Below are 57,671 nucleotides of genomic sequence, written 5' to 3'. Positions count from 1 at the left end.
TGGTAACGCTATAAAATATTAGGCCCTTACGAATAGCTATTTGGCATGTTCGTACACTTTTCGCAAAAGTATATACTGCGCTAATAAATAATAAACCCCAAATAGGCCATAATAACGCTTAAAAACTTCAATAAATAATCCTGAAGTTATTTGTCGTTACGTCTAATGCTTATTTATAAAAATCAAATTATGACAGTACACACTTACGATGCTTTTAATCGTATAACCCCTCTTGAAATGGAAAGAGTAACTAATTTTTTATATACACATCTTGAAAACTATGGAGATGAAAAAACAGCCATTCGCAAAGCGATTGATTATGCGGCTAAAGAAAGAACAGGATTAGGAGGTTATGTGTTTACCATAGAAGATAAAAATGAAATTGTAGGAGCGGTAGTGATAAATAAAACAGGAATGGACGAATACATACCTGAAAATATCTTGGTTTATATCGCTACCCATAAAGATTACAGAGGAAAAGGAATCGGTAAAAAGATAATGAAGCATGCCATCGATAATTGTAAGGGTGATATTGCTTTGCATGTAGAAAAAGATAATCCCGCTAAGTTTTTATATGAGAAGCTTGGGTTTACGACTCCGTATTTAGAAATGAGACTAAAACGATAATATGAGACAGTTAAAAATAACAAAACAAGTTACCAATAGAGAATCAAAATCTATTGAAAAATACTTACAAGAGATAGGGAAAATAGACTTGATTACTGCTGATGAAGAAGTTGAATTAGCTCAAAGAATCAAGACAGGAGACCAAAGAGCCTTGGAAACATTGGTAAATGCAAATTTACGATTCGTTGTTTCGGTAGCTAAACAGTATCAAAATCAAGGTTTACGTCTTTCTGACTTGATTAATGAAGGAAATATAGGTTTGGTAAAAGCAGCAAGACGTTTTGATGAAACTCGTGGATTTAAGTTTATATCTTATGCAGTTTGGTGGATCCGTCAATCGATCTTACAAGCATTGGCAGAACAGTCACGTGTAGTAAGGTTACCACTTAATAAGATTGGAAGCATTAGTAAAATAAATAAAGCTGTATCTAAATTAGAGCAAAATAATGAACGTATGCCAACGCCCGAAGAAATTGCGAAGGTATTAGATATGACTGTTTCTGATGTGAAACAATCTATGAAAAACTCAGGACGACATATTTCTATGGATGCTCCTTTAAAAGAAGGAGAAACTTCTAATTTGTATGACGTAATAAGAGCTTCAGAAGCTCCTAAGCCAGATAAAGAGCTAATGCAAGAGTCATTACAATTAGAGATTAGCAGAAGCTTAGAAACACTATCTCCAAGAGAATCTGATATCATAAAGCTTTTTTATGGATTAGAGAATTACAGACCTATGAGTTTGACCGAAATAGGAGAAACATTCGATTTAACAAGAGAACGCGTACGTCAAATTAAAGAGAAAGGAATCAGAAGATTAAAACAAAGATCAAGAACTAAAGTATTACAAACATACTTGGGGTAATTGAATCAAAGTACTAATTAAAAATACACTATATATATGTTAATAATACCAGTAAAAGAAGGCGAGAATATTGATAGAGCCATTAAAAGATATAAAAGAAAATACAGAAACACAAAGGTATTGCAAGAAATAAGAGAAAGAAAAGAATATACAAAACCATCAGTAAGTAAAAGAGCTCAGTTAAAGAAAGCTCAATATAAACAACGGTTTTTGCTAGAACAAGAAAAATAATATATGGATATACATTTTATTGATTTAATCATATTCATAGCCTATTTAATTTTCATGCTTGGAGTAGGAGTATACTTCATGAATAAAAATAAATCAAAAGACGATTACTATGTAGGAGGAAGAAATATGTCTGCAAGCCATATAGGGTTGTCCGTAGTGGCAACCGATGTTGGTGGAGGTTTCTCTATCGGTTTAGGGGGGCTTGGTTTTTTAATGGGGCTCTCCGGTAGTTGGATGCTTTTTACAGGGTTGTTAGGTGCTTGGATAAGCGCCGTTTTTTTAATCCCAAAAGTATATCCAATAGCGAAAAAGCATCACTTTTTAACTTTTCCGCAATCGTTGGCACACCATTATAATGTCAAAGTAGCTTTAATTGCAGGAATCATTTCTCTCATAGGATATATAGGTTTTACAAGTTCACAAATACTAGCAGGAGCAAAATTAGCATCAGCTACCTTTCCGTCAATTTCTATAACCGATGCTGTTTTAATTATGGGAGTTATAGCGGTGGTTTATACTGTTATTGGTGGAATTAAAGCAGTAATTTATACTGATACCATTCAATGGATAATTTTAATGGTAGGATTGATTGGTATAGGGATTCCAATTGGTTTTATCGAAATTGGAGGTTGGACAGCTATCAAAGAAACTTTACCGGCAAGCTTTTTATCATTATCAAACATAACGTTTATTGATATGTTTAACTGGGTTATTACCATCGTACCTATTTGGTTTGTTGGAATGACCTTGTACCAACGAATTTACGCTTGTAAAGACAAAAAAACAGCCAAAAAAGCATGGAAAATAGCTGGGTTGTTTGAATATCCAATTATGGCTTTTATGGGGGTTGCTTTAGGATTATTTTCTAGAGTTGCTTTTGAGCAAGGGATGTTCTCGTCAATAGGTTACGCACCAGGCACTGAAATGGATGCAGAATTAGGGTTACCTTTATTATTAAGAAGTATTTTACCAATAGGTTTAATGGGGTTGATGATGTCAGCTTATTTTTCAGCGATTATGTCAACTGCAGATAGTTGTTTAATGGCGGCTTCAGGAAATTTAACAACGGATATTTTTGGGTATTTTAAGAAAAGTATCAGCATAAAAAATTCGCAAATTATTACTTTTATAATTGGAGGCGTAGCTATAATGTTAGCAACAATGATGCAAAATGTATTAGAGTTGATGCTGTATTCATATGCCTTTATGGTATCTGGCTTATTAGTGCCTGTTTTAGGAACGTTAGTGCTAAAAAAACCATCATCAACAGCTGCTTTTTATGCTATGATTTTTGGTGGACTTACTACTTTAATATTAATTATCTTAGAGGTGAAATTACCATTCGGTTTAGATGCTAATTTCTTCGGAATTACATTGTCAGCTTTGGTGTTTTCTATAATTCAATTTACTAGAAAAGAAAAGTAGTGGAAGCCTTACAAAAGAGTTTAGAAAAAATTAGAAAAGAGTTACACCAATATCCAGAAACTTCTGGAGATGAATATGAAACTCAAAAAAAGATAAAGGCATTTTTAGCAAAAAATACTTCATGTACAATTGTTGAAGTTGCCCAAACAGGAATAATAGCTATTTTTGAAGGAGAAGAGAGAGGAAAAACAGTAATGTTACGTGCCGATATAGATGCGTTACCTATTCAAGAAGTAAATACGTTTCAACATCAATCAAAAAATAAAGGAGTTTCCCATAAATGTGGACATGATGGACATACAACAATTTTACTAGGAGTAGCAAAGCTTCTTACGGAAAAACAGTTGCCTAAAGGAAAAGTAGTATTGCTTTTTCAACCTTCAGAAGAGAATGGAAGAGGTGCACAGTCTGTTTTAGAAGACTCTTCTTTTAAACAACTCAATATAGATTATGTTTTTGCGCTACATAATTTACCAGGTTTTGCAACACATGAAATTGTTGTCAAGAGAGAAACATTTACGAGTAATGTAAAAAGTGTTGTAATTACTTTAGAAGGAAAAACAGCACATGCTGCGGAACCTGAAAAAGGATACAACCCAGCAAATGCAATTGCTACAATATTAACTTTTGCTGAAAAAGAAAGTATTAACGCACCAGAATCGTCCGATTTTATTTTGATAACTCCAGTTTACATAACCATGGGGGAAAAAGCTTACGGGATTTCTGCAGGGTACGGAGAAGTTCATTTTACGTTAAGAAGTTGGGGTACGAAACAGATTGAAGAAAAGAAAGAGAAATTAGAGCAACTTCTAAATCAACTACAACTAAAATATTCACTAAAAATTAAAACTTCTTGGTTTGAAGAGTTTTACTCAAATATAAATAATAAAGAAGCTGTTTCAATCATAAAAAAATCAGCTGAGAAGCAAAAGTTATCAATAAATGAAATTGAAACTCCGTTTAAATGGGGGGAAGATTTCGGGTTGTTTACTCAAAAATATAAAGGAGCCATGTTTGGATTAGGAGCAGGAAAAAATACACCTGCTTTACATAATCCAGATTATGATTTTCCAGATGATATAACTATGACAGGAGTTCAATTATTTTATAGTATAGCAAAGGAGGTATTAAACAAATGACACACACATCTTTTATAGAAATTTCCGAATCGGCAATTAAAAACAATATTGATTTTATTAAAAATCACTTAGGTAATGAAGTAATATTCTCATCTGTTGTAAAAGGGAATGCCTACGGTCACGGAATTAGAACGTATTGCACTTTAGCTTATAAATATGGAGTTAAGCATTTTAGTGTTTCCGATGCTAATGAAGCCTATGAGGTAAAGAAAACGTTGCCTCAAAAGGATGTTACTATAATGATTATGGGAATGATTCATAACAGCCAAATAGCTTGGGCTGTTGAAAATAACATAGAGTTTTATGTTTTTGAAATGGATAGGATACAAGTTGCAGTTGAAACAGCTAAAAAACTTAAAATTCCAGCGAAGATTCATATAGAAATAGAAACAGGAATGAACCGTACAGGGTTTGTTTTAAAAGATATTAATAAGGTCCTTAAATATGTTCAAGAAAACATAGAGTACCTTGTTGTAAAAGGAATTTGTTCTCATTTAGCAGGAGCAGAAAGTATTTCAAACTACAAGAGAATTACCGATCAACAAAAGAAGTTTAGGAAGACAATTAATAAAATAAATCAGCAAGAATTTTTAAACCCTGAATTTCATTTAGCAAGTTCTGCAGCGAGTATTCGATATCCTAAAACTAGATTTGACTTAGTAAGAATAGGAATTCTACAGTTTGGTTTTTTTCCGACGAAAGAAATTCTAGTTCATTACCTAAATAAGCACAAGGTTTATGAATCACCCTTGCAAAGGGTTCTCTCTTGGAAAACTCAAGTAATGGATGTTAAGACCGTAAAATCAGGTCAGTTTATAGGTTATGGAACATCGTTTTTTACCAATCATGAAGTAAAAATAGCTATTGTACCAGTAGGATATTCATCAGGTTATAGTAGGTCATTAAGTAATAGAGGTAAAGTTTTAATTAGAGGGAAAAGACATGATATTATTGGAACCGTTAATATGAATATGATGGCAGTTGATGTAACTTATGCAGAGAATGTAGAGAAAGGAGACGAAGTTGTTTTGATAGGAGATCAAGAAGATAGAGAAATTACAGTGTCATCATTTAACGATTATATACAAATAATTAATTACGAGTTATTAACGAAGTTACCAGATAATTTACCAAGAATTATAACAAAATAATATGGCAGAATTGATAATACATTCTGAAAGAATAAAACAGAATATAAAAGATTTAAGCGACTTTTTTAAGTCAAATAATATAGAATGGAGTTTAGTAACCAAAGTATTTTCAGGAGATAAGACATTTTTGAAAACGATCTTAACTAAAGATGTAATTAAGAACATAAATTCAGTAGGAGATTCAAGGTTAACCAGTTTAAGAAACTTACGAGCAGTAGATCCAGAGTTAAGAACTATTTACATAAAACCACCTGCAGTAGTTTATGCTGAGGAAGTGGTGGAGTATGCTGATATTTCTTTAAACAGTTCGTTATCTACCATAGAAGCTTTAAATCAAGCTGCTAAAAAGAAAAACAAAGTTCATCAAATCATTATTATGATAGAGTTAGGTGAGCTAAGAGAAGGTGTGAGGAGAGATGATATTCTAAGTTTTTATGAAAAAGTATTCAATCTACCTAATATCGATGTAATTGGTATTGGTTCAAACCTTGGTTGTATGTATGGTGTAGAACCTACTTATGATAAATTATTACAGTTATCGCTTTATAAAGAACTGATCTCAGCGAAATTCAATAAAGAATTAAAGTATGTTTCAGGAGGTACTTCTATCACTTTACCACTAATAGAAAATAAAATTGTTCCTAAAGAAATTAATCATTTTAGAATTGGTGAAGCAGCTTTTTTTGGGCTAAGTCCTTTGGAAAATAAGCGGTTTAAAAACTTGTATACTGAAACCTTTGAGTTTTATGCTAACATAATAGAATTAAAAGAAAAAAAGCTGGTGCCAGATGGTATTATTAACGATGCTAATATTGGACACACAACGGATTATGATGAGAATAATGTACAAGAAACATCGTATAAGGCAATTTTAGATGTTGGTTTGTTAGATGTAGATAAAGATGATATTGAAGCTGAAGACAAAGAGATTTCTTTTGTAGGTATTACTTCTGATATGCTAGTAATTGATGTTGGGACGAATAAAGATAAATCAGGAAAAGTAAAATACAAAGTAGGTGATAAAATTAAATTTAAACCTAGTTATATGGGAGTTGCAAGATTGTTAATCTCAAAATTTATAGATAAAGTTTATAAAAATGACATGTAAATGTCTGCTATTTTGTTGTTTTAAAAACTCAAGAGTTTATAGCTCTTGAGTTTTTTATGTAAAACGTTCAACATTAAACGGGGTAATATCTAAACTTGTTTTTTTATTATCTATAATTTCTGAAACTAACTTGCCGGTAGCAGGCCCTAGACTCCAGCCCATCATTGCATGTCCAGCAGCTACAGTTATATTTTTAATTTTCGAAAGCTTACCGATATAGGGTAAACCATCAGGAGAACAAGGGCGTAAGCCAGTTTCAACGTTATCTATTTCTTCTTGATTAATGTTTAAATTGTTATAGTAACTTTTGCTAGCATCAACTATGGCATGTACTCTTTTTTTATTGACTTTGTTATTAATACCGGCAATTTCCATCATCCCCCCAAAACGCGTAAATCCATTCATAGGACTTACTGCAACTTTAGCCTCTGTTAAAATAGCAGGAATGGTAATACCTGTATCATTTTTTACATTAATTCGATAGCCTTTGCCAGCTTGAACAGGAATATTAATTCCTAACTTTTTAGCTAGTTTTTGTGTCCAAGATCCAGTAGTTAAAATATATTCATCGGCAGTAATCGTATTATTTTTTGTGCTAATTGATTTTATTATGTCATTAGAAATATGAAAATCTAAAACCTCTTCATTAGACAAAAATGTAACATTGTTTTGTTCTAAATATAGTTTCAATTGTTTCATATATTCACTTGGTGTCATATGAGCATCAGAATGATAGTATACAGCTCCTTTTATGTTTAATTGAATATTGGGCTCTAGTTTCTGTGTTTCTTCTTGAGTTAAAAGCTCAACTTTTAGTCCTTCCTTAATACCAAGTTTTCCAACATTCCATTCCTCTTCTCCCATTTTATCAGTTTTGTAATACATCATCAACCCTTTATGTTGATAATGGAAATCAAAATCTTTCGAAGCCTTTATTTCTTCATATAACTCTTTACTAAATAAATTAATGTCTTTAATAATAGGAATAGAAGCAGCTACTTTTTTATGAGTTGCTGATTTTTTAAAATACCAAGCCCATTGTAAAAAGTCAAAATCTAGACGAGGTTTTATAGATAATGGACTGGTAGAACTGAGCATCCATTTAAGTCCTTTTGTAATCATTCCAGGAGCAGCTAAAGAAACTATATGACTAGGGGTAATAATCCCTGCATTAGCAAATGAAGCTCCTGATGAAAAATTTGATTTTTCAATTACAGTTACTTTGTGTCCTTCTTTTTGAAGATAATAAGCGGAACTTAAACCTATAATTCCACCACCAATAATGATAATTTCTTTATTCATAAAAAATCTCTCGACTACGCTCGAGAAGACATTTCGTTGCTTGTAAAATATTAAATGACTTGAAAACCATGTGCGTATGGATCATCTTCATCATCAATAACAATGTTATTATATCCATACACTTTTGCCCATCCTTGAATACTAGGAATAATAGCTTGTTTACCATCTAAGGTAGTTTCTTTTTCAACACGGCCTATAAACTTACTTCCAATAAAACTTTCATGAATGAATTCTTCACCAAGTTGTAATTTTCCTTTAGCATATAGTTGCGCTAAACGTGCTGAGGTTCCTGTACCACAAGGACTTCTGTCAATGGCTTTATCACCATAAAAAACCGCATTTCTTCCTGATGAGGTCGGATCAATAGGATTTCCCGTCCATAACATATGTGTTACATCTCTAATTGTATCATTTTCAGGGTGGATAAACATATTAGGATATTTTTCATTAATACGATCTCGAACAACTTGAGAGTATTGAATAATTTTAGAAGCAGTAAAATTATGAACTCCTGAGAAGTTTTTTTGAGGATCTACAATTGCGTAATAATTTCCTCCATAGGCAACATCAAAATTGATTTCTCCTAATTCAGGACAATCTATGGTGAGTTCTTTAGCTGCTAAATAGCTTTTTACGTTAGTTAGTTTAACCCAATTTACTTTTTTACCAGTTTGTTGATATTCAATTTCAACCAAACCAGCTGGGGCTTCCATTCTAATTTTTCCTGGAACTTTAGGGGTAACTAAACCTTCTTCAATTGCTATAGTGATTGTTCCAATAGTTCCATGCCCACACATTGGTAAACATCCAGAAGTTTCAATAAATAAAATAGCAAAATCATTTTCTGGGTTGTGAGGAGGAAATAAGATTGAACCACTCATCATATCATGACCACGAGGCTCAAACATTAAACCTTTACGAATCCAATCATATTCTTTTAGGAAGTGTTGACGTTTTTCGCTCATGTTGTTTCCTACTAAGTTAGGACCTCCACCAGCAACTACCCTAACAGGGTTTCCACAAGTATGTGCGTCAACGCAAAAAAAAGTTTTTTTCATCTTAAAATTGAATCGCCAGCTTGTATTCTGTAGTAGAAAAAACCCTTCAAATTTTTCTATTTGGAAAGACGAAGCTGGCTTTATTTCAATTTCTTTAGATGGTCCTAAAGTAAGGTTTTGTACTCAGACATTTTCTAAAGAAATTATTAAATTTTGTTATACTATTTCTCCTTTTGTTAGTGTACCGTTAACAGAACGTAAAATATGTAAAGGGTTTTCATTTTTTAGTTCTTCAGGTAATATATGGTTAGGCCAATCTTGATAACTAAAAGGACGAACCCAACGTTTAATTGAGTTAACCCCTACAGCTGTAAACCTACTATCTGTAGATGCTGGATAAGGACCTCCATGAACCATTGACGGGCAAACTTCTACTCCAGTAGGAACACCGTTAAAAATAATTCTTCCAACTCTGTTTTGTAAGGCAGAAATTATAGTAGGGTATTTTGCTACTTCATTATCATCTGAAATAACTGTTCCTGTAAGTTGTCCTTCTAAACTTGAAATTATTTCTTCTAATTGTTTTTCGTTTTCACATTGAACTACAATAGAATATGGGCCAAATACTTCTTGATGTAATGTTGGGTTGTTCAAAAATGTTTTTCCTTCAACAGTTGTAATTGCTTGCGAAGCATAGTTAGGCTGAGTTTTTTCTTCATATTTAGCCATTATAGTTAAACCTTCTTGAGTAAAAGCTTTGGTTTTATTATCCTCATATGCTCCAATAATATTAGGATGTAGCATACAAGTTGGATTGATTTCTACAATTTTATTGGCTAAAGAGTTAATAAAATTATCAAAACTATCACTTTTTATTCCTAAGATTAACCCAGGGTTTGTGCAAAATTGCCCTGTACCCAACGTAATAGAGTTAGCATAAGTAGTTGCTAAACTTTCTGCTCTATTTTGTAGTGATTTTGGGAGTATAATTACTGGATTGATACTTCCCATTTCAGCAAAAACAGGAATCGGTTCTTCACGTTTTGCAGCTAAATCTAACAAAGCTCTACCACCACGGATACTACCTGTAAAGCCAACAGCTTTTACTTTTGGGTGAGCGACTAATTGCTTACCTACTTCAATACCACTTGAGTTTATGTTAGAAAAAACTCCGTTAGGCATTCCAGTTTTTTCAGCAGCTTTAATAATTGCTGAAGCTATAAGTTCACCTGTACCAGCATGCATAGGGTGTGACTTAACTATTACAGGACAACCAGCGGCTAAAGCAGCTGCAGTATCTCCACCTGCTGTAGAATAGGCAAGAGGAAAATTACTTGCACCAAAAACAACTACAGGACCCAAGGGAATATTCATTTTACGTAAATCTGATTTAGGAATTGGCTCTCTGTCAGGAATTGCAGTATCAATAGTAGCTTCGACCCATGAGCCTTCTTCAACTAAATCAGCGAAAGAGCGTAATTGAAATACAGTTCTTCCTCGTTCTCCTTTTGCACGTCCTTCAGGTAATCCTGACTCGGAACAATAAGTTTGTATTAATTCATTGTCTAAGGCTAAAATTTCATCAGCAATAGCATTTAAAAATTCAGCTTTTCTTTTTCCAGAAACAGTTCTGTATGTTTTAAATGCTTCAGAAGCTAGATTTACGGCGTTATCAATTTCTTCGGAAGTAGCTTCAGTAAAAACAGTATCATTTTCCCGATTTAATTCAGGGTTAAATGTTTTGTAAGTTGTACTTCCTAAATTCGATAACTGATTTCCTATATAGTTTTTTCCTGTAATCATATTTAAATTGACAAAGAGTTAATTAGTGAGTAGCTAAAGTTTTATAATTGGGTAATGTAGGTCTGTTTTTTAATCCAGTTTCTATTACATTTAAAACATGTTTACGTTCTTCACCTATTAAAGGTAATCGAGGAGCTCGCACATTTTCAGTTCCAATACCTGTGGCTACTTCTGCTAACTTAATATTTTGTACTAATTTAGGGTTTATATCTAATTCTAACAATGGTAAAAACCATCGGTAAATCTCTAGTGCTTCTTGAATACGACCTGCTTTTTGCAATTCATAGATAGCCACTGTTTCTTTAGGAAAAGCACAAACTAAACCAGCAATCCATCCATCTGCCCCCATCAATAGACTTTCTAAAGCTAAAGTGTCAACGCCTGTCATTATTTTTAAACGATTTCCAAAACGATTTTTAATTCTTGTTACGTTTGAAATGTCTCGGGTAGATTCTTTTACAGCTTCAATGTTATCACATTTTAATAATTCTTCAAACATATCTAGTGTAACTTCAATTTTATAATCAACAGGGTTGTTGTATACCATAATTGGAAGCGATGTATTATTTGCGACTGCTTTGAAATATTCTACAGTTTCTCTATCTCCAGACTTATAGCGCATAGGCGGAAGCATCATTAATCCTTTGGCACCATCTTCTTCAGCTTTTTGAGCTGCTTCGATGGCTCCCTTAGTCGTTTGTTCTGCTATGTTTATTAATACTGGAACTTGGTTGTTAACTAATTGAACCGTAGTTCTTGTTAGTGTTCTTTTTTCGTCGTCAGATAATGTGCTAGCTTCACCTAAAGTACCTCCTAAAACAATTCCGTGTACACCTGCTTCTAATTGTGCTTTAATATTTACTTCAAACATGCTTAAGTCTAAAGTATCATCATTTGTAAACTTTGTGGTTACCGCTGGCATTACACCTTTCCAATTTATACTCATCGTAATATTATTTTTTCATTGCAAAGTTATATGTAAGATAAAGAGAGTTTTAACTCTAAATTATCATATATTGATACAATATTAACTTCTGTGTTGTTTTTATTGTGTAATGTTAATAGTATTTGCATATTTTTGAATTATAATAGCAATTTATCAATGAAAGTTTTACCCTTTAAAATACCAAAAACTCAAAATATTGGATTAATTTATCAAGAAGATAAAGAGCAATATTTTTATGATAAATTTCATCAACATGAAGAGATACAATTATGTGTGATAGTAAGGGGTGAAGGTACTTTAGTTGTTGGTGATACTATTGATAAATACTCGTCAGGAGATGTTTTAGTAATAGGAAGTAATTTACCGCATGTTTTTAAAAGTGATGCTTCCATCATTAAAGAATCTTTTATGATTTCACTTTTCTTTACAAAAGAGTCATTTGGAAAGAGCTTTTTTTTATTGGATGATTTTAAAGAACTAATTCCTTTTTTTGAAAAATCTACCTGTGGGTTTAGACTTCTTGAGAACAGGGAAAAAGTTATGGATATCTTATTACAGTTACAGCAATCAACAAACCTCAATCGTTTTATAGGTTTACTTCAGGTTTTAAAAATATTAGTTAATTCAAAAACAGTTGAATTGGCCAATTTTATTTACCCGAAGAAATATACGGATAATGAAGGAAAGAGAATGCGTAATGTTATGGATTTTACAATGAATAACTTTGATAAGAATATAGGTTTATACGAGATTTCCGAAAAAGCAAATATGACGCCTAATGCTTTCTGTAGATACTTTAAACAACGAACAAATAAAACATATTTTACTTTTTTAAATGAACTACGTATAGAAAATGCATGTAAGTTATTAAACTCAGGAAATATATTATCAATTAGTGAAATAGCTTACCAATGTGGTTTTAATAATTTATCTAATTTTAACAGAAAGTTTAAAGAAATTAAAGCAGTTAGCCCATCAAAATACAGAAAAGTTTCGGGTTTTAAGTAGTTAGCTTGTTGTATTATAGTAAGAAAGCAATATATTATCAATTTTTTAAACAACTGTTGATTATATTTGGGGCTATTTATCTACTTAATTTTAATGGGGAAAAGAATTACTTATTTATTGTTTTTAGTATTGTCAATCATTACTGAATTATCTGCACAAGAAACATTACCAATTTATGCTGATTATTTATCAGATAATGTGTATTTATTACATCCCGCTGCTGCAGGTATTGGTGATTGTGGAAAAATAAGATTAACGGCACGTCAGCAATGGTTGGGAGTAGATGATGCACCAGCATTGCAAACGGCTAGTTTCCATGCAAAATTAAGCGAGTACTCTAACACAGGCTTGGGAGTAATTCTTTTTAATGATAAAAATGGGTATCATTCACAAAAAGGAATTCAAGGGACCTACGCATATCACATTGATATGGGGAATGAAAATCTTTTTAATCAGTTATCTTTTGGATTGTCTTTTTCTGTGGTTCAGAATGAGAGAGATCAAAGAACTTTTGTAAATGATCCTACAGTAAGTCAGGTTATAGAAAGTGATTTTTATTTTAATGCTGACTTTGGTATGGCATATCATAAAAATGGATTATCATCTTATTTTACAGTAAAAAACCTTTTTTTATCAGCAAAAAACAACTTAAATCCTGATTTTGAATCGTATAATCTTAGAAATTATGTTTTAGGAGGAGGGTATTTCTTTGGAGATAAGGAAAAACTACAATTTGAACCCTCATTAATGTTTCAGTATAAAGAACTAACTGAAGAGAAGATAGCAGATATAAACTTTAAAGTGTACAAAACTTTAAGTGCAACACAATTATGGGCTGCATTATCTTATAGAAGAAGTTTTGGTGGAAATGTTTTTGGAGACTCTCAATATTTAACCCCTATAGTAGGAGTTAATTACAAAAATTGGATGTTTGCCTATACATATACACAACAAACAGGAGATGTGGTATTTTCAAATGGAGGGTTTCATCAATTATCATTAGGGATAAATTTATTCTGCACTAAAAGGAGGGCAGCAGCGTGTCCTAATATCAATGGAAGTTTTACATATTAAAAATCAAGAAAGTCAATTTTACTGTTTCGATAGTTTTTAAGCATTACTTCTAAAACATTTTTATCTTTATTTATAAAAAAAGTATTATTAGGTATCTCGTTACTTTGGTTGAGTATATTTTGCTGATTTAAAACATTTTTAACCTGTTTAGCAACAGCTTCACCAGAATCTATAATTTTGACTTTATTTCCAGTTATTTTTTGTATTTGAGGTAGTAAATATGGGTAATGTGTGCATCCTAAAACAATATAATCACACTTTTTCTCTAACATGGGAGCTATATACTTTTTTAATAAAGAAGTCATCTCGTTAGAGTGAATTTTACCATTTTCTATTAGTTCAACCAAGCCTTCACCAACTTGTTCTATAATATTAATTTCATCGTTTAAACTAGAAGTGGTTTTTTCAAATAATGTACTATTTAAAGTACCCTTTGTTGCAAGGATACCAATTGTACCTGTTTGGGTATTTAATGAAGCAGGTTTAATTGCCGGCTCTATGCCAATAAAAGGAATTTTGTAATTACTTCTTAAGTATTCAATAGCATTGGTAGTAGCTGTATTGCAAGCAACAACAATTATTTTAGCTCCATTATTAATTAAAAGTTCTGTATTTTTAATAGATAAATCAACTATTTCTTGTGTTGATTTTTGACCATATGGAGCATTCTTACTATCCGATAGGTAAATAGTGTTTTCTTGAGGTAACAATTGATGAATTTCCTTCCATATGGATGTACCACCAATACCAGAATCAAAAATACCAATAGGATGTTGTGCAATAGTTTTCATACGTATAACAAAAATAAAAATCCTGCTGTTTAAACAGCAGGATTTTTATATAAAATATATGTATTCTTTTTAGAATCCTAATTTAGCTTTTACAGCATCGTAGATATCTTCTCCTTTATCGTAAACGATTAAACCTTTACCTGGAGCAGCATCAAAAACATAGATAATCCCCTTTTCAGCAGCTACAGCTTTAATAGCATCTTCAGCCTTCTTTAAGATAGGAATAGTTTTTTCTTGGTATTTTTTTTGCATTTCTTGACCAGCAGCTTGTTCAGCTTGCGCTATCTTTTGTCTGTCTTGATTAACCTCAACGGCTCTTTTTTGGTTTACTTCTTGAGTTTGACTTTTACCTTCAGCTTCATATTTTTTCATTTTAGCCTCTAGTTTTTTGTACATTGTTTCAATGTCGTCACGGTATGTTTTGTTTAGCTTTTCAAGCTCTGCTTTCATAGCTTTTGTTGCAGGCATTTCAGCTAATAATTTATCTGTGTTAATATGTGCAGTTTTTTGTGCGTTTGCTACACCACCCAATCCAACAGTAAAAATTGCAACTAATAATAACGTTTTTAAATGTTTCATCTTTGTTTTAATTTAATTAATGTTCTTTATTCTTGATTTATTTGTTTTCCTTTTGTTCTTCTTCTTTTTTCTTCTTTGCTTCTTGTTGTGCTTTTAAAAGAGCCGCTCTTTTTTCTTGTAATAATTTTCTTTTGTTTGCTCTTTCTTTTAAGCGTTGTTGCCTTTTTTCTTCAATTTGTTTAATTTTAGCAAGCCTATCTGCTTCTTTCTTTTTTCTTAACTCTTCTTTTTGAGCAATTCTAGCTTTTTGTTCATCACTTAAATTATTATTCTTAAGTAATTCTTTCTTCGCTTCTATTTTGTCTTTTCTAGCCTGTTTTTTTTGATCAATATTAATCATTTGTACAACAAGGTCGCTAATATCGTGTTTTTTGTTGGAATACAGCATAACCAATTCACTTGATTTATCAAAAACAAAATCATATTGTTTTCGAGAGGCTATTGTTTGTACTGCATTGTATACTTGGTCTTGTACAGGTTTTACTAACTGCTTTCTTAAATTGTACATGTCTCCATTAGGACCAAAGTATAAAGATTCTAATCTTCGTAAAGACTCTTGTTTGATCGTAATGTCTTCTTCACGCTCTTCTATCAGACCTTTGGTTAGAATTGCTTTTTCGTTAGATAGATCTGTTTTTAAAACTTCAATGGCACGGGCTTCTTTATCTAACTTTGTTTTCCACTTTTCTACTTTAGCATCTAATGCATTTTGTGCGTCTAGATATTCTGGAATGTTCTGAAGAATATATTCCATGTCAATATAGGCAATACGTTGATTTTTCTGGGCAACAGTTATACTTGCAATAAGTAAAAGAACGATTGATAAAATACTTTTTTTCATCTTGTATAATGTGTTTAGAAAAAACCGTGCCAAAACCTAGACACATTACAAATGTGCGGTTTTAGAACTGTCTTCCGATTATAAAATGCGTTTGCCAACCAGATTTTTCAGATAACCCAGGTAATGGATCGAATCCGTGCGCAAAATCGATACCTAATAATCCAAATGCAGGCATAAATATACGAACACCAACTCCAGCTGAACGTTTTAACTTAAACGGATTAAAAGTACTAAAATTGTCATAAGAATTACCTGCTTCTAAAAAACCTAAAGTATAAATAGATGCTGAAGGTTTATCTGTAATAGAGTAACGTAACTCTAATTGAAATTTGTTATAAATAGCTCCACCATCGATAGAAGAAATACGGTTATTTTCGTAACCTCTCAAACCTATTGTTTCACGACCATCTAATTGACCTTGCGCAATACCATCTCCACCAACAAAATATCTTTCAACAGGAGTTAAACCAACTTCACTATTGTATTTTCCAAGGTACCCCATTTCAAAATTAGACATTAACACTAATTTGTTAGCTAGGGATGTATACCACTTACCTTTTGCAGATATCTTGTAATATTCTAACCATTTATATTTGTCAGCTAAGTATGCTTGACGTTCATCTGGTGTTGGATTTGTAGGTTCTGTATAGTCTTTTCCGTTAACTAGTGAATAAGGAAAAGTAGCTTTAGCACGTAAAGTGAATTCTGAACCATAAGTAGGGAAAATTAAACTAGGCCCAGCAGAGTTACGGCTTAATGCAACACTATAAGCTAAGTTGTTTAAATCTCCCTGGCTAAGAATATTATTTGAAGAACCTACACGATAACCGTAGTTGTTAAGCCCTATTCTTTGGTAACTAATGTTTTGAGAAAGGGTAAAGTAGTCATCAGGCCACTTTAAACGTTTTCCTAAACCAATTGAGGCACCTATAATACTTAAACTTTCATTTTTATTTACATCATACGTGTTGTAATCGAAACGATATTGGTTTGATAAGTATACCGAGAATGATAACGATTGAGGTGTTTTACCTCCTAACCAAGGCTCTGTAAAAGAAAAACTATACGTGTTATAAGTTCTACTAGCTTGTAAACGTAGTGATAAACTTTGACCGTCTCCCATAGGTAATGGTTTGTAAGTTTCTTTGTTGAAAATATTTCTCATAGAGAAATTGTTAAAAGAAAGTCCTAAAGTACCAATGAAAGATCCACCACCATATCCACCTTGTAATTCAACTTGACTTCCTCCTTTTTCAACTACAGAAAACTCTATATCAGCTGTTTTATTTTGGTAGTCAGGTTTTACATCAGGAGTTACATTGGTGTCAAAAAATCCTAATTGTCCTATTTCACGGATAGAACGAATAATGTTTTCACGACTAAATAAATCGCCTGGTTTTACACGTAATTCTCTAAAGATTACATGGTCGTTTGTTTTTTCGTTACCAGCAACGCTTACTCTTTTAATGGTAGCTTGGTCGTCTTCTCTAATACGAACTTCTACTGTAATTGAGTCGTTCTCAACTTTGGTTTCAATGGCATTTATTTGAGAAAATAAATATCCGTTGTTGTGGTATAAGGTTTGAATATCTTGAGAATTAGGAGTTCCATCACCAGAAATACGTTCTTTTAACACTTTTCCGTTGTAAATATCTCCTTTTTCAATTCTTAAGAAACTATTTAATTGCTCATCGGTATATTCTTTATTCCCTATGAAAAGAATTTCATTAAAACGGTATTGACGACCTTCTTCTAAATCAATTTCAAGATTAATTGTGTTGTCATCATTCCACACTACTTTGTCTGACAAAATACGAGCATCACGATATCCGTTTTCGCTATATTTTTCAAGAATGCTCTCTAAGTCAGCTTTGTAATCGTCTAGTATGTATTTAGAGGCTTTCCAAAAACGCCCTAGAAGTTTACGTTTAGTGTTTTTCATAGCTTTACGCAAAGTAGCATTAGACATTGCCTTGTTTCCTGTAAAGTTAATTTCTTTAATCTTTATACGGTCTCCTATGTCAATAAAAATGGTCATACTAACTGTATTAACATCAGAAGTGTCTTTTTTTGTATCTAAAGAAACCTTTGTTTTGAGAAAACCTTTGTCTGTATATTTTTTCTTAATAAAGTTTCGAGTGGTTACAATAAGGTTATCGGTAACCATAGTTCCTTTTTTAAGGTCGGTTTCTTTTTTTAGTTCTTTAGCCTTAGATTTACTAATTCCTGAAAAAGTAACACTGGTTAATTGAGGCAGCTCAGTAACGTCAAATTGAAGGTATACAGTTTCTCCATCACGTTTAGATAAATACACATCTACTTCACTAAATTGATCACTTTCATATAGTTTTTTGATTGCGCTAGTTAGTTTATCTCCAGGTAACTTGATAGTTTGACCTTCAACTAAACCTGTGTATACTCTTACGGTTTGTTCGCTAAATTTTTGTAAACCAGTTACAGTTATGCCTCCTAAGAAATATTCCTTTCCTTTTTCGTAGGAAATAACATTTGTAGCAGTGCTATCTTTAGGAGTTGTGTTTTGTGCTTGAGTACTCACCGCAAAAAGGGTGATAAAAAATACTAGTAAATACGAATATTTATTCATTGGTTTCAATCTGTTCACTGGTTTTTCCAAATCTTCTTTCTCTGTTTTGATAATCAATTATTGCATCGTAAAGATGTTCTTTTCTGTAGTCAGGCCATAATACATCTGTAAAATACAATTCAGAATATGCCATTTGCCAAAGTAAATAATTACTTATTCTTTGTTCCCCACTTGTACGTATCATTAAATCAACGTCGGGCAAATTAAACGTATATAAATGATTATTTATAATTTTATCGTTAATTTTTTCAATTTCTATTTCGTTATTAACAACTTTTTTGGTTATGTTTTTGATTGCGTTAACAATTTCCTCCCTCGATCCATAGCTTAAAGCAAAGGTTAACGTAATTTTAGTGTTGTTTTTTGTTGCATCGATAACATTAGCTAATACTTTTTGAGCATTTTTAGGTAAGCTAGTTAAATTACCAATAGCATTTATTTTTACGTTTTTACGTTGAAATTCGGGGAGTTCTTTTTTAAGGGTAGTTACTAGTAAGCTCATTAAAGCATCTACTTCTAACTTTGGACGATTCCAGTTTTCAGTAGAAAAAGCATATAGAGTTAAAAACTTAACACCTAGTTCTGAAGCTGTATCAGCAGTTTCTCTAATGGCTGTTAAAGCATTTCTATGTCCAAAAACACGTTGCATACCTTTACCTTTTGCCCATCTACCATTACCATCCATAATTATAGCAATGTGGTTTGGTACTTTTTGTAAGTTAATGCGCTGTAGTTTTTCTTCCATAATTATTCTGCTATTCCACCAAAACAAGGCGGTCTTCCAAAGGTATAAACAATAGAAACACCTGAAAATACATACCAGTCGTTTCCATTACCTCCAAAATCTAATGAGTTTATTCTATCTGTCGTAAAGTCTATATCATCTACAAATGTAAATCGTATACCTGTTTCGAATGCAATAGCAAAGTTGTCTGCTAACCTTCCTTTTAAACCGATACCCACGGGTAAGGTATATGAAAACTTATTTTTTAATGAAATAGTATTGTTTGAGACTTGAGAACCTGGGCTTTTATAATTAAAAGCAGCAATCTCAGCTAAAATATAAGGGGTGAAAGTAGTTCTGTAGTCACTGATGTTATAATCGAAAAAGTTAAACTCTACACCAGCAGCAAATTCATGTATATTGTTAGAAAAGTTGTAACCTCTGTTTTGACGAGAAGGATTGCTAGCATCTGCATCATCACCAGAAACAGGGATATATGTATATGTACCCCTTAATGCAATTCTAGGGTTTAAATTATATTTATAAATAAGGCCACCAGCGAATTTATTCGGACGTATATAGTTTGTACTTCCTATATCTCCCACATAATTAGAGCCACCGGCAAATATTCCGATTTCATGAATTTGTGATTGTAAAGGTGTAGCTAAACAAACAAATAATATTAATAAAATAAGTCCTCTCATTGTAAAATAGCGTGCAAATATAGGGAATTGAATTTGCTTTAAAAAGTTAATAATCCGTCTTTTTGATTAACTTTTTTTTTACGGTTTTATTGTAATTACTATCGTTATAACGATTCATTTCGTACATCTTCTCCCCATAAAAGTTTCCCACGCAAGGTATTCAAATAAGATTGATTTTTTGGTAAAACACTTTTTATGGTAAATGGAGCTTTTTGTATTTCTATTTTAGTATTCAATGGAACTGTAGTTATTCGAGAGTCTAAAGAGATTAAAAAATCTTTTTCTCTAGCACTAACTTCCAGAAGAATATCTGTGTCATCAGGAATTACCATTGGACGCGCATTTAAGTTGTGCGGAGCAATGGGGGTAATAACAAAACTTTTTGAGTTTGGTAAAATAACAGGTCCATCACAACTAAGCGAATAACCTGTGGAACCTGTTGGAGTTGCTATAATTAAACCATCAGCCCAATAATTCGTTAAGTACTCTGTGTTTAATGAGGTCTTAATACCAATCATAGAAGTTGTATTTCTTCTAGCAATAGTAACTTCATTAAGTGCAAAGTTGAGTTCATTAAAATCTTCTGTAGCAGGAGATGTTTCTATTTGTAATAAAGAACGTTCTTGAAGTGTGTATTCTTTTTTTAGCATTAAATTAATAGCTTCTTCAATCTGATCTTTTTGAATCGTAGCTAAAAAACCTAAGCGACCTGTATTAATACCCATAATAGGAATGTCTAAATCTCTAATATAGGTAACGGCTCTTAAAATAGTACCGTCTCCACCTATGGTAAACATTACATCAAAAGTGTTTGATAAATCATTAAAATGTGAAAAGGTGGGATACTTTTTGTTTAGCGAATTATTTTCAATAAATAAATTATAGAACTGTTGTTCAAAAAAAACAACAATGTTATGTTTTTCTAAAACAGTTAAAAGAATTTTTACTTCTTTTTCTGCAAGTGTGGTATAAGCTTGTCCGTAAATAGCGACTTTTTTCACTGTTGGAGTTTTGTTTGGTTATTGAAAAAATTACATATCTAAGTACTTTCTTAAATAAGCAGCTCTATCTTTAAGTTCTTCTAAATAAAAATCATCTTCGTGTTGAGTAATAACGTTGTAACCGTACCTACGAAATGTTTGAATGATTTCATTTATTTCTTCAGAAACAATTTTAAGAGTAACCTCAACGCTATTTATATTTTCAGAAGAAATATATGCGCCCAGTAGTTTACCATTACTGGCTTCAACTATTTGTGCTACTTGACTCATAGAATAATCAGTTTTATTCTTATCAATAATCAAAGTATCACTCTCGTTATGTAAAAAAGGGCTATTTGCAAAAGCATCTAAAATATCACTCAATTCATAATAGCCTACATAATGAAGGTTCTTGTCAAGAATAGGAATTAAATTCGAATCATTATCAGCAAATAAGGTAATTAAATCGAGTAGAGTAGCGTTTTCATTTGTGTAAAAATGATCTAATAAGTACGAGTATTCTCTAAGAGTACCATCGTTATTTTCAAGAGTTTGAATATCACTTTCAGGCAAACAACCTACTAACCTGTTATTTTCAACAACAGGAATATGAGTTATAGGTAAATCATTACACAGCTTTTGGGCACTTTTTACAGTGCTGTTTAATGAGAGTGCTTTAATTTCTTTTAATATAAAATCATTGATTTTCATTACTACGAATATAGTTTAAAATGTTGGAATGCGTTACCTTTGTAGTCTAATTTTATAGCATGACAAAGTTAAGTGTTAATATTAATAAAATAGCTACACTTCGTAATTCTAGAGGTGGAAATGTACCTAACTTACTAAAAGTAGCAGCCGATATACAAGGTTTTGGAGCGGAAGGAGTCACAATTCACCCAAGACCAGACGAACGACATATTCGTTATCAAGATGCATACGATTTAAAATCAATTGTAACAACTGAATACAATATTGAGGGAAATCCAATTGATAAGTTTAAGCAAATGGTATTAGAAATTAAACCTACACAAGTAACGTTGGTGCCTGATAGTGTCGATCAGCTCACATCTAATGCAGGTTGGGATACGATAACGCATCAATCGTATTTAAAAGAAGTGATAGCTGAATTTAAAGAAGCGGGAATTAGAACATCAATTTTTATTGATACAGATTTAAAGCTAATTGAGGCTGCTGCGAAAACAGGGACTGATAGAGTTGAGCTATATACTGAAGAATTTGCTACGCAGTACGAAAAAGGGAATAAAGAAGCAGTAAAACAGTATGAAGAAGCCGCAATTTTAGCGAATGAATTAGGACTAGGAGTTAATGCTGGTCATGATTTAAGTTTAGATAATATTCAATTTTTTAAACAAAATATTCCTCATTTAGATGAAGTGTCTATCGGTCATGCACTAATTTCAGAAAGTTTGTATTTAGGGCTAGAAAATGTTGTGAATATGTATTTACATCGTTTGCAATAATTATGGAGGTATTACATTCAAAAATAATAGGAGAGGGGCAGCCGTTACTTATTTTGCATGGATATTTTGGTATGGGAGACAATTGGAAATCGCATGCTAGTAAATTTGCAGAAGATGGTTTTGAGGTGCATTTGATAGATCAGCGTAATCATGGACGAAGCTTTCATGCAGATGCTTTTGATTATGAATTGTTGGTAGGTGATTTATATAGCTATATTCAACATCATAACCTTGAAAAAATAGACTTGTTAGGGCATTCCATGGGAGGAAAAACAGTGATGTTGTTTGCAACCGAATACCCTGAGTTAGTAAACAAGTTAATTGTTGCTGATATTTCTCCAAGAATGTATCCGCCACATCATCACGAAATTTTAGCGGCGTTAAACTCCGTAGATTTTTCGGTACAAACCTCGCGTAAGTTAGTGGATGAAAAACTAGCTGAGTTAATTCCAGAAAAAGGAATCCGTCAATTTTTAGCAAAAAATGTATACCGAAAAACAAAAGACGAATTAGCATTTCGTTTTAATTTAAAATCATTAACTGAAAATAATAGTGAAGTAGGAGTAGCGTTACCTTCTTTTACTGTTTTTGAAGGAGAAACGTTGTTTTTACGAGGAGCAAATTCAGGGTATATTTCAAAAGAAGATGAGCCATTAATTCAGGCACATTTTCCAAATTCAGAAATTAAAACAATAGCCAATGCTGGGCACTGGTTACATGCTGAAAATCCAGAGGATTTTTATAGAGAAGCTATTCATTTTCTGATTGAATAATTACTGTTCAGTTAGGTTTTCTAAAGCGTAGTACAACCTGTTTTGAGCGTTGTCTTGCGATCCAAAGATAGATCGATATACTTCACCTTTTGAGGTTAGTAATATCCATTGTGGCGTTCCTTCCGAATTAAAGAAATCATACATTTTGTGATCTTTATCAATGTAAATTGGGAATGGAAGCTCGTTAATGGTGAAAATACTTAGAATATCTTCTTTAGAAACATCGTTGCTTGTAAAATTACTATGGATGCCTATAACTTCAATATCCATGTAATCTTGCTTAAATTGATAAGCAAGTGGTATAGCTCTACCCGTACATCCTAAACAAGCATTGTTGTAAAACAACAATAATAGAATTTTGTTAGCATACTTTTCAAGTAAGTTAACTTCGTTTTGATTAAAATCGGTTACTTTTATTGAGGTTACAGGTTTAATAGAGTTATTTTTTTATAGTTCAAAAGTACAAAAAGTTAATTGTTTAATTTATAAGCATTTTTAACCATTCTCTTAACAACTAACCTATGAAAAGGTTTTATGAGCTTCATGTATACTTCACCTTTTTTATTATTGTATTCAACTAACGTAATAACTTTGATGTTATAAAAAGGATCGTGATTGTTGTGTACGATTGCTCTAAAATTTAAATGAGTGTCATTAGCACCTAATACAACTTCATTACTTGATATAGAAAAAATTTTAAAGAAACTTACATATCCGCCAACATCAAACCGCTCGTTATAATCATCAGGGTAGTTGTTTTTTAAATTAAAAAAAGCAGCAATTTTATTACGTAATTTAAATAAAAAGTCTACCCAAACTGGAGGTTTATTAAAAATTAAATTTACAATTTCTTCTATTGTGTTTGTATGATTGGTGGTAGAGAATGTGTCATGAAAATTTATTGTAGGAAGTAGTTTTTTAATGTCTTTATTTAAAAGAGTTTTATCTTCTTTAACTTTTTTCATATTACTAATCTCATAAAAATATGAATGTAAATATATAAATAGTAATTGTAGGATTTTAGCACATAGCTATTTAAATTTTAACATAAACTAGTATTTTTTTAACCAAAAAAAGAAAGTTGAGTTATTGTTTGTTTTTACCTAAAGTATATACTTTACGTAACCATAAGTTTCTTTGTTTGGGGGTTGAATCTTTTATTACTGAAAAGAAAGTAGTTTTTATAGGAGTTATACCGCAAAATTCTAAGGTTCCCTTTTTAAACTGTTTAATAGCGGGTCTTTTCATAAAAAGATAATCATACCAGCCTGGGGTGTCAGAAGTAATGATAAGTCGAGCAGTTTTACCTTTTAAAAGTTTTTTAGGAAAAGGTTTTCCTTCAATAGGTTGAAAAGTTATTCCAGGTAAAAAAGCTCTATCAATAAAACCTTTCATTATAGCAGGGTAACCAGCCCACCAAATAGGATAAAACCATACAATATGATCTGCTTTTTTAATTTTAGTTAAAGCTTCTTGTAAATCAAGTTCAAGTTCCGTTCTTTTTCGGTAACCAAATTTAAGGTTGGGATTAAAGTTTAAGTCAATGATGGTAATTTCTTCAATAATAGCATCGGTTTCCAAAACGCCTCTTTTGTAAGAAGCTGCCAGTGCATGGTTAAAACTTTCTTTATCAGGATGTCCGTTTATTAATAAAATATGCTTCATAATATAGTTAAGATTATAATGCAAAGTACGGGTGGTTTTACAAGTCTAAAAAGGACAATTGTCTAATAAAAAACCGATTTTCTAATTCGGCTTAAATGTCGTTGTGTAATTCCTAAATAAGAAGCTAGGTACTGTAATGGGATGGTTTTTAAGTAGTTTGGGTGTGTTTCTAACAGTTTTTTGTAACGGTTTTCAGCGCTTTCATTTTGCAAAACAAATATTCTGTTTTCAAGATTTATATATTCTTGTTCAGCAAATATTTTAAAAAGGCGTAGCCAATTGGTACTTGAGTTTTCTAGTGCTACAAATTGTTCTTTGGTAATGATGTATAGTTCAGCGTTGGTTAACGCTTGAATATTTTCATTAGTTTTTGTTTGAGAAATAAAAGATGAATATGCAGTAACAAATGAGTTTTCTGATAAAAAACAATAAGTAGCTTCTTTTTCGTCAGACGAATGATAAAACGACCTAAAAATACCAGACATTATAAAAGCTACTTCTTTGCAAGTGTTACCTTCTTGAATAAAAAAATCACCTTTGTTAAGTTTTTTATACCTAACTAAATTTACAAAGTTGTCTATTTCTTCTTCGGAAAGAATATTATAAGAGGCCAAGTGTTTTTTGAGCATTTTATTGTTTTAATTAGAAATAAGATGAAGTTAAAATAAAAATCCATCAAAAATTAAAGCAAAGTTTTAAACCTGCCAAAACAGCAGGTTTCTGTTTTGGTATGGTTATGGTAAAGTATATGAAGTGTTACGAATTAATAGTTTCAGTGAAAAAGAGTAAATTTATAATTCATAACTAATTAAATAAAAAAGAAATATGAAAACATTTTTAAAAGTATTGTTAACGGCATTAGTAGTAATTGTATTAGCAAATATTTTACCAGGAGTAACGGTAGCTAGTTATACAACTGCAGTAATTGTGGCAGTAGTAATTGCGTTGTTAAACCTGTTTGTACGTCCGTTGTTAGTATTTTTTACACTACCAGCAACCATCGTTACATTAGGGTTATTCTTATTTGTGATTAATGCAGTAATTATATTGTTGGCAGATAAATTAGTGTCAGGATTTGCAGTTAGCGGATTTTTTACAGCGCTCTTATTCAGTGTGTTGCTGTCAATTTTCAGATCGTTAATGTTTTCACTATTAAAAGAAGGAGACGAATAAGTAACCTAAAACATTAAAAACTAGAAAATAAGGGGAGTAAAAAAGATAATATTCTTATAACTAAAAGTCTTGGTTATCAATAAATAAAGTAGTAATTTTGCACCCGATTTTTTAAGAAACAGATTTTTAAGATGAATATAACAAAAGAAAACGTAGATGCATTAAATGCAGTTGTAAAAGTTGATATTGTTGCAGAAGATTATCAAGATAAAGTAACAAAAGTATTAAACGATTACCGTAAAACAGCTAACATTCCTGGGTTTAGAAAAGGTCATGTACCAATGGGAATGGTAAAGAAGCAGTACGGAAAATCAGTAATGATTGATGAGGTAAACAAGCTTTTACAAGAGTCGTTAAACAAATTCTTAGTTGAAGAGAAGTTAGATATCTTAGGTAACCCATTACCAAGAGTTCAAGAAGATTTCAATTGGGATGCAGATAAATTCTCTTTTGAATTCGAATTAGGATTAGCTCCTGAGTTCGATGTAAACTTAAAGCCAAAAAACAAAGTAACTCAATATAACATTGTTGCTACAGATGAGTTAATCGAGAAAGAAGTTGAAAACATCCAATCTCGTTACGGTAAAATGTCTGCTAAAGACGAGGCTACAGAAGAAACTAATGTAACTGGTACTTTTGTAAACGAAGAGAAAGAAATCAACAAAAAGTCTACAATTTCTGTAAAAGATATTAAAGGAAAAACAAACTTAAAGAAGTTTGTAGGTGCTAAAGTAGGAGATGTTTTAGAGTTAAAAACTAAAAACTTATTCGAAGATGAGCACAAGTTACAAGGAGCTTTAGGTGTATCTCACGATGAGGTTCACGATTTAGACATTCCTGTAACTTTTACTATTGAAGAAATTACTGAAATAGAGCCAGCAGAATTAGACCAAGAGTTATTTGACAAGTTATTTGCTGACGGAAGTGTAAAAACTGTAACTGAATTAAAAGACAAAATTAAAGAAGACGCAGAAAAGCAATTCCAACAACAAGCAGACCAACAATTGTTAAACGCAATTACCGAGAACTTAGTGGATAACACAAAGTTTGATTTACCAGTTGAATTCTTACAAAAGTGGTTACAAACTGCAGGAGAAAAAGAATTAACTGCTGAAGAAGCTGTTGAAGAATATAACAAGTCTGAAAAAGGATTACGTTACCAATTAATCGAAGGAAAGATTATGAAAGATAACGACATCAAATTAGACTATGCAGAGTTAGTAGACTATGCAAAAGGATTTATTAGAGCTCAAATGGCTCAATTTGGAAACATGAATCCAGAAGAAAAAGAATTAGATGATATCGCAGGAAGAATCTTACAAAACCAAGATGAAGCACGTCGTTTACAAGAGCAATTAATTTCTCAAAAATTATTAGCTTTTTATAAAGAAAACATGAGCTTTGATACTAAAGAAGTTTCTTACGAAGATTTCATTAAAGAAGTGTACAAGTAACAGTTAATTACTGATGTTATAAATAAAAACCTGAATGTACATTCAGGTTTTTTTAGCCATTAACTGTAACAAAATACTAACGAAATAGTTCTTATATTTACATCTTTATAACCCAAAAACATTTTAAAAATGGATTACGGAAAAGAGTTCGAAAAATACGCAACAAAGCACCACGGAATAAATAGCAGCTATTTAGGAAAAATTACTAGTAGCTTAACTCCATACATTATGGAAGAACGTCAAATGAATATTACTCAAATGGATGTTTTTTCTCGTTTAATGATGGATAGAATTATCTTTTTAGGTACAGGAATTAACGATCAAGTAGCTAATGTAATTCAAGCACAATTATTGTTTTTAGAAAGTGTAGATGCATCAAAAGATATATCAATCTATATTAATTCACCAGGAGGTGGTGTATATGCTGGTTTGGGTATTTACGATACTATGCAATTTATTAAACCAGATGTAGCAACAATTTGTACAGGTATGGCTGCTTCAATGGGAGCTGTATTAATGTGTGCAGGAGAAAAAGGAAAGCGTTCAGCGTTACCACACTCTCGTATTATGATTCATCAGCCACTAGGTGGAGCACAAGGACAAGCATCTGATATTGAAATTACAGCTCGTGAAATTTTAAAATTAAAAGATGAGTTGTACGAAATCATAGCTAAGCACTCAGGTCAAACAGTAGAAAAAGTAAACAAAGATTCTGATAGAGATTATTGGATGAAGGCCGACGAAGCAAAAGCATACGGTATGGTAGACGAAATTTTAACTAGAAAATAATAAACAAGCTAATAGCACTGAGCTATTGGCAATAAGCTGATAAGATGTCGAAAGAAGAAAATTTACAATGTTCCTTTTGTGGGCGTAAAAAACCAGAAACCGATTTATTAATCGCAGGTTTAGATGCACATATATGTGATAAATGTATAGAGCAAGCTCATGGAATAGTAGAAGAGGAAATAGCTGAAGCTAAAACAAGCGATTTATCAAAAGATTTAACCTTGAAAAAGCCAAAAGAAATTAAAGCTTTTTTAGATGAGTATATCATAGGACAAGATCAAACCAAAAGAGCTATGTCTGTAGCTGTATACAATCATTATAAGAGATTGTTACAAACTAGAGATGATGAAGATGAGGTAGAGATTGAAAAATCGAACATTGTTTTAGTAGGAGAAACTGGAACAGGAAAAACCTTAGTGGCTCGTACAATTGCTAAAATGCTAAATGTACCATTTTCTATAGTAGATGCAACTGTATTAACACAAGCAGGTTATGTAGGAGAAGACGTAGAAAGTATTTTAAGTCGTTTGTTACAAGCAGCAGATTACGATGTTGAAAAAGCAGAAAGAGGTATAGTATTTATTGATGAAATAGATAAAATAGCTCGTAAAGGAGACAATCCATCAATTACACGCGATGTTTCTGGAGAAGGTGTGCAACAAGCTTTATTAAAGTTATTAGAAGGAGCAGTTGTAAATGTAGCTCCTAAAGGAGGTAGAAAGCACCCAGAACAAAAGTTTATTGAAGTAAATACTAAAGATATTTTATTTATTGCCGGAGGAGCTTTTTCTGGTATAGATAGATTTATTAGCAAGCGTTTAAATATGCAAGCGGTTGGTTATAGTGCTTCGGTAGAAGAAGATAAAATTGACCACGACAACTTATTGCAATACATTACACCTCTAGATTTAAAGTCTTTTGGTTTAATACCAGAAATCATTGGTCGTTTACCAGTATTGAGTTATATGAACCCGTTAGATGAAAAAACACTTAGAGCTATTTTAACGGAGCCTAAAAACTCAATTATAAAGCAATACACTAAGTTGTTTTCAATGGATGATGTTGAGTTTACAATGACTGAAGAAGCATTACAGTTTATTGTTAACAAGGCAGTAGAATATAAGTTAGGAGCCCGTGGATTACGTTCGTTATGTGAGGCTATTTTAACCGATGCAATGTTCGATATGCCAAGTTCTGAAGAAAAAGAATTTAAGGTAACAAAAGAATATGCTGAATCTAAACTAACAAAATCGGCATTAAAAAAATTAAGAGCAGCATCTTAAAAATATTAATTGAAAGAAATAAAAAAAGCCATCTAATTAGATGGCTTTTTTTATTTTATAAATATGTTATTCTGTCTTATGAAGCTTACTATATTGTTCTATCCATTTAGTAATTTCTTCATCTTTAATATCATATTTGTGCATAAGATCTTCTCTTATTTGCTTTAAGTATTTTTCATTTAAAACACTTTTCTCATATTCAGAAATAACTAATTTTTTAAAGCTTTCAGCATACTTTTGTATAGGCTTTTTAACCTCTTCAGGTTTGCTTTCAGTGGTTTTTACTGTCTTTTTTTCTGCCTCTTCTACAACAACCTCTTCAACAATTTCTTCTGTAACTTTGTTGTCAGCTACAACACCATTACTTGTTGCATACTTAGTTTTTTCGTCTTTATACCATCCTTGAGGAATGTTAGCTAATTGCTCTTCACTAACAACAATAGTTTTAATCTTGTTACCAGTAACATCCATGTTTATAAGGTTAGGACAGTTAGATACGTCTAACGTAGTTAATTTATTAAAACTAGCGTATAAACTCTCAAGGTTAGAGTTTTTACCAAGAATCAACGAATTCATGTTGTTACTGTCACAACTTATATAGGTTAAGTTAGGGTTATTGCTAACATCTAAACGCTCAATTTTATTTTGAGTACAGTTTAAAAAACTTATAGAAGAGCTTTGCGATAAATCAATCTTTGTAATTTCGTTATCGTAACAATCTAAACGCTTTAAATTAGGAAAGCTCTCTAAACCAGTTAAGTTTTTAATTTTAGAATATACATTAGGTAAATCCTTATTTGTAACAGGATTGTCAATGTTTAAGTTAGTAACATATTCGGCATCACTAATGGTAATACTTCCGTTTAAACCGTTAGAGTCAATTTTTAAATCAACCAAACATTCTTCTAAACCGATATCAGGAATTCGAATAGTTTCTTGAGAAAATGTATTGTAAGATAAAAGTAATGCTAAACTAAAGGGGATAATTGTTTTCATTAATAAGGGGGAATTTTTTGTCAAAATTATATATTTATATGTTTTTAGCAAATTTAATTTAAGAAGAGTTGTCTTATCTATATATTTGTTTGCTCTATTTTATAGTGTATGATTACCCAACAAACCATTGATAAAGTTTTTGAGAGTGCCCGAGTAGAAGAGGTGATAGGAGAATTCGTTCAGTTAAAAAAATCAGGAAGTAACTTTAAAGGGTTAAGTCCGTTTACTGACGAACGTACCCCTTCGTTTATGGTGTCGCCTGTGAAACAAATTTGGAAAGATTTTAGTACAGGAAAAGGAGGGAATGCAATTTCATTTTTAATGGAACACGAGCATTATACCTATCCAGAAGCAATACGTTGGTTAGCGAAAAAATACAATATTGAAATTGAAGAAACCGAGCAGTCTGATGAGCAAAAACAGCAGATGAATGAGCGAGAAAGTATGTTTTTGGTTTCGAAATTCGCCAAAGATTACTTTCATGATGTATTAATGAATACACAAAACGGAAGAGCTATTGGGTTGTCTTATTTCAAAGAGAGAGGATTTAGAGAAGACACTATTGAAAAGTTCGATTTAGGGTACTGTAAAGACGAGTGGGATAATTTTACCAAAGCAGCTCTGGCTAAAGGTTATGATTTAAAATACTTAAAATCTACTGGTTTAACAATTGTAAAAGAAGGAGGAGCTGAAGATAGAAAGTTCGACCGATTTAAAGGGCGTGTGATGTTCCCTATTCACAGTATGTCTGGTCGTATTTTAGGTTTTGGAGGTAGAATACTTACCAACGATAAAAAGGCCGCAAAATACCTGAACTCACCTGAGAGTGATATCTATCATAAAAGTAAAATTCTTTACGGTTTATACCAGGCAAAAAAAGAAATAGCGAAAGAAGATAATTGCTTTTTAGTAGAAGGGTATACAGATGTAATTTCATTTCATCAATCAGGGATTGAAAATGTGGTGGCCTCTTCAGGTACTGCGTTAACACCTGATCAAATTCGATTGGTAAACCGATTAACTAAAAATATTACGGTACTTTTTGATGGAGATGCGGCAGGAATTAGAGCCTCACTTCGTGGAATCGATTTAATTCTCGAACAAGGAATGAATGTAAGGGTAGTAGCCTTTCCAGAAGGTGAAGATCCTGATAGTTTTGCTAAAGCGCATTCAAATGCTGAATTAAAACAGTATTTAAAAGAAAAATCACAAGATTTTATTGAATTCAAAGTTTCTTTATTAATGAAAGAAGCGGCGAACGACCCTGTGAAAAAAGCAGGGTTGATTCGAGATATTGTTACGAGTATTTCTAAAATTCCTGATGGTATTCAACGAGAAGTGTACGTACAAGAGTGTGCACGTATTATGGATATTTCTGAAAGAGTACTATTTAGTGAGCTTGCACAGTTACTAAAAAAAGGTGCGACAGCAACAAGAAAGAGCAGTGCGGGACAAGACCCTAATCAACCACCCCCAGAATATTTTCAAGAGCAAGGACAAGCTTCAATGGAAGCCATAAAAGGAGGAAAGGGGAAGTTACAACATAATATCAATCAGTTAAATATTCTTGAAAAAGAAGTTATAAGGATATTGTTATTGTATGGTAACGAGATTGTTGATTTTGTAAACTGGGTAGATGCAGTTGATGAAAGAGGACGTCCATTTTTAGAAAAAGAAGAGTATCAAAATACGGTATCAAATGAGTTGTATTTAAACTTGCAAGAAGACGAAATAGAGTTTACTAATGAAATATTTAGATTAACCTACTATGAGTTAATTCATCAATTAAATCAAGATGAAAAAATCAAAGTAGATCATCTGGTAATGCATGAAAACCCGCAAATATCTAGCTTAGTGACGAATATTTTGATGGATGAAGAAAAATATAATTTAAGTGATTGGGAACGAAAAGAAGTTTTTGTAACAGAGACAGTTAAGATTCTTCCAAAGTTAGTTACCGATGCTATTTTAAATTTGCGTAGAGTTTTAATTGAAGAAAAAATTAAAGAAATTATGCAAGAAAGTCAAGAGCAAAAAGCAGTTCCTAATCTAGAAGAAATTAGTAATTATACAGGGTTGAAAAAACGCCTTTTTGAAAAATTAAATCGTGTTATTTAATATTAAGAAATTACTAATTATGTAGGATTTTAAGCTTTTTTAACATTTTTTTTGTAACTTTAACGGCGAAAAGAATAAGAAATTAAAGAAAAATGAGAAAGATGTTACAAATTCTAGAATTAATTAGATTGCTAGTTATATTACCTTTTAATATTTCTAACGGGCATAAAAAGAGTGCTTACCAAAGAATTAAACGACAAATGATGTTGGTTAATTTACTTTAATTCTTTAGGAATTTCACAGATAGGAATAGGGATCATTTTATGCTGATTAATTCGGTTAAGACGAGTGTATATTTTATACACCTCTAACTCTCTACCAGAAAAATCATTTTCAGTTTTTCCAGCATCTTGCATTTCCATAGCCCACTCTAGTTCATCGTATGAAGCTCCAATTTGGTCTTCATCTGTTCTGCTGTCACCAAATAAACCATCAGTAGGTTGCGCTTTTTGAATAGAAGAAGGAACATCTAAATATGCAGCCAATTCATATACTTCTGATTTAACTAAGTCGGCAATTGGGCTTAAATCGACACCGCCATCACCGTATTTAGTGTAAAAACCTACACCAAAATCTTCTACTTTATTACCAGTACCTGCCACTAATAAACCGTGTAAACCAGCAAAATAATATAGCGTAGTCATTCGTAAACGAGCGCGAGTATTCGCTAAAGCTAAATCAACTGTCGGAGAAGATTCAACTTGAGGAACTACAGTCTTAAAATCTTCAAAAGTAGAGGTCAAATTTACTTCAGCTTCACTCACATTACTGTAACGCTCACGTAATTGTTTAATATGTTCATTTCCTCTGTTTACTTGACTTTCAGCCTGATGAATTGGTAGTTCTACACACAAGGTAGGTAAACCAGTCTTAGCACATAAAGTTGAGGTAACAGCACTGTCAATTCCTCCTGAAATTCCAACAACAAAGCCATTTACTTTGGCATTTGTAGCATATTCTTTTAACCAATTTACAATATGTTCTGCAACTTTAGGAGTGTTCATTTTTGTGATATTTTAAGAGTTTACAGTTAAGTGGTAAAAACTAATTTAGTAATTTCGACGTTGTAATTTAGAATGTAAATATACTAAAGTTCATGAGAAAAATTTTAGCGCTGCTTACCTTTATTGTGGTTAGCTTTTCGTGTAAAAAGGGAGGAAGTAATAAGTTAAATATAGATGTATCAAATATTGAGGCTAATGTAGAAATAGAACGTTTTGATGTTGATTTTTATACAACTAAACCAAACGAATTAAATAAGACAAAAGAAAAATATCCGATGCTTTTTCCTCCACAACCTGATAGTGTTTGGATAAACAAGATTAATAATAAAGATGAGCAAGAATTATTTGCTGAAACCCAAAAAGTTTTTTCTGAAATCAATAAAGAAAAAGAGGAGTTAACATCGCTATTCAAACATGTAAAATATTACAATCCGAAGTTTGTGAGTCCGAAAGTAGTTACCATGCTAACAAATATTGATTACAACAATCGAATTGTTTATACCGATAGTTTACTGTTAATTTCTTTAGATGCTTACTTAGGAGGAAAACACGAGTTTTACAACGATTATCCTGATTATGTAAAACAGAATAATACCAAAGAACATATTGTGGTAGACGTAGCGAAAGCTATTGTTGGTAAGCAAATGCTACCAAGTACAGCGAGAAGTTTTATTGATAAAATGATTTATCGCGGAAAGAAAATGTATTTGTTAGATGCTTATTTACCAACTATTCCAGATGCGATTAAAATAGGGTATTCACAAACTAAATTAGATTGGGCTAAAAGTAATGAAGAGCAAATTTGGATGTATTTTATAGAGAAAGATTTGTTGTATAGTACCAGTAAGGATGTAGATAAACGTTTTTTAGACTTGGCACCTTTTTCTAAGTTTTATATGGAAGAAGACAACCAATCACCAGGAAGAATAGGTGAGTGGGTTGGTTGGCAAATAGTACGTTCGTATATGCAAAAGAATGACGTATCTTTGCATCAATTATTACAAACAAGTGAAGAGGAAATCTTCAAAAAATCAGGATACAAACCAAAAAGATAATGGCGGTTAAACATACATCAAAGATTACATTTAAAGTAGGATTAGACGAAAACAGAATTCCAGAAGAAATTACTTGGAATGCAGAAGACGGAGGTATAAAAGATGAAGCTTCAAAAGCAATTATGCTGTCTGTTTGGGATCATAAACAAAAAGATACATTACGTATGGATTTATGGACAAAAGATATGCCTGTAGACGAAATGAAGCAGTTTTTTCATCAAACCTTAGTTTCTATGGCGAATTCGTTTGAAAGAGCTACAAACGACGAAAAAATGAGTGCAACCATGCGCGATTTTTGTGATTACTTTGCTGAAAAGCTAGAGTTAATTCAGAAATAAAAAAAGCAGCTTTTAAAGCTGCTTTTTTTATGCGTTATAATTTTTTATTTTATTAATGATAGTTTCATAATCATCAAGATTGTTTACAAAATCCAAATCAGAAACATCAACAATTAGAATATTTAAATCGGGTTGTGTTTTGATAAAGTTGCTATACCCATCATGGATTTTTTGTAAATAACTTCCTTCTATATTTTGCTCGTAATCGCGTCCACGTTTTTTAATGTTTTCTAACAAACGTTCGGTATTTTGGTATAAGTAGACATACAAATCAGGCTTTGTAATTTCTTTATACATTAAATCAAACATTTTTCTATACAACTTATATTCATCACTATGTAAAGTGACTTGAGCAAAAATTAGCGATTTAAAAATATAATAATCAGAAACAATAAAGTTTTTAAATAAATCAAACTGTGCTAAATCATCAGAAAGTTGTTGGTATCGATCTGCTAAAAAACTCATTTCTAAAGGAAAAGCATAGCGTTCATTGTCGTTATAAAACTTTGGTAAAAACGGATTGTCTGCAAAACGTTCTAACACGATTTTAGCATTAAATTCGTCAGACATCATATTTGCTAAAGATGTTTTTCCTGCACCAATATTACCTTCAATAGCTATATAGTTATACTTTTCGGTAATAGGGATAGGTCTTTCTAGTTTTACATCCAATTTGGTAATATCAGAAGTGTCTGCGCAATTTTCTAAACAAACATATAAATGCTTTTTTTCTATTGGATGAATAACATTACGAGCAATTTCAACCAAAGGAACTAAAGCAAATTTACGTTCTAACATTCTTGGATGTGGTACGATTAAGGTTTTAGAGAAAATAATTTCATCATCAAATAATAAAATATCCAAATCAATTAACCTATCAGAATAGCCTTCAGAATTTTTTCGAGTTCTTCCAAGTTCTTTTTCTATAGAAAGTAACTTAAGTATTAATTGCTCTGGAGGTAAATATGTTGAAACTTTAATACAAGTATTGTAAAAATTATTACTATCAAAACCCCATGAAGCTGTTTCGTATACAGACGCTACTTTTAATACAGCACCCACTTTATCGGCAATTAAGTTAATTGCTTGTTGAATATTCACAAGCTTATTACCTTGATTGGTTCCTATAGAAATGTATGTAATTCGTTGTATTTTCATGAATGGGATGCAAAGAAAACTAAAACTAAAAAAACAAAAGCTAAAAAAAGATTTTTTATTTAAATAAATTTTTTAAAAAAGGGTAGGGTATTTTATTTTTCAACTGTTATAATAGTGGATTTCTTTATAGAGTAAGATTTTTATATGATTATTGGGGAATGATCTGAAACAACTCTAAGTTAAAGGCTGCTAATTTTAGCAGCCTTTCTTCATTTAAAGAAGTATATAAAAACAAAAAAGCAACCTTATAAGGTTGCTTTTTTATATCTAAAGAATTTTTATGATTCTTTTTTATCTTGTCTAGGTTTTCTATCGTCACGACGATTATCGCGATTACGATTATCTCTTCCTTTGTTGTTATCTCTAGGAGGTCTTGCTACATAACCTTCTGGTTTAGGTAATAAGGCTTTACGAGATACTTTTTCTTTACGTGTTTTTGGGTCAATTCCGAAGTATTTTACATCTAAAATATCTCCTAAATTAACAACGTCAGTTACGTTGTTTGTGCGTTCCCAAGCTAATTCGCTAACGTGTAGTAAAACTTCATTTCCTGGAGCTTCAGTATATTCTACAACAGCACCAAAATCTAATAACTTCACTACTTTTACTTCATATACAGAACCTTTTTCAGGTTTAAACATCATTGAATCGATGCGAGCAATAACCTTATCAATTCCTTCTTGGTTTGTTCCTAAAATCTCAACAATTCCTTCTTCTGTAACAGGGTCTTCGTTAATAACAATCGTAGTTTCTGTTTCTTTTTGTAACTCTTGGATGTGTTTTCCACCAGGTCCAATAAACGCTCCAATTAAATCGTTAGGAATTACTCTATTCACCATTTTAGGTGCGTGAGCTTTTACATCTTCATTAGGAGTTTCAATAGTATCAGTTAACTTCTCTAAGATGTGTAAACGACCATCACGAGCTTGTTTTAATGCGTTTACTAAGATTTCATAAGATAATCCTTTAATCTTAATATCCATTTGACAAGCAGTAATACCGTCAGCGGTACCTGTTACTTTAAAGTCCATATCACCTAAGTGATCTTCATCACCTAAAATATCAGATAATACAGCATAACGATCACCGTCAGAAATTAATCCCATTGCAATACCAGAAACTGGTTTTTTCATTTGAACACCAGCATCCATCAATGCCATAGTACCAGAACAAACAGTTGCCATAGAAGATGAACCGTTAGATTCTAATACTTCAGAAACAACACGAACAGTGTATGGGCAATCCTCAGGAATCATTCCTTTTAAAGCTCTTTGAGCTAAGTTTCCGTGACCAATTTCACGACGAGACGTTCCTCTTAAAGGACGTGCTTCACCAGTTGAAAAAGGAGGGAAGTTATAGTGTAAGTAGAACTTTTCTTCACCTTGTAGTGTTGGAGAATCTACCATGTTAGCATCTCTAGAAGTACCTAAAGTTACAGTAGCTAATGCTTGAGTTTCCCCACGTGTAAAGATTGAAGAACCATGAGTTCTTGGTAAATAATCTACTTCACACCAAATAGGTCTAATATCAGTAGTTTTACGTCCGTCTAAACGTAAACCTTCGTTTAAAGTTAAGTCTCTAACTGCAGCTTTTTGTGCTTTGTTAAAGTATTTTCCAACTAAGTCTCCAAAGTCTTCTAATTCTTCTTCGGTAAACGTAGCGGTAATTTCCTCTTTAACTTCAGAAAAAGCTAAACCTCTTTCTTGTTTAGAAGTACCTTTTTTAGCAATATCATAACATTTTTGATATGCTGCATTATGAATTTTTTGAGCTAATTCTTCATCTTCTCTTTCACCTTCATATTCACGAGTTTCTTTTTTACCTGCAGCCTCAGCTAAAGCAACTTGAGCAGCACATTGTACTTTAATAGCTTCGTGTGCAAATTTAATTGCGTCAGCCATTTCTTCTTCTGAAATTTCTTTCATTTCACCTTCTACCATAGCTACAGAGTCAGCAGAAGCACCAATCATCATATCAATGTCAGCCTCTTGTAATTGAGTATAACTTGGGTTGATGACAAATTCCCCGTTAATTCTTGCTACACGTACTTCAGAAATTGGTGCTTCAAAAGGAATGTCTGATAATTGAATAGCAGCAGAAGCAGCTAAACCAGCTAAAGCATCTGGCATTACTTCTTCATCATGAGACATTAATTGAATCATCACTTGAGTTTCTGCGTGATAATCTTTTGGGAATAGCGGGCGTAATACACGGTCTACTAAACGCATTGTTAAAATTTCTTCGTTTGAAGGGCGTGCTTCACGTTTCATAAACCCACCAGGGTAACGACCCGCAGCGGCAAATTTTTCACGGTAATCTACCGTTAATGGTAAAAAGTCAATACCTGGGTTTGCAGTTCTTGCTGATACAACTGTTGCTAATAACATTGTATCTCCCATTCTTACAACAACAGAACCATCTGCTTGTTTTGCTAATTTTCCTGTTTCTAATGTGATGGTTCTTCCATCTCCAAGCTCTATTACTTGGTTAAATACTTTTGGAATCATAAATTAATTCTTCTAAATTTTAATTCGTTTTTGTTTGCTGTTGTGTTGTTGTTGCTCCAATGGAAAATCAAAATTGTTGTTAGTAATTTTGAGCTTTTTATATATAAATTTCTGTTTGTTAGTCAGAAATAAACTTCATGTAAAAATAAAAAAGAGGCACGTTTATAGAGCCTCTTTTCTTGTAGAATTATTTTCTAATTCCTAATTCTTTAATAATCGCACGGTATCTGTTGATATCTTTTTTCTTTAGATAATCTAACAAGCTTCTACGCTTACCTACCATACGTACTAACGAACGCTCTGTGTTGAAATCTTTACGATTTTTCTTTAAGTGCTCAGTTAAGTGGTTGATTCTGTGCGTAAATAACGCGATTTGTCCTTCAGCAGTACCAGTATCATTTGCTCCTTTACCGTGTTTTGCGAAGATTTGTTCTTTAACTTCTTTTGTTAAATACATGCCAATATTATTTAAATGATTATTATGTACTCAATGCATTTACATTGAAGATGCAAATGTACGATTATTTTTTTGAATGGTAACGAAAAAGTTACAAAGCAAAAAAGCTAGCAAATGCTAGCTTTTTTTGTTATACTCTTACAGGTTGGTTTTGTATTAAGTCTAAATACAAGTTTACCTGTTTTTTTAAGTCTTTTCTTTCGTAGATAGCGTCTAAGAAACCGTGTTCTAATAAAAATTCTGAACGTTGGAAACCTTCTGGTAAATCTTTACCCGTAGTATCTTTTACTACACGAGGTCCTGCAAACCCAATTAAAGCATTTGGTTCAGCAATATTAATATCTCCTAACATTGCAAAAGAAGCTGTTGTTCCTCCTGTTGTAGGATCGGTACATAATGAAATGTACGGGATTTTAGCTTCTGCTAACTGAGCTAACTTTACAGAAGTTTTAGCTAATTGCATTAAAGAAATTAATGCTTCTTGCATACGCGCTCCTCCTGACTTAGAAATCATTAAGAAAGGAATTTTATGTTCAAGTGAATGATCAATAGCACGTGCTATTTTTTCACCAACAACACTACCCATTGAACCACCGATAAAAGAGAAGTCCATAGCAGCAATTACTAAATCTTTTCCATTTGATTTACCAACGGCAGCACGAGCAGCGTCTTTTAAACCAGTTTTCTTCTGAGCCGCTTTTAATTTTTCAGGATACTTTTTAGTGTCCTCGAATTTTAAAGGATCTTTAGCTGATAATTTTGGTGCTATTTCTGTGAACTTATTATCGTCAAAAAATATTTCAAAATATTCTTTACTTCCTACACGTACATGGTATCCGTCTTCTGGACTTACATATAGGTTCTTTTTAAGTTCATCGGTGTCAATTATCTTTCCACTTGGGGTTTTGTACCACAAGCCTTTAGGTGTGTCTTTCTTTTCTTCTGTTGGGGTTTGAATCCCTTTGTCTGTACGTTTAAACCAAGCCATAATTTAGTCTTTTAATCTTTAGTTGTTTGGTTTTTCTTTTTTCAAAGAATTTTATAATGTGTTTACATTATTTAAATCTTCAAAAGCTTGCTTTAATCTAGCTTTAAAAGTTTGTTCTCCTTCACGTAACCATTTACGAGGGTCGTAATGTTTTTTGTTAGGGACATCATCTCCTTCAGGGTTACCGATTTGAGACTGCAAATATGCAGATTTTTCTTTCATATAATCACGAACACCTTCGGTGAACGCATATTGTAAATCAGTATCGATATTCATTTTAATAACTCCATAGCCGATAGCTTCACGAATTTCTTCTAAAGTAGAACCTGAACCTCCGTGGAATACAAAGTCGATTGTATTGTGAGGTACATTATACTTTTGTGAAATATACTCTTGAGAGTTCTTTAAAATTTTCGGAGTTAATTTTACATTTCCTGGTTTGTAAACTCCGTGCACGTTACCAAAAGCAGCAGCGATAGTAAACTGAGGGCTTACTTTCATTAATTCTTCATAAGCGTAAGCTACTTCTTCAGGTTGTGTGTATAATTTAGATACATCTACATCAGAATTGTCAACACCGTCTTCTTCACCACCAGTAATTCCTAATTCAATTTCTAAAGTCATTCCCATTTTACTCATACGAGCAAGGTATTCTTTACAAATTTCAATGTTTTCTTCTAAAGGTTCTTCACTTAAATCAATCATGTGAGAACTGTATAAAGGTTTTCCTGTTTCTTTATAAAATTGCTCACTTGCATCTAATAAACCATCAATCCAAGGTAATAATTTTTTAGCAGCATGATCGGTATGTAAAATTACAGGAATCCCGTAAGCTTCTGCTAATAAATGTATATGTTTTGCACCTGCTACAGCACCTGCAATAGCAGCTTTTTCATTTTCGTTTGATAAGCCTTTACCTGCATTAAATTGAGCACCTCCGTTAGAGAACTGGATAATTACAGGTGAGTTAAGTTCTTTAGCTGTTTCTAAAACAGTATTAATAGTATTAGATCCTACGACATTAACAGCTGGCAAAGCAAAGTTTTTTTGCTTAGCTAATTCAAAAATAGCTTGAACTTCTTTTCCGGTGGCAACTCCAGGTTTAATCATCTTTATTTTTTATTAGTTGTATGTTACAAAATTAGGGAACAAATCTACACTTTTTTTATAAGTTGCGATAAATTTTTGATAGAAAGTAGTTTATTAAAAAGGGTAATTGATACCAATATTTAACACTGAGTTACTGAAATTAAAGTTTCTAAACCATCTATTACCAGTAAGGTATGGTTCGTGTGCTTTAAAGCCTAAATCTAATCGGGCAATTAAAAATTTAAAATCATAGCGAAGCCCAAAACCAGCCCCTACAGCCATATCTTCAATCGATTTGATTCCTTTAAATTTAGAAGGGTCATCAACTAAACTAGAGTTGGTGATATCCCAAATATTTCCAGCATCAACAAATAAAGCTGATTTAAGAGAGCCAAAAACATTAAATCGATATTCGAAACTAGTTAAAAATTTTAAACTTCCAATATTGTACTCTAATACAGGAGTTCTTGTACCAGGACCTAAATCATAAGTTCTCCAAGCTCTTATGTCATTAGAGCCACCAGCAAAATAACTACGAGAAAACGGAATTTCAGAATTATTGTACGTAAAAATTGCTCCTAGAAAAGTTCTGTGTGCAAGTAGGTTATTATCACCTAAATCCCAGTATTTTTTATATTCAATATCGGTTTTAAAATATTGTGCTATGGGAATTTTAAATACTGTTTTTTGACCTAAACTATTTTTGTTCTTAGATAACAGTCCCATGAAGTTACCAGAGTTAGCAACCCTAATTTTCAAGAATGAAAAGCTAGCATCTTTAACACTTTCTTGATTGTTATATGTGTACCCATAAGCAATTTCAGGAATTAAGAAGTCAGAGGTAATAATATTAAATCTATTTGCAATGTTAAGTACGTTTTGATATTCGGTAGGATTAGAGCTTGCAAAAGAAGTGTTTGTAAGCACATTTCTCATAAACCCTACTATTTGATTAAAATTCGCAGCTGAGTTTCCTGGTAAAGTGTAAGAAGGATCAAAAATTGTGGCTACTTCGTCTAATTTTCGATATTCAGAATTGTAGATAGAAAAGTAATTATCTACATTTAAATTTCTAATGTATTGTGTGTTTAATATTTCTAATTGAATAGATTTTTTAGCGTCAAAATCCCATTTATAATCAATTCCAACAGAAATATTTTGTTTGTCTAAACCAATATTTTTTTGAAATCCGATACCTGAATAGAATTTAGTTCTCGGAAACATTCTTTTAGGAACTAGTTTGTGCAAACCAAAAGGAGCCATAAAACGAGGGACTTCTAATGAAATGTCAGAACCTATTTCCCAACCAGGACCATTGTTTGAATTAAAATAGGAACCAAAGGTTGAAAATTTAAAGATTTCAGCACCTTTAAAAGTGTTCCTGTTAGTTAAAGAGAATTTTAAAGAAACATCAAAGTTACGAATATTAGAACGAGATAGCTCAGACTCAAATCCCAATGTGTATTTTTCGATAGGAGTTAAATAAATGTTAGCTTCCAGTTCGTCTTCACTCAATTCATTATATCTGATAGAAGTAGCTTTGAAGTTTTTTAAACCTCTTAAATGTATTCGAGTTAAATTTCTAAGAGAGTCACTATAAACCGTGTTAGGTTTTATAAAGATAGATTGAGATAAATACTTAGGGTTATATTTTAATTTACGAAGTGCATAAAAATCAATTCCGTAATAGTTTGTAGTGTCCTTATGTTTAGAATTACGTTTGTTATAAGCGAAATCTGTATAAACATTAACTTTTTTAATTTTTTGAACTTGAAAAGGGGTTGATCTTTCTGAAATTTCTACATCCACATTTGACTTTTCATAGTTTTTTAAAGTGTCAATTTCAAAGGAAATGTAGTTTTCATTAAAATGATAAATACCTTTGTTTCTAAAAAGTTTTACCAATCGATTAGCTTCTTTTATGAAGTTGTTGTCTTTATATTGAGCTCCTGATTTTAAATGACTATTGTTTTTAGTCGATTGATATAAAGAATCTAAAACAGGAGAAGTAATAAAAGTTTTAATAGTATCTATAAGCGAGGGGTTTCCTTTGGTTATATGATAGCTTATTTCTCCTTTTCTCTTACCTATAGTGTCTCTTTTTGAAAATACTTTTGCTCTAAAATAACCTTCTGTTAAGAAGTATGCTCCTAAATTCTCTACTGTTTTTTTTGTTTTTTTATCATCTATAATGACAGGAGCTTGTCCGCTAGTTAAAAACCAGTTATTGAATCTTATGAAAGTTTTAGCAACCGAAATACTTTGCTTTTCAGAAAAAACATCGCTAATAAAATTATAAGTTTTTTGATGCTTTTTTCCCCACTCACTAGGTGTTTTTGGAGCTTCAGGGTTTCCAAGGTTGTAAAAATGTAACGATAAAGGCATTCCTAAAGCCTTGGCATTAGGACGTTGTATTAGTAATTCAGAAATGTTTTCACTTGAACTTTTTACACTGTCAATATAAACGGTGTTTTTTGCCAGTAATAATTCATTTTCTTTAACATATTTAATCGTGCTACACGAACTGAATAAGACTACTAATAAAAAGAAGAAAGAAAGTTTTTTCATTAACTTTACGCCTCGTATTAAGAATCAAAAATACTATTTTTTAGTGGTTTTAGAGTGTTAAAAATAATTTAATGAGCTTATCTAAAAACAACATAAAGATAATAACTAGTTTACAGCAAAAAAAGTATAGACAGAAGCATCAATTATTTGTTGCGGAAGGAGTGAAAGTGGTAAATGAGTTGTTAGCATCGTCACTAGAGGTTGAATGCGTATTTTCTGTAGATGCATCTTTTGAAGTTTCAAAAAAATGTGAGACAATATTAATCTCTGAAAACGAATTAAAAAAGGTAAGTACGCTAAAAAGTCCGAATAAAGTTTTAGGATTATTTAAAATTCCGAAGGAAAAAGAAATCAATCAAGGTAAATTTATGGTTGCTTTAGATGGAGTTAACGATCCTGGGAATTTAGGAACCATCATTCGTTTATGTGATTGGTTTGGAATTACTGAATTAGTTTGTTCAAAAAACACAGTTGATTGTTACAATCAAAAAGTAGTGCAGTCTACCATGGGGTCTTTAACACGAGTAAATATTTCGTATGTAGATTTACAAGATTTTTTATCAAATAGTAAACTCCCTGTTTTTACTGCTGATATGGACGGCGAGAATATATACACATCGTCATTACCAGAAAAAGCAGTATTAGTTATGGGAAATGAAGCTAACGGAATTTCACCTGAAATAGCTCAAACAGTAAAGCAGGCGTTAACCATTCCAAGATTTGGTGATTTGCAACAAACTGAAAGCTTAAATGTAGCTACTGCAACAGCTATTCTATTAAGTGAGTTTAAAAGAGGATTAAAATAATCCGTTTATTTGAGCGTCGATTCTGTCGATTACATACCCTAAATCTTCTTGATTGTCTACAAAGTCTAAATTATCAACATCAATAATTAATAGTTTTCCTTTATTGTATTGACTAATCCAAGCTTCGTAGCGCTCGTTTAATCGGCTTAAATAGTCAATGCTAATAGAGTTTTCATATTCTCTACCACGCTTATGTATTTGACCTACTAAAGTAGAAATATCTGCACGCAAATAAATTAATAAATCAGGAGGAGTTACTAAGTTTTCCATTAATTCAAATAATGAAGAATAGTTACCGAAATCTCTGTTAGTCATAAGTCCCATTGCATGCAGGTTTGGAGCAAAAATATGAGCATCTTCGTAAATGGTTCTATCTTGAATTATTTTTTTACCTGACTTACGTAACTCTAAGACTTGACGAAAACGGCTATTTAAGAAGTATACTTGCAAATTAAAAGACCAACGCTCCATTTCACCGTAGAAATCATCTAAGTAAGGGTTTTCATCAACTGATTCAAAATGAGCCTCCCAATTGTAGTGTTTTGCTAATAATTTAGTCAAAGTGGTTTTTCCTGCGCCTATGTTTCCGGCAATTGCTACGTGCATAACTATTTGTGTAATAATGATTTTAATATTACTGGCAATGCCAGTTCAGGGGATGGTAAAATTACATAAAAAAAGGAATTAAGAAAGAAGATTTAAAAATGAATGAAAAATCAAATAAAAAAGCGAGCTAATTAGCTCGCTTTTTTGTCATATAATGAGAAAAACACTATCGAATAGTAATTTTTCTTGTAGTTTGTTTTCCAGCATTTTCAATTTGCATAAGATAAAGTCCACTAGCTGCTTTATTAAAGTTAACCACTCTATTAAAAGAACTAGAGATTGTTGAAAATTTTTGGGATTCAATCAGGCGTCCTCTAAAATCAAATAAACGGATAATGGTAGCGTTTTTATCTTTTACTCTAAAGCTTACCGTTAAGCTACCGTTGGAAGGAACAGGATATGCTTGGAGATCTTTAAATAAACTGTTGTCAGTTGCAAATTGTTCTTCAACGGTAATAGTGTAATCTTCTACTTCGCCATTAAAATTTAATCCACAAGAATTCGGATCTGAATCAGGTTTTACCGAAACTCTCATAATTACTGAACCTAACGGAGCATCTTCAGGAACTGCAATACTCACAGTGTTTGATGTTATTTCGTAGGTTTCATTAGTATCGAATGTACAGTTTTGATTCCAATCTATCCAAGCAAAAGTATTTACATTGCTATTGCCTGCAGCGTTGACGGTTGCTGTTAATTCGTAAGTTTCACCTCGTACTACTTGAGTATCTATAGCTGTAAAATCAGAATAGCCATTGGTTTTGTTAGAATCATTGTTAATACCGTTAAATGTAACATTTGTAATACTTATTTGTGACTCTGTGTTTCCAGAAGAATTACATAAACTGTCATTCACATTTAATAGAATATTTACTGATTTTGTAGTTGTTGGTGAGGTTGCTGTGACTGTAATTGTATGGTCTCCATTGGTAACTTCACCGAGGTTATTTAAGGTTAGTGTAAAATTACCACTTGTGCTTAAAGTTGTTGTGCTTAATGTAGCTGAAGCGTTTGTTGGTGTTCCAGTGGTTGAAAGGGTAATTGTTTCAGTAAAACCATATAAAGCCACGTAATCAAAATTAAAAACAAGCTCATTTGTTGCTACTTTACATACAGATAAATCACCAGTGGTGTTAGAAATTGAAAACGTAGGGTCGGCTTGAAAAATGGTGAAGTTGGTATTATTTACATTGAAAAAAACGTTGTCAGCTGCTTCTACTAAGATTCTTGCAGACGTAGTAGGGGTATCAGGAATAACAATGTTTTCTGATCCGTCATTTGGAGTGTTACTTTTTAAAACGATTGGAAAAGTTTGACCACCATCTGTTGAAAGCCTAATATTTACACTAGCACAATTGATTGGAGCTTGGTCAGAAGTTCCTTTGTTCCAAGTAATCGTTTGTGTAGCTCCTGTTCCCCAAGAAACTACAGAACTAGGGCTTGTTACTGTAAAAGGTTCAGTATCTACAACGGTAATTTTTATATCATCTCTTGCAGTACTACCTCCTCCTGCATGGTTATCTCTAACTGTAAAAGCAAAATCTAATTCTCTTGCTACTGAAGGAAGAACTTCCCATGTAGTAGAAGTGCTTCCATTTACCACAGTTGAAAGAGCAGGAAAATACCTATCAGGAGAATTTGACGGCGATAAAGATCTAAACATTGGCCCACCAGTATTAGTAGCTAATGGAGACATGGTTGCTATTTCGTTGTCAATTTGTTCCCAAGTATAGGTTAAAGAAGCTGTTCCGTCAACATCAGTAGCTTGTCCTTTTAAAACAAAAGGTGTAGATCTAGGAATGTTTACACTGTTTCCTGCGGTAGCTGTAGGAGCGGTATTTCCAGTGTTAGAAGTACTAGCACAACTACCCGATCCTTGTATGTGTTCCCACATTTGAGCAATACTAACAGCGTGAAAATAATCATCGCTAGCTCCTTGTATGTTTGGTGAGCAAATACCCGCATAAGCCATAATGGTTGATCCACTTCCTGGTTCAACAGCAGTTATAGGACTTCTGTTACCGCTACAAGAGTTGTTAAATGTATGCGTAGCACCAAATTGATGCCCTATTTCATGAGCTACATAATCAATAGCATATCCGTCACCTATTGGTTGACTTCTACCTGTTATTCCTTGGGCTTTATATCCAGTTTCACACACAGAATTTAATTGGGCTAATCCTCCACCTCCTGTGCTAAAGGTATGTCCGATGTCATAATTTGTGTCTCCAATAATAGCATCACATTTCACTTGGCTTTCATCTATTAAGAAGTTTGCATCATCGTTTGATAATCCATCAGTTTCAGCGTCTAAGAAAATTAACTCATCATTGTTGTTAACAAGAACCATTTTCACGGCTAAATCTCTTTCAAAAATACCGTTAACACGAGTCATCGTAGTATTCATAGCAGATAACACAGCAGCTTTTTTTTCTGTTTCGCTAGCGGTCGGTAATACACCTTGATTATTTATGTGGAATTGTGCATATTCCCCAGTACAAGCAATAGCAGTTCTAAAAGTTCTTAATGTTCCATCATTAGCATTTCTGCTTTGTAAGGAAGAAGAACTATTTTTTTGAACAGTATTTTCAAGTTTACACGAGAAGTCATCTTCTAAAGAAGCAAGTTCTCCTTTTTTATAAACGACATACTCTTTATGGTCTTTTGTGTAAGGGTCAATATAAACAGTACCCTCATTTGAGGTGAATAACATAACATGCACACCATCTTTTCCAATACTTATTTTAGCTGTAGATGAAGTATCGTCAATCCCTTGCGCAGAGAAAGATGTTACTTGTGGAAATTTTGCTGACAATTCTGGAGCTAAATATGAGGTTTCTTTTACTAAAAAGCGTTGAATATCTCCATTCGCATTAGGAAGCATTATTACTTTTTCATTAGAAGTGTTCTTAGCTTTTGAGTTTAATAAAACACTTGTAAACTTCTCTAAATCTAACCTCATTAATAGGTGTTGAATCGGAGAAACTTTAGTAGCAAGTACTTCTTTTTTTTGAAGCCTAATTGTTTCGTTAGATGTTTTCGTCCACATCTGTTGAGAGAACAAACCAGAAGTTGAAAAAAGTAAAATGCAAAATATGAGAAGGGAGTTTCTTTTCGACATGATTTAGTTATTGATAAGTCTTATATATAACAGTAAAAGTTTAATTTTCCCTACCTTTGTAGGGCTATTTAGACGCCTAATTTATGAATAAAAAAGTAAGAGTTAGTGATCTAGGAAAAAAAGATTACAAAGAAACATGGGATTACCAAACAAGTTTGTTAGATAATATAGTTTCGTTAAAAAGAGAAAAGAGGAATGGTGAAGGGGGGATTGAAACTCCAAATTATTTTTTATTTGTTGAGCATCCGCATGTATATACGCTAGGAAAATCTGGAGATATCAGTAATTTATTATTGAATGAAGAGAAGCTAAAAGAAAAAGAAGCTACTTTTTATAAAATTAATAGAGGAGGAGATATTACCTATCATGGCCCTGGACAAATAGTTGGGTATCCAATTTTAGATTTAGAAAATTTCTTTACCGATATTCATAAGTATTTACGTTTGTTAGAAGAATCTATCATTTTAACAATTGCTGAATATGGTATTAAAGCTGAAAGAAGTGAAGGAGAAACTGGAGTTTGGTTAGATGTTGGAACACCGTTTGCTAGAAAAATTTGTGCAATGGGAATTCGCGCGAGTAGATGGGTAACCATGCATGGATTCGCATTAAATGTAAACACTAATTTAGGATACTTTGATAATATAATTCCTTGTGGAATTCGTGGTAAAGCAGTAACTTCTATGGAAGTGGAATTGGGAAGAAAAATACCGGAGGAAGAAGTGAAAGAAAAAATTCTGAAACATTTCAAAGAGTTGTTTGAAGTAGAGGAATTTATTAAAGCATAAAAAAAGGGTTGACAATTGTCAACCCTTTTTAGTTTCTATAGAAAACTAAAATTATTTTTTAGCCTTAACTTCGAAAGAAATTTCCATTAAATCGTTGATGAACTTGTCTTTTAAAGCAGCATCAATTTTCTTAGACTTGTAAGTTACACCAAAGTCAGTTCTGTCAATGCTAAAAACATCACTTTTAAAAGTAACAGCGTCCTCAGCTTCAGTAATAGTAGCAGGAATAGTAATGCTCTTAGTAACATCTTTTAAAGTTAAGTTACCAGTAACGTGAACTTTTCCTTCTTTTACTTCAGAACCAGATACTTCAAACTTAGCAGTTGGAAACTTTTCAACATCAAAGAAATCAGCATTTTTTAAATGACCTTCTAACTTCTCTTTACCGTCTCCAGCTTTTAAATCTTCACAAACGATAGTGTTCATATCGATAACGAATTCACCAGATTTTACAGCTCCGTTTTCAATTTCTAAAATTCCTTTTTCTAAACTTACAACACCGTTGTGAGAACCAGTTGGTTTACTTCCTTTCCAAGTAACTACAGATTCAGCAACGTTTGCTTTGTATGCGTTAATGATATTTTCTGTTTTTGCTACTTCTTTTTCTTCGCTAACAGCAGTTTTGTTTTTCTCTGTTTTACAAGCAACAGCTCCCATTGCTATAAAAGCAATAGCTAAAATTGTTTTTTTCATCTTTGAGTTTTTAATAATGATTATTAATTGGTTACAAATGTAATAAAAAAAAATAATTTCCATGGAATTTATTTTTTTGTTAAGAGGTGATTAATCACATGTGAAGCAGCTTGTAAGCCAAATACTGCAGGCATGTAACTCATAGTTCCGTAATATGATTTTTTATAGTTGATTCCATCGGTAAGTTTTAAACTTTCAGGAATTTGAATTTCTTCAGAGTAAACAGCTTTTACACCTTTGTCAACTTTTAGTTTTGTTAAACGTTTACGCAAAGTTTTTGCCATTTTGCAATGCTTGGTCTTGCTAATGTCTTTTACTTTTACTTTTGATGCGTCCAACTTTCCACCAGCTCCCATAGAGCTAATAAGTTTTACTTTTTTTCTGCGTGCAGCTACAATTAAGTTAACTTTTGGAGAAATGCTATCAATACAATCTAACACGTAATCATAATCTGGAGTTACTATTTCAAAAGCTCTTTCAGGCGACAAAAACTCTTCTAAAACAGTTAATTCAATATCTGGATTAATGTCTTTAAGTCTATCCGCTATTGTTTTTGCTTTTGATTTTCCAATGGTGCTATGTAGTGCCGGTAGTTGACGATTTATGTTTGTTTTGTCAAAAACATCACCATCAACAATGGTTATTTTATTAACACCTGCTCGTGCAATAAATTCTGCAGCAAACGATCCAACTCCACCTAATCCAACAACTAAAATATTGGCATTTTTAATTTTTTCTATCCCTTCTTTTTGAACCAATAATTCGGTACGCTCTAACCAATTCATCTTTTAAAAATTCTACTAAAATTTTGTTTTACAATATTTATAATTTCTTGTTTTTCGGTTTTTCTTAGTTCGCTAGCAATGTTGTATATGTTTTCAATATGTTCTTCAGAAGCATCAGTTTCTAAAAAAAGAAACCCTAAAGGAAGTTTAGAAAATGTTTCTTGTAATCTCTCGTTTTTTAATAAACCCTCTCCGAAGGATAGAAATATTTGATGCCGTATCAAATCGAGCGCAATTTGGTCTTTTCTATTAAAACCATGAATAATCCAAGGTTGTTTTGGGTTCATTTCTTTTTTCAACTGAATAATTTCCTGAAAAGCCTTTACACAATGAATGATTAAAGGTTTACTGTATTTTTCAGAAAGCTGAATTTGTTGCTTAAAAATTTCTAATTGAAGAGAGAAATCTGTTTCGGTTATTCTATCCAATCCACATTCGCCTACAGCATAACAATTTTGCGAACTTAGTTGCTCTTTAACAATTTTCAAATCGTTTTGCAAAGAATTTTCAGAAATATACCAAGGGTGAATTCCAATAGAAAAGGGTTTGCTAAAATTGGTTGAACTAGGATATTTATTTTCTATAGAAAAAACATCTTTTTGAGTAGATGAAGTATGTGTATGAATATCGATTAATTGCAATTACACTTTGTCTTTGGTGTCTATAATAATAGTTACAGGCCCGTCATTTAGTAATTCTACTTTCATGTCAGCACCAAATTGACCAGTTTGCACTTTTTTTTCCAAATTAACTTCAAGCTGTTGAACAAATTTTTCATATAAAGGGATAGCAACATCAGGTTTAGCAGCTTTGATATAACTAGGGCGATTCCCTTTTTTAGTAGAAGCATGTAGGGTGAATTGACTTACAACGATTGCTTCTCCATTAATATCAAGCAAAGATTTATTCATAACACCTTCATCATCATTAAAAATACGGAGGTTAGCTATTTTGTTTGATAACCATTTAATATCCTCTTGATTATCTTCATTAACAATTCCAAGTAAAATTAAAAGTCCCTGTTGTATTTTAGCTACTCTTTCACCTTCAATAGTAACGCTAGCTTTTGAAACGCGTTGAATTACTGCTTTCATTCTATAATTTAGATTATTGGATTTTTAGATTGTTGACAAATTAAAAGTTTTAAAGTTTAAAATAGCTATGGACTAAGAGTAAAGAGCTAAATTTTACTCCCAAATATCAGTTCTATAATGTTCTTCTTCGCCTTCTAGAATTTGTAGGTAACTCTTGTAACGAGACCATGCAATTTCTTCATTTTCTAAGGCTTCTTTTACAGCACATTGTGGTTCGTTTATGTGAATACAATTATTGAATTTACAGTTTTGTTTTAAAGCAAAAAACTCAGGAAAATAATCGCCTAATTCATCTTTGTCCATGTCAACTACACCAAAACCTTTAATTCCGGGAGTGTCTATAATACGAGCATCAAAACTTAAATCAAACATTTCGGCAAATGTAGTAGTATGTTGCCCTTGTTTGTGTTGTTCAGAAATTTCTTTTGTTTTTAGATTTAAAGAAGGTTCAATAGCGTTAACCAAGGTTGTTTTTCCAACTCCTGAATGACCTGCAAACATACTTACTTTGCCTGTCATCATCTCTTTTATTTTATCAATATTGATGTTTTTAGTCGCGGAAACTTCAATGCATTCGTAACCGATGGCTTCATAAATATCTTTTAAATACAAAATTTCGGCACGCTGCTCAATTTCATACGAATCAATTTTATTAAAAACTAAAATAGTTTTGATTGAATAAGCCTCGGCAGTAACTAAAAAACGATCGATAAATGTGGTAAACGTAGGAGGGTTGTCTATCGTAATTAACAGAAATACTTGATCAATATTAGAAGCAATTACATGAGTTTGTTTTGATAAATTAACCGATTTACGAACAATAAAATTTTTACGCTCGTGAATGTTGGTAATTAAACCCGTTTCTTCATCATTATTGGTTTCTAAAGAAAAATCAACAATATCACCTACAGAGATAGGGTTTGTACTTTTGATTCCTTTAATACGGAATTTTCCTTTAATACGACACTTGTATAGCTCGCCTTTAGACTTTACCCAATACCAACTTCCTGTAGATTTATAAACCGTTCCTGTCATAAAACAAAGATGCGGATTATTCATAAAAAAAATAATATATTCGTGCCTTAATTTTAAAAATTTATTATGAAAAAACTATTATTATCTATTTGTTTTATTGGATTGTCTTATGTTTCGGCCATTGCGCAAACATATGAATATAAGGTTATAACAAGTGTTGAGTCTATAGTACCAAATGGTTTGGGAAGATCTAGGTTAATTTCATCAGACGAAGAGAGAAATTTTGAAGATTATACCTCTGGAAGATCAGAAGAAAGTGACGAAAGAAACAAGTCGAAAAGATCGGAAATTAGAGTTAAAAATTTCGAAGAAACAAAATTGTTAAACTTCTTTAATATTGGAGGAATTCGTTTTCAGAATATTGTAGCAAATGATGCAGTGATTACCTCTAAGCTTAATGATATGGCAAAAAATGGTTGGGAATTGGCTTTTTCTAATAGTGGAGTAGAGAGTTATGGAGGAAAAGGAGATAGTAACGGAATTTTTATAACACGTTATATTTTTAAAAGAGAGGTTAAGACTTCAGAGTCTGTTGAAAAATAAAAAAAAAGCGCCACTAGGCGCTTTTTTTTATGAGTTAATGATTTTTTCTTGATGATTGATGCTTTCTTGGTGTATTGCCTTAAACATTTTAAGAACAAACTCTTCGCTTAGTCCTCTATCTTGTCCTTCTAATATCATTTTACCTAAGATTTCGTTCCATCGTCTAGTTTGTAAAATAGCGACGTTTTTCTCTTTTTTTAACTGACCAATTGAGTCTGCTATTTTCATACGCTTTCCTAAGATTTCAATGAGTTGATGATCTACTACGTCAATTTGAGTACGTAGCGTATTTAAAGCATTTCTGTACTCAGTTTCTGTATCTGTGGCTTTTCTAACTTTTAAGTCTACCATCATTTGTACTAGAGTTTTAGGTGTGATTTGTTGAGCTGCATCGCTCCAAGCATTATCAGGATCGTAATGTGTTTCAACCATTAAACCATCAAAGTTTAAATCTAAGGCAGTTTGACAAACATCGAAAATAATATCACGACGACCAGCGATGTGTGACGGATCACAAATCAATGGTAAATCAGGGAAACGGTTTTGCAATTCAATAGGAATTTGCCATTCAGGGTTGTTTCTATATCGGGTTTTCTCATAAGTAGAAAAACCTCTATGGATGACCCCTAGTTTTTTAATGTTTTTGGCATATAAACGTTCTATGGCACCTAACCATAGTGGTAAATCAGGGTTTACAGGATTTTTTACTAGTACGATTTTATCTGTCCCTTCTAAAGCATCTGCAATCTCTTGAACAATAAAAGGACTTACGGTAGTACGAGCACCAATCCATAAAATATCTACGTCGTGCTCAATTGCAAGTTTTACGTGATCTTTGTTGGCTACTTCTGTAGCAATTAACATTCCTGTTTCTTGTTTTGCTTTTTGTAACCATTTTAATCCTAAAGCACCAACACCTTCAAAATTGCCTGGTCTGGTACGAGGTTTCCAAATACCAGCTCTTAAAACAGTAGCATCGGTATCTTTTAATTCGTGTGCAATTTTTAATACTTGCTCTTCGGTTTCGGCACTACAAGGTCCTGCAATTACTAATGGATGCCCTAACCCGAAAGCATCTAACCATGTTCTTAACTCTTTTGTATTCTCCATTTTAGTTTTTATTATTGAGGTACAACCTCTAAAATTCCGTTTAAAATTTGTTTTATATAATTTGTGTTTTCCATTTCTGTGTGTATTTCTGGAAAATCGTTGTTTTCTAATAAAGTTTTGAATTGTTGTAAGTTATGAATATATTCATTCAGAGACTCAATAACATTTTCTTTGTTTTGTTTAAAAATAGGTGTCCACATTGCAGGCGAGCTTTTTGCTAAACGCACAGTAGAAGCAAATCCACTACCAGCCATATCAAAAATATCACGCTCGTTTTTCTCTTTTTCAATAACTGTTTTACCTAACATGAAAGAGCTGATATGTGATAAATGTGATACATAGGCTATATGCTTATCGTGCGATTTTGGATCCATGTATCGAATACGCATTCCTAATTTTGAAAATATATCTAATGCTTTTTCCTGTAATTTGAAAGCTGTTTTTTCTACCTCACAAATAATATTAGTTTTATTTCTAAATAAATTTGTCAATGCTGCATTGGGTCCTGAAAATTCAGTTCCGGCAATAGGATGTGTTGCTAAAAAATTTCTTCGTTTCGGATGATTTTTAACAGCATCGCAAATAAGTTCTTTAGTCGAACCTACATCGAAAACCAAACAAGTATCAGAAACGTTATCTAATGTTTTCAAAATAATCTCTTGTGAAACATCTACAGGAATAGCAATAATAACTACATCTGCATTTGATAGCTCTGAAAAAGTCGCTTTTTGATGGATGATTCCTCTTTCTAAAGCAAGATTTCCATGTTCTTCGTTGGAATCAATTCCATAGATAGTAGCGTTTTTAAATTCTTGCTGAATATCTAGGGAAAAACTTCCGCCGATTAATCCTAGTCCTATGATAAATACGTTCATTATATTCTGTTGATTGCTTCGTTAATTTTTTCTTCTGGAATGCATAATGAGAAACGAATATAGCCTTCTCCTTGATTACCAAAAATGGTTCCTGGAGCAGCGAAGATGTGTTTATTATATAGTAAATCATCAATCATTTCTTCAGATGTTTTTCCATCAGGAAGTTTGCACCAAACAAACATTCCAGATGCGTTTTTATCGTAGGTACATCCTAATTTTTCTGCTAACTCAAATACTAGTTTTTGCCTTTTTTTATAGGTGTTGTTTAGCTGAGTAAACCAGTCTTTGTCTAGCTCTAACGCTTTTGTTGCTCCTTTTTGAATTCCATAAAACATACCTGAATCCATTTGAGTTTTTACTTTTAAAATTTCAGTTAAGAATTCATGTTTTCCTAATAGCATTCCAACACGCCACCCTGCCATATTAAAAGATTTACTTACCGAGTTTAATTCTAGAGCAATATCTTTAGCTCCTTCAATTTGTAAAATACTTTGAGGGTGCTCGTTCAATATAAAGCTATACGGATTGTCATTTACAATAACTATGTTATGTTTTTTTCCAAAGTCAATCAATTTTTGAAAAGTTTCTTTGGTAGCATCAGCACCTGTTGGCATGTGTGGGTAATTTACCCACATCAACTTTATTTTTGAAGTATCGAGTTTTTCTAAAGCTTCAAAGTTAGGTTGCCAGTTAGTAGCCTCTTCTAACTTGTAAAAAATAGGTTCTCCTCCTAATAAATTGGTCACAGAACTATAGGTTGGGTATCCTGGATTAGGAATTAATACCTGATCTCCTTCGTTTAAAAAAGCCAATGAAATATGCATAATTCCCTCTTTACTTCCCATTAAAGGAAGTACTTCGTTAGCAGGATTAATGCTAACTTGATAGTTTTTATGATAAAAACTTGAAACAGCTTGTCTAAATTCAGGTAAGCCTTGATAACTCTGATAACTATGTGCTCCAGTATCTTGTAAACTATCTTGAATAGCTTTCAATACTGATGTTGGAGGTTGTAAATCAGGACTACCAATTCCAATATTTATGATTGGTTTACCTTCTGAAATTAATTGACGTACTTCTTGTAATTTTTTAGAGAAGTAGTATTCCTGTACGGTTTGTAGTCTGTTAGCAAACTGTATCATAATCTTCCGTTTTTGTATTCGCCTAATATTTTAAATTCTTCTGCTATAATTTGTACAATGGCTTTTGCTTTTTCGTAATCTTCATATGCTTCAAAAGTTACGTCTACGAAAAAAGAGTACTTCCAGGGTGTTTCGATTTTGGGTAACGATTGTATTTTAGTAAGGTTTAATTTACAGTCGCTCATTACATTTAGTACTGTAGCTAAACTTCCTCTTTTGTGATCTAGTTCAAATTTTAATGAAGCTTTATTGATTTCACTTTTACCATTTTTTGGAAGACTTGTTTGAAGAAATACAAAACGAGTTGCGTTGTTTTTAATCGTTTGAATTTCATCTTCAATAACTGATAATTTAAAAATATCAGCAGCCATTTTAGGTGCAATTGCTGCAACTCCTTTTAATTGTTGATCCGCGATTCTTTTTGCAACAGCAGAAGTGTCAACATCTTCAACTAACTTAATGTGTTTATGTTGTTTGAAAAATTCTTTACATTGTAGTAATGCCATCGGATGCGAACAAACCTCAGTAATATCTTCAATCTGTTGGTTATGCAACGCCATTAAATGATGATGTATAGACAAGTAATACTCGCCAGAAATATGCAAGTTGTACTTGTCAATCAAGGCATAGTTGGGTATGATTGAGCCTGCTATGGTGTTTTCTAAAGCCATAATTGCTTGCTCACTTCTTGAATTAACAAGGCTATCAACCAATACATCAAAAGATAAACATTCGTGTAGGTTGATGTTATCTCCGTAGTAGTTGTTTGCAACAATATGGTGGTTGCTTCCTTGTATTCCTTGAATGGCTATTTTTTTCATTTTACATCAAAAAAAAAGCCTCGATAAATTCGAGACTTTGATTGGGTATATGTCTTTTGTTAGGTTAACAATATGATACAAAGTCTCGTCTCTTACTAAAAAAGTAAAAGTAAAAATAGAAACCTTGCCATACGTTTTGTAACATCATTGTATTTGTGTTCTTTGTACGGAACAAATCTTAGAAATAAATTTAACTAAACCAAATTTTTTTTAAAAAAGTGTAAAAAAGAAAAAAGCTTCTCACTTTGAGAAGCTTTTTGCGGTCTGGACGGGACTCGAACCCGCGACCCCATGCGTGACAGGCATGTATTCTAACCAGCTGAACTACCAGACCGTTGCTTTAAGCAATATGTTATATGTTTTAGAGAAACTTTAGCGGTCTGGACGGGACTCGAACCCGCGACCCCATGCGTGACAGGCATGTATTCTAACCAGCTGAACTACCAGACCGT

At 32.2% G+C, this 57,671-nt stretch carries 56 protein-coding genes and 2 tRNA genes; 21 read left to right on the top strand and 37 right to left on the bottom strand.

What is annotated here, in order from left to right:
* Positions 1-189: 189 nt before the first annotated feature.
* The 7 genes from Q0663_RS10960 to Q0663_RS10930 are packed head-to-tail and all read left to right on the top strand — an operon-like array spanning position 190 to position 6,546.
* A complete protein-coding gene (locus tag Q0663_RS10960) occupies positions 190-627 on the top strand; it encodes a GNAT family N-acetyltransferase (protein ID WP_299010897.1) in 438 nt (145 codons plus the stop codon).
* 1 nt (position 628) lies between these two features.
* Positions 629-1,492 (top strand): RNA polymerase sigma factor RpoD/SigA, encoded by an 864-nt coding sequence (locus Q0663_RS10955; RefSeq protein WP_299010894.1) that lies wholly within the window; start codon positions 629-631, stop codon positions 1,490-1,492.
* A gap of 36 nt (positions 1,493-1,528) precedes the next feature.
* A complete protein-coding gene (gene rpsU, locus Q0663_RS10950; protein WP_299001420.1) occupies positions 1,529-1,723 on the top strand; it encodes a 30S ribosomal protein S21 in 195 nt (64 codons plus the stop codon).
* 3 nt (positions 1,724-1,726) lie between these two features.
* Positions 1,727-3,148 (top strand): sodium:solute symporter, encoded by a 1,422-nt coding sequence (locus tag Q0663_RS10945; RefSeq protein WP_299010891.1) that lies wholly within the window; start codon positions 1,727-1,729, stop codon positions 3,146-3,148.
* The gene (locus Q0663_RS10940) at positions 3,148-4,287 is read left to right on the top strand and encodes an amidohydrolase (protein ID WP_299010888.1); all 1,140 of its coding nucleotides are present in this window, start codon (positions 3,148-3,150) and stop codon (positions 4,285-4,287) included. Before Q0663_RS10945 ends, Q0663_RS10940 begins: the two co-directional genes overlap by 1 nt.
* Positions 4,284-5,438, top strand: a complete 1,155-nt coding sequence (gene alr, locus Q0663_RS10935; RefSeq protein ID WP_299010886.1) for an alanine racemase — start codon at positions 4,284-4,286, stop codon at positions 5,436-5,438. Before Q0663_RS10940 ends, alr begins: the two co-directional genes overlap by 4 nt.
* A gap of 1 nt (position 5,439) precedes the next feature.
* Positions 5,440-6,546 (top strand): alanine racemase, encoded by a 1,107-nt coding sequence (locus Q0663_RS10930; protein WP_299010883.1) that lies wholly within the window; start codon positions 5,440-5,442, stop codon positions 6,544-6,546.
* A gap of 54 nt (positions 6,547-6,600) precedes the next feature.
* Here the strand turns inward: Q0663_RS10930 and Q0663_RS10925 are convergent, their stop codons facing one another.
* The 4 genes from Q0663_RS10925 to Q0663_RS10910 form a co-directional block, all read right to left on the bottom strand.
* Complete coding sequence (locus Q0663_RS10925; protein ID WP_299010880.1) at positions 6,601-7,848, bottom strand: FAD-binding oxidoreductase; 1,248 nt, start codon at positions 7,846-7,848, stop codon at positions 6,601-6,603.
* A gap of 50 nt (positions 7,849-7,898) precedes the next feature.
* Positions 7,899-8,906 carry a 4-hydroxyproline epimerase gene (locus Q0663_RS10920; protein WP_299010877.1) on the bottom strand — a complete coding sequence of 336 codons (1,008 nt, stop codon included), beginning with the start codon at positions 8,904-8,906 and terminating at the stop codon, positions 7,899-7,901.
* A 156-nt stretch (positions 8,907-9,062) separates the two neighbouring features.
* Positions 9,063-10,649, bottom strand: coding sequence for an aldehyde dehydrogenase (NADP(+)) (locus Q0663_RS10915; RefSeq protein WP_299010874.1), 1,587 nt, complete (start codon positions 10,647-10,649; stop codon positions 9,063-9,065).
* A gap of 22 nt (positions 10,650-10,671) precedes the next feature.
* The gene (locus Q0663_RS10910) at positions 10,672-11,595 is read right to left on the bottom strand and encodes a dihydrodipicolinate synthase family protein (protein ID WP_299010871.1); all 924 of its coding nucleotides are present in this window, start codon (positions 11,593-11,595) and stop codon (positions 10,672-10,674) included.
* 156 nt (positions 11,596-11,751) lie between these two features.
* On the opposite strand from Q0663_RS10910, the gene Q0663_RS10905 reads away from it, so the two are divergent.
* The gene (locus tag Q0663_RS10905; RefSeq protein WP_299010869.1) at positions 11,752-12,603 is read left to right on the top strand and encodes an AraC family transcriptional regulator; all 852 of its coding nucleotides are present in this window, start codon (positions 11,752-11,754) and stop codon (positions 12,601-12,603) included.
* A 93-nt stretch (positions 12,604-12,696) separates the two neighbouring features.
* Complete coding sequence (locus Q0663_RS10900; RefSeq protein WP_299010867.1) at positions 12,697-13,677, top strand: type IX secretion system membrane protein PorP/SprF; 981 nt, start codon at positions 12,697-12,699, stop codon at positions 13,675-13,677.
* Here Q0663_RS10900 and murI read toward each other — a convergent pair.
* The 8 genes from murI to Q0663_RS10860 all read right to left on the bottom strand — a co-directional run bounded on the left by murI (position 13,674) and on the right by Q0663_RS10860 (position 21,612).
* Positions 13,674-14,468 (bottom strand): glutamate racemase, encoded by a 795-nt coding sequence (gene murI, locus Q0663_RS10895; RefSeq protein WP_299010864.1) that lies wholly within the window; start codon positions 14,466-14,468, stop codon positions 13,674-13,676. The two genes, Q0663_RS10900 and murI, sit on opposite strands and share 4 nt — an antisense overlap.
* A 69-nt stretch (positions 14,469-14,537) precedes the next feature.
* Positions 14,538-15,047, bottom strand: a complete 510-nt coding sequence (locus Q0663_RS10890; protein ID WP_299010862.1) for an OmpH family outer membrane protein — start codon at positions 15,045-15,047, stop codon at positions 14,538-14,540.
* Between the two features lie 37 nt (positions 15,048-15,084).
* Complete coding sequence (locus Q0663_RS10885; RefSeq protein ID WP_299010860.1) at positions 15,085-15,888, bottom strand: OmpH family outer membrane protein; 804 nt, start codon at positions 15,886-15,888, stop codon at positions 15,085-15,087.
* Between the two features lie 61 nt (positions 15,889-15,949).
* Positions 15,950-18,493: an outer membrane protein assembly factor BamA gene (gene bamA / locus Q0663_RS10880; protein WP_299010858.1), complete on the bottom strand. Its 2,544-nt coding sequence runs from the start codon at positions 18,491-18,493 to the stop codon at positions 15,950-15,952.
* Entirely contained in the window at positions 18,486-19,238 is a 753-nt protein-coding gene (locus tag Q0663_RS10875) for an isoprenyl transferase (RefSeq protein ID WP_299010857.1), read from the bottom strand. The genes bamA and Q0663_RS10875 overlap by 8 nt, the downstream gene beginning before the upstream one ends.
* 2 nt (positions 19,239-19,240) lie before the next feature.
* Positions 19,241-19,921, bottom strand: coding sequence for a DUF6089 family protein (locus Q0663_RS10870; RefSeq protein ID WP_299010854.1), 681 nt, complete (start codon positions 19,919-19,921; stop codon positions 19,241-19,243).
* Positions 19,922-20,025: 104 nt separating this feature from the next.
* Positions 20,026-20,922 carry an NAD kinase gene (locus tag Q0663_RS10865; RefSeq protein ID WP_299010852.1) on the bottom strand — a complete coding sequence of 299 codons (897 nt, stop codon included), beginning with the start codon at positions 20,920-20,922 and terminating at the stop codon, positions 20,026-20,028.
* A gap of 30 nt (positions 20,923-20,952) precedes the next feature.
* Entirely contained in the window at positions 20,953-21,612 is a 660-nt protein-coding gene (locus tag Q0663_RS10860; RefSeq protein WP_299010847.1) for a CBS domain-containing protein, read from the bottom strand.
* A gap of 59 nt (positions 21,613-21,671) precedes the next feature.
* On the opposite strand from Q0663_RS10860, the gene Q0663_RS10855 reads away from it, so the two are divergent.
* Positions 21,672-22,385: a pyridoxine 5'-phosphate synthase gene (locus tag Q0663_RS10855; RefSeq protein WP_299010844.1), complete on the top strand. Its 714-nt coding sequence runs from the start codon at positions 21,672-21,674 to the stop codon at positions 22,383-22,385.
* Between the two features lie 2 nt (positions 22,386-22,387).
* Complete coding sequence (locus Q0663_RS10850) at positions 22,388-23,158, top strand: alpha/beta fold hydrolase (RefSeq protein WP_299010841.1); 771 nt, start codon at positions 22,388-22,390, stop codon at positions 23,156-23,158.
* Here Q0663_RS10850 and Q0663_RS10845 read toward each other — a convergent pair whose 3' ends face one another.
* The 4 genes from Q0663_RS10845 to Q0663_RS10830 form a co-directional block, all read right to left on the bottom strand.
* Positions 23,159-23,575: a redoxin domain-containing protein gene (locus tag Q0663_RS10845; protein WP_299011287.1), complete on the bottom strand. Its 417-nt coding sequence runs from the start codon at positions 23,573-23,575 to the stop codon at positions 23,159-23,161.
* Between the two features lie 53 nt (positions 23,576-23,628).
* A complete protein-coding gene (locus Q0663_RS10840; protein WP_053056652.1) occupies positions 23,629-24,123 on the bottom strand; it encodes a DUF2867 domain-containing protein in 495 nt (164 codons plus the stop codon).
* Between the two features lie 121 nt (positions 24,124-24,244).
* Entirely contained in the window at positions 24,245-24,823 is a 579-nt protein-coding gene (locus tag Q0663_RS10835) for an NAD(P)H-dependent oxidoreductase (RefSeq protein ID WP_299010832.1), read from the bottom strand.
* 62 nt (positions 24,824-24,885) lie between these two features.
* A complete protein-coding gene (locus tag Q0663_RS10830) occupies positions 24,886-25,452 on the bottom strand; it encodes a Crp/Fnr family transcriptional regulator (protein ID WP_299010829.1) in 567 nt (188 codons plus the stop codon).
* Positions 25,453-25,648: 196 nt separating this feature from the next.
* Between Q0663_RS10830 and Q0663_RS10825 the strand changes: the two genes are divergently transcribed.
* From Q0663_RS10825 to clpX, 4 genes are all read left to right on the top strand, one after another.
* Complete coding sequence (locus Q0663_RS10825; RefSeq protein ID WP_028892378.1) at positions 25,649-25,996, top strand: phage holin family protein; 348 nt, start codon at positions 25,649-25,651, stop codon at positions 25,994-25,996.
* 131 nt (positions 25,997-26,127) lie between these two features.
* Positions 26,128-27,450: a trigger factor gene (tig, locus tag Q0663_RS10820; protein WP_299010824.1), complete on the top strand. Its 1,323-nt coding sequence runs from the start codon at positions 26,128-26,130 to the stop codon at positions 27,448-27,450.
* A gap of 129 nt (positions 27,451-27,579) precedes the next feature.
* Positions 27,580-28,239, top strand: coding sequence for an ATP-dependent Clp endopeptidase proteolytic subunit ClpP (gene clpP / locus Q0663_RS10815; protein ID WP_299010821.1), 660 nt, complete (start codon positions 27,580-27,582; stop codon positions 28,237-28,239).
* Between the two features lie 44 nt (positions 28,240-28,283).
* Positions 28,284-29,522 carry an ATP-dependent Clp protease ATP-binding subunit ClpX gene (gene clpX, locus Q0663_RS10810; protein ID WP_299010818.1) on the top strand — a complete coding sequence of 413 codons (1,239 nt, stop codon included), beginning with the start codon at positions 28,284-28,286 and terminating at the stop codon, positions 29,520-29,522.
* A 66-nt stretch (positions 29,523-29,588) separates the two neighbouring features.
* Here the strand turns inward: clpX and Q0663_RS10805 are convergent, their stop codons facing one another.
* Positions 29,589-30,518, bottom strand: a complete 930-nt coding sequence (locus Q0663_RS10805) for a hypothetical protein (RefSeq protein ID WP_299010816.1) — start codon at positions 30,516-30,518, stop codon at positions 29,589-29,591.
* Between the two features lie 108 nt (positions 30,519-30,626).
* Between Q0663_RS10805 and dnaG the strand changes: the two genes are divergently transcribed.
* A complete protein-coding gene (gene dnaG, locus Q0663_RS10800; protein ID WP_299010813.1) occupies positions 30,627-32,636 on the top strand; it encodes a DNA primase in 2,010 nt (669 codons plus the stop codon).
* Between the two features lie 215 nt (positions 32,637-32,851).
* On the opposite strand, the gene nadE is transcribed toward dnaG, so the two are convergent.
* A complete protein-coding gene (gene nadE, locus Q0663_RS10795; RefSeq protein ID WP_299010811.1) occupies positions 32,852-33,640 on the bottom strand; it encodes an NAD(+) synthase in 789 nt (262 codons plus the stop codon).
* A gap of 92 nt (positions 33,641-33,732) precedes the next feature.
* Here nadE and gldB point away from each other — a divergent pair, with 92 nt between their 5' ends.
* Together gldB and gldC are read left to right on the top strand one after the other, a co-directional pair.
* Entirely contained in the window at positions 33,733-34,695 is a 963-nt protein-coding gene (gldB, locus tag Q0663_RS10790) for a gliding motility lipoprotein GldB (protein WP_299010804.1), read from the top strand.
* Positions 34,695-35,033: a gliding motility protein GldC gene (gene gldC, locus Q0663_RS10785; protein ID WP_299001378.1), complete on the top strand. Its 339-nt coding sequence runs from the start codon at positions 34,695-34,697 to the stop codon at positions 35,031-35,033. Before gldB ends, gldC begins: the two co-directional genes overlap by 1 nt.
* A 27-nt stretch (positions 35,034-35,060) precedes the next feature.
* Here the strand turns inward: gldC and folK are convergent, their stop codons facing one another.
* The 6 genes from folK to Q0663_RS10755 all read right to left on the bottom strand — a co-directional run bounded on the left by folK (position 35,061) and on the right by Q0663_RS10755 (position 43,800).
* Positions 35,061-36,191, bottom strand: a complete 1,131-nt coding sequence (folK, locus tag Q0663_RS10780; protein WP_299010801.1) for a 2-amino-4-hydroxy-6-hydroxymethyldihydropteridine diphosphokinase — start codon at positions 36,189-36,191, stop codon at positions 35,061-35,063.
* 278 nt (positions 36,192-36,469) lie between these two features.
* Complete coding sequence (locus tag Q0663_RS10775) at positions 36,470-38,698, bottom strand: polyribonucleotide nucleotidyltransferase (protein WP_299010797.1); 2,229 nt, start codon at positions 38,696-38,698, stop codon at positions 36,470-36,472.
* A 187-nt stretch (positions 38,699-38,885) separates the two neighbouring features.
* On the bottom strand, positions 38,886-39,155 hold the full coding sequence (gene rpsO / locus Q0663_RS10770) for a 30S ribosomal protein S15 (RefSeq protein ID WP_299010793.1): 270 nt from the start codon (positions 39,153-39,155) through the stop codon (positions 38,886-38,888).
* 130 nt (positions 39,156-39,285) lie between these two features.
* Positions 39,286-40,143 (bottom strand): acetyl-CoA carboxylase, carboxyltransferase subunit beta, encoded by an 858-nt coding sequence (accD, locus tag Q0663_RS10765; protein ID WP_299010790.1) that lies wholly within the window; start codon positions 40,141-40,143, stop codon positions 39,286-39,288.
* A gap of 51 nt (positions 40,144-40,194) precedes the next feature.
* Positions 40,195-41,253, bottom strand: coding sequence for a class II fructose-bisphosphate aldolase (fbaA, locus tag Q0663_RS10760; RefSeq protein WP_299010787.1), 1,059 nt, complete (start codon positions 41,251-41,253; stop codon positions 40,195-40,197).
* A gap of 93 nt (positions 41,254-41,346) precedes the next feature.
* Positions 41,347-43,800, bottom strand: coding sequence for a BamA/TamA family outer membrane protein (locus tag Q0663_RS10755; protein ID WP_299010785.1), 2,454 nt, complete (start codon positions 43,798-43,800; stop codon positions 41,347-41,349).
* Positions 43,801-43,871: 71 nt separating this feature from the next.
* Between Q0663_RS10755 and Q0663_RS10750 the strand changes: the two genes are divergently transcribed.
* On the top strand, positions 43,872-44,606 hold the full coding sequence (locus Q0663_RS10750; protein ID WP_299010782.1) for an RNA methyltransferase: 735 nt from the start codon (positions 43,872-43,874) through the stop codon (positions 44,604-44,606).
* Here Q0663_RS10750 and Q0663_RS10745 read toward each other — a convergent pair.
* Together Q0663_RS10745 and Q0663_RS10740 are read right to left on the bottom strand one after the other, a co-directional pair.
* On the bottom strand, positions 44,598-45,212 hold the full coding sequence (locus Q0663_RS10745) for a deoxynucleoside kinase (protein WP_299010779.1): 615 nt from the start codon (positions 45,210-45,212) through the stop codon (positions 44,598-44,600). The two genes, Q0663_RS10750 and Q0663_RS10745, sit on opposite strands and share 9 nt — an antisense overlap.
* Before the next feature lie 166 nt (positions 45,213-45,378).
* Positions 45,379-48,261, bottom strand: coding sequence for a reprolysin-like metallopeptidase (locus tag Q0663_RS10740; protein WP_299010776.1), 2,883 nt, complete (start codon positions 48,259-48,261; stop codon positions 45,379-45,381).
* A gap of 155 nt (positions 48,262-48,416) precedes the next feature.
* Here Q0663_RS10740 and lipB point away from each other — a divergent pair, with 155 nt between their 5' ends.
* Positions 48,417-49,121: a lipoyl(octanoyl) transferase LipB gene (lipB, locus tag Q0663_RS10735; protein WP_299010773.1), complete on the top strand. Its 705-nt coding sequence runs from the start codon at positions 48,417-48,419 to the stop codon at positions 49,119-49,121.
* 51 nt (positions 49,122-49,172) lie between these two features.
* Here lipB and Q0663_RS10730 read toward each other — a convergent pair whose 3' ends face one another.
* The 5 genes from Q0663_RS10730 to rsgA form a co-directional block, all read right to left on the bottom strand.
* Entirely contained in the window at positions 49,173-49,814 is a 642-nt protein-coding gene (locus tag Q0663_RS10730) for a YceI family protein (RefSeq protein ID WP_299010771.1), read from the bottom strand.
* 68 nt (positions 49,815-49,882) lie between these two features.
* Complete coding sequence (locus Q0663_RS10725; protein WP_299010768.1) at positions 49,883-50,599, bottom strand: tRNA threonylcarbamoyladenosine dehydratase; 717 nt, start codon at positions 50,597-50,599, stop codon at positions 49,883-49,885.
* Positions 50,596-51,240: a TatD family hydrolase gene (locus Q0663_RS10720; protein ID WP_299010766.1), complete on the bottom strand. Its 645-nt coding sequence runs from the start codon at positions 51,238-51,240 to the stop codon at positions 50,596-50,598. The genes Q0663_RS10725 and Q0663_RS10720 overlap by 4 nt, the downstream gene beginning before the upstream one ends.
* Positions 51,241-51,693, bottom strand: a complete 453-nt coding sequence (gene dtd / locus Q0663_RS10715; RefSeq protein WP_299010763.1) for a D-aminoacyl-tRNA deacylase — start codon at positions 51,691-51,693, stop codon at positions 51,241-51,243.
* A gap of 93 nt (positions 51,694-51,786) precedes the next feature.
* Entirely contained in the window at positions 51,787-52,728 is a 942-nt protein-coding gene (gene rsgA, locus Q0663_RS10710) for a ribosome small subunit-dependent GTPase A (RefSeq protein WP_299010760.1), read from the bottom strand.
* A 66-nt stretch (positions 52,729-52,794) separates the two neighbouring features.
* Between rsgA and Q0663_RS10705 the strand changes: the two genes are divergently transcribed.
* On the top strand, positions 52,795-53,271 hold the full coding sequence (locus Q0663_RS10705) for a hypothetical protein (protein WP_299010757.1): 477 nt from the start codon (positions 52,795-52,797) through the stop codon (positions 53,269-53,271).
* Positions 53,272-53,298: 27 nt separating this feature from the next.
* Here Q0663_RS10705 and Q0663_RS10700 read toward each other — a convergent pair whose 3' ends face one another.
* From Q0663_RS10700 to Q0663_RS10675, 6 genes are all read right to left on the bottom strand, one after another.
* Positions 53,299-54,381 (bottom strand): bifunctional 3-deoxy-7-phosphoheptulonate synthase/chorismate mutase type II, encoded by a 1,083-nt coding sequence (locus tag Q0663_RS10700; RefSeq protein ID WP_299010754.1) that lies wholly within the window; start codon positions 54,379-54,381, stop codon positions 53,299-53,301.
* An 11-nt stretch (positions 54,382-54,392) separates the two neighbouring features.
* A complete protein-coding gene (locus tag Q0663_RS10695; RefSeq protein WP_299010752.1) occupies positions 54,393-55,256 on the bottom strand; it encodes a prephenate dehydrogenase in 864 nt (287 codons plus the stop codon).
* A complete protein-coding gene (locus Q0663_RS10690) occupies positions 55,256-56,398 on the bottom strand; it encodes an aminotransferase class I/II-fold pyridoxal phosphate-dependent enzyme (RefSeq protein WP_299010750.1) in 1,143 nt (380 codons plus the stop codon). Before Q0663_RS10690 ends, Q0663_RS10695 begins: the two co-directional genes overlap by 1 nt.
* Entirely contained in the window at positions 56,395-57,219 is an 825-nt protein-coding gene (locus Q0663_RS10685) for a prephenate dehydratase (protein WP_299010748.1), read from the bottom strand. Before Q0663_RS10685 ends, Q0663_RS10690 begins: the two co-directional genes overlap by 4 nt.
* A 260-nt stretch (positions 57,220-57,479) precedes the next feature.
* Positions 57,480-57,553, bottom strand: a tRNA-Asp gene (locus Q0663_RS10680).
* A gap of 42 nt (positions 57,554-57,595) precedes the next feature.
* Positions 57,596-57,669, bottom strand: a tRNA-Asp gene (locus Q0663_RS10675).
* Between the last annotated feature and the right edge of the window lie 2 nt (positions 57,670-57,671).

Origin of the sequence: uncultured Tenacibaculum sp., assembly GCF_947504135.1 — a bacterium.
GTDB lineage: Bacteria > Bacteroidota > Bacteroidia > Flavobacteriales > Flavobacteriaceae > Polaribacter.
This window is presented reverse-complemented; position numbering and strand designations above follow the sequence as displayed.

What these genes read in the sequence shown, in the direction of transcription:
- lipB (WP_299010773.1), top strand. Translation starts at nt 48,417, where the DNA reads ATGAATAAAAAAGTAAGAGTTAGTGATCTAGGAAAAAAAGATTACAAA.
- Q0663_RS10685 (WP_299010748.1), bottom strand. Translation starts at nt 57,219, where the DNA reads ATGAAAAAAATAGCCATTCAAGGAATACAAGGAAGCAACCACCATATT.
- Q0663_RS10745 (WP_299010779.1), bottom strand. Translation starts at nt 45,212, where the DNA reads ATGCACGTAGCAATTGCCGGAAACATAGGCGCAGGAAAAACCACTTTG.
- Q0663_RS10775 (WP_299010797.1), bottom strand. Translation starts at nt 38,698, where the DNA reads ATGATTCCAAAAGTATTTAACCAAGTAATAGAGCTTGGAGATGGAAGA.
- rsgA (WP_299010760.1), bottom strand. Translation starts at nt 52,728, where the DNA reads ATGACAGGAACGGTTTATAAATCTACAGGAAGTTGGTATTGGGTAAAG.
- Q0663_RS10840 (WP_053056652.1), bottom strand. Translation starts at nt 24,123, where the DNA reads ATGAAAAAAGTTAAAGAAGATAAAACTCTTTTAAATAAAGACATTAAA.
- clpP (WP_299010821.1), top strand. Translation starts at nt 27,580, where the DNA reads ATGGATTACGGAAAAGAGTTCGAAAAATACGCAACAAAGCACCACGGA.
- Q0663_RS10695 (WP_299010752.1), bottom strand. Translation starts at nt 55,256, where the DNA reads ATGAACGTATTTATCATAGGACTAGGATTAATCGGCGGAAGTTTTTCC.
- Q0663_RS10740 (WP_299010776.1), bottom strand. Translation starts at nt 48,261, where the DNA reads ATGTGGACGAAAACATCTAACGAAACAATTAGGCTTCAAAAAAAAGAA.
- Q0663_RS10750 (WP_299010782.1), top strand. Translation starts at nt 43,872, where the DNA reads ATGAGCTTATCTAAAAACAACATAAAGATAATAACTAGTTTACAGCAA.
- gldB (WP_299010804.1), top strand. Translation starts at nt 33,733, where the DNA reads ATGAGAAAAATTTTAGCGCTGCTTACCTTTATTGTGGTTAGCTTTTCG.
- murI (WP_299010864.1), bottom strand. Translation starts at nt 14,468, where the DNA reads ATGAAAACTATTGCACAACATCCTATTGGTATTTTTGATTCTGGTATT.
- Q0663_RS10960 (WP_299010897.1), top strand. Translation starts at nt 190, where the DNA reads ATGACAGTACACACTTACGATGCTTTTAATCGTATAACCCCTCTTGAA.
- Q0663_RS10890 (WP_299010862.1), bottom strand. Translation starts at nt 15,047, where the DNA reads ATGAAACATTTAAAAACGTTATTATTAGTTGCAATTTTTACTGTTGGA.
- Q0663_RS10850 (WP_299010841.1), top strand. Translation starts at nt 22,388, where the DNA reads ATGGAGGTATTACATTCAAAAATAATAGGAGAGGGGCAGCCGTTACTT.
- rpsO (WP_299010793.1), bottom strand. Translation starts at nt 39,155, where the DNA reads ATGTATTTAACAAAAGAAGTTAAAGAACAAATCTTCGCAAAACACGGT.
- fbaA (WP_299010787.1), bottom strand. Translation starts at nt 41,253, where the DNA reads ATGATTAAACCTGGAGTTGCCACCGGAAAAGAAGTTCAAGCTATTTTT.
- Q0663_RS10955 (WP_299010894.1), top strand. Translation starts at nt 629, where the DNA reads ATGAGACAGTTAAAAATAACAAAACAAGTTACCAATAGAGAATCAAAA.
- Q0663_RS10900 (WP_299010867.1), top strand. Translation starts at nt 12,697, where the DNA reads ATGGGGAAAAGAATTACTTATTTATTGTTTTTAGTATTGTCAATCATT.
- Q0663_RS10855 (WP_299010844.1), top strand. Translation starts at nt 21,672, where the DNA reads ATGACAAAGTTAAGTGTTAATATTAATAAAATAGCTACACTTCGTAAT.
- Q0663_RS10725 (WP_299010768.1), bottom strand. Translation starts at nt 50,599, where the DNA reads ATGAATTGGTTAGAGCGTACCGAATTATTGGTTCAAAAAGAAGGGATA.
- tig (WP_299010824.1), top strand. Translation starts at nt 26,128, where the DNA reads ATGAATATAACAAAAGAAAACGTAGATGCATTAAATGCAGTTGTAAAA.
- Q0663_RS10805 (WP_299010816.1), bottom strand. Translation starts at nt 30,518, where the DNA reads ATGAAAACAATTATCCCCTTTAGTTTAGCATTACTTTTATCTTACAAT.
- Q0663_RS10945 (WP_299010891.1), top strand. Translation starts at nt 1,727, where the DNA reads ATGGATATACATTTTATTGATTTAATCATATTCATAGCCTATTTAATT.
- Q0663_RS10755 (WP_299010785.1), bottom strand. Translation starts at nt 43,800, where the DNA reads ATGAAAAAACTTTCTTTCTTCTTTTTATTAGTAGTCTTATTCAGTTCG.
- Q0663_RS10885 (WP_299010860.1), bottom strand. Translation starts at nt 15,888, where the DNA reads ATGAAAAAAAGTATTTTATCAATCGTTCTTTTACTTATTGCAAGTATA.
- Q0663_RS10930 (WP_299010883.1), top strand. Translation starts at nt 5,440, where the DNA reads ATGGCAGAATTGATAATACATTCTGAAAGAATAAAACAGAATATAAAA.
- Q0663_RS10835 (WP_299010832.1), bottom strand. Translation starts at nt 24,823, where the DNA reads ATGAAGCATATTTTATTAATAAACGGACATCCTGATAAAGAAAGTTTT.
- gldC (WP_299001378.1), top strand. Translation starts at nt 34,695, where the DNA reads ATGGCGGTTAAACATACATCAAAGATTACATTTAAAGTAGGATTAGAC.
- clpX (WP_299010818.1), top strand. Translation starts at nt 28,284, where the DNA reads ATGTCGAAAGAAGAAAATTTACAATGTTCCTTTTGTGGGCGTAAAAAA.
- bamA (WP_299010858.1), bottom strand. Translation starts at nt 18,493, where the DNA reads ATGAATAAATATTCGTATTTACTAGTATTTTTTATCACCCTTTTTGCG.
- Q0663_RS10860 (WP_299010847.1), bottom strand. Translation starts at nt 21,612, where the DNA reads ATGAAAATCAATGATTTTATATTAAAAGAAATTAAAGCACTCTCATTA.
- Q0663_RS10875 (WP_299010857.1), bottom strand. Translation starts at nt 19,238, where the DNA reads ATGGAAGAAAAACTACAGCGCATTAACTTACAAAAAGTACCAAACCAC.
- Q0663_RS10830 (WP_299010829.1), bottom strand. Translation starts at nt 25,452, where the DNA reads ATGCTCAAAAAACACTTGGCCTCTTATAATATTCTTTCCGAAGAAGAA.
- Q0663_RS10910 (WP_299010871.1), bottom strand. Translation starts at nt 11,595, where the DNA reads ATGAGTATAAATTGGAAAGGTGTAATGCCAGCGGTAACCACAAAGTTT.
- Q0663_RS10870 (WP_299010854.1), bottom strand. Translation starts at nt 19,921, where the DNA reads ATGAGAGGACTTATTTTATTAATATTATTTGTTTGTTTAGCTACACCT.
- accD (WP_299010790.1), bottom strand. Translation starts at nt 40,143, where the DNA reads ATGGCTTGGTTTAAACGTACAGACAAAGGGATTCAAACCCCAACAGAA.
- Q0663_RS10920 (WP_299010877.1), bottom strand. Translation starts at nt 8,906, where the DNA reads ATGAAAAAAACTTTTTTTTGCGTTGACGCACATACTTGTGGAAACCCT.
- dtd (WP_299010763.1), bottom strand. Translation starts at nt 51,693, where the DNA reads ATGAAAGCAGTAATTCAACGCGTTTCAAAAGCTAGCGTTACTATTGAA.
- Q0663_RS10825 (WP_028892378.1), top strand. Translation starts at nt 25,649, where the DNA reads ATGAAAACATTTTTAAAAGTATTGTTAACGGCATTAGTAGTAATTGTA.
- Q0663_RS10915 (WP_299010874.1), bottom strand. Translation starts at nt 10,649, where the DNA reads ATGATTACAGGAAAAAACTATATAGGAAATCAGTTATCGAATTTAGGA.
- Q0663_RS10700 (WP_299010754.1), bottom strand. Translation starts at nt 54,381, where the DNA reads ATGGAGAATACAAAAGAGTTAAGAACATGGTTAGATGCTTTCGGGTTA.
- Q0663_RS10730 (WP_299010771.1), bottom strand. Translation starts at nt 49,814, where the DNA reads ATGAAAAAAACAATTTTAGCTATTGCTTTTATAGCAATGGGAGCTGTT.
- rpsU (WP_299001420.1), top strand. Translation starts at nt 1,529, where the DNA reads ATGTTAATAATACCAGTAAAAGAAGGCGAGAATATTGATAGAGCCATT.
- Q0663_RS10705 (WP_299010757.1), top strand. Translation starts at nt 52,795, where the DNA reads ATGAAAAAACTATTATTATCTATTTGTTTTATTGGATTGTCTTATGTT.
- Q0663_RS10905 (WP_299010869.1), top strand. Translation starts at nt 11,752, where the DNA reads ATGAAAGTTTTACCCTTTAAAATACCAAAAACTCAAAATATTGGATTA.
- nadE (WP_299010811.1), bottom strand. Translation starts at nt 33,640, where the DNA reads ATGAACACTCCTAAAGTTGCAGAACATATTGTAAATTGGTTAAAAGAA.
- Q0663_RS10925 (WP_299010880.1), bottom strand. Translation starts at nt 7,848, where the DNA reads ATGAATAAAGAAATTATCATTATTGGTGGTGGAATTATAGGTTTAAGT.
- alr (WP_299010886.1), top strand. Translation starts at nt 4,284, where the DNA reads ATGACACACACATCTTTTATAGAAATTTCCGAATCGGCAATTAAAAAC.
- Q0663_RS10690 (WP_299010750.1), bottom strand. Translation starts at nt 56,398, where the DNA reads ATGATACAGTTTGCTAACAGACTACAAACCGTACAGGAATACTACTTC.
- dnaG (WP_299010813.1), top strand. Translation starts at nt 30,627, where the DNA reads ATGATTACCCAACAAACCATTGATAAAGTTTTTGAGAGTGCCCGAGTA.
- folK (WP_299010801.1), bottom strand. Translation starts at nt 36,191, where the DNA reads ATGAAAATACAACGAATTACATACATTTCTATAGGAACCAATCAAGGT.